Here is a 54,776-nt window from a genome sequence, read left to right as displayed (position 1 = left end):
AGCTCGACGCCTTGTGGCGTTTGTTCTATTTGCAGGGAGATTGATGAGGGGCGTTTTATCGACCTGATCGAAGTCGATGCCGCCAGCCGTACCAAGGTTGAAGACACCCGCGAGTTGCTCGACAACGTGCAGTATTCGCCTAGCCGTGGACGCTTCAAGGTCTACCTGATCGACGAAGTGCACATGCTTTCCACGAGCTCTTTCAACGCATTGCTGAAGACCCTGGAAGAGCCGCCGCCCCACGTCAAATTCCTCCTGGCGACCACGGATCCGCAGAAGCTGCCGGTCACGGTGTTGTCGCGTTGCCTGCAGTTCTCGCTGAAGAACATGCCGCCGGAGCGAGTGGTCGATCACCTGACGCATGTCCTGGCTGCGGAAAACATCCCGTTCGAGAATGACGCGCTTTGGTTGCTAGGCCGCGCGGCCGATGGCTCGATGCGCGATGCTATGAGTCTGACCGATCAGGCGATTGCCTTTGGTGAGGGTAAGGTGCTGGCCGCCGATGTGCGGGCCATGCTTGGCACCCTCGACCATGGCCAGGTCTACGGTGTGCTGCACGCCCTGCTGGAGGGCGATGCGCGCGCTTTGATTGAGGCTGTGCGTCATCTGGCTGAGCAGGGGCCTGACTGGAATGGCGTGCTGTCCGAGATACTTAATGTGCTGCACCGAGTAGCCATTGCCCAGGCGCTGCCTGAGGCGGTGGATAACGGCCAGGGTGATCGTGAGCGGGTGCTTGAGCTGGCTCGGGTGCTGCCTAGCGAGGACGTACAGTTCTATTATCAGATGGGCTTGATAGGGCGCCGCGATCTGCCGTTGTCGCCCGACCCGCGCAGCGGCTTCGAGATGGTGCTGTTGCGTATGTTGGCATTCCGCCCGGCGGATACCCACGATGCGCCGAGGGTGGCGCTAAAGCCGCTGGGGATTAGCCAGGCCACTGCTGATCCCGCGACCAACCCAGTGGCCGGTGCGGCTATCCCGTCACCGGTGAGCATTCCTGTTGCGGCTCTGCCTGCGCCGCCGGCTCCTGTAGTTGAAGTTGCACCTGTAGTGCCGGTAGCAGCGCCTGAAGCGGCTGTGGCAGTCCTGCCGCCCGCACCGGAAGTGGTCAGCGAACCCGCTGCGCAGCCTTCATCGACTGAAGCGACAACTGCCCCTGTAGCATCCGCGCCTGTGGTGGATCTGCCCTGGGAAGAGCAGGTTAATCTGCCTGTTACTCAAACGGCTGAGCCTGTTATAGAAGTCGCAGAGTCTGTCGTTGCTGTGGCAGAGTCCGTCACGCTAACTACCGAGCCGCCACAAGCTGCAGAGCCTGAGCAGCAACTGATTGAGCAACCTACTCCGTCCGCCGATACGGATGACGATGAGCCGCCGCTCGGCGACTACGACTATGTCGAGATGGATGCAGAGTCGTTTGATTATGATTTTGATGCAGTTGAGCGTGCCGTATCTGCTGAGCCTGAGGTCTTGCCGGCGGCGCAACCGGCGACAGGACTGGCGGCCGACTGGTTGGAGCTGTTCCCGAAGCTCGGCTTGTCCGGGATGACCGCTAGCATCGGCGCTAACTGCACTCTGATAAGCGTCGAGGGCGACAACTGGTTGCTGCACCTGGATCCGGCGCATTCAGCGCTGTTCAACCTAACCCAGCAGCGGCGCCTGAATGATGCGCTCAACCAGTTTCACGGGCGCGAGCTCAAGGTGTTGATCGAGTTGTGCAAGCCTGAGCAGGAAACACCTGCGCAGGCTGCGGCGCACAAGCGGGCCAATCGCCAGCGTGAGGCCGAAGCCTCGATCCATCAGGACCCGGTTATTCAACAAATGATTCAGCAGTTCGCTGCGGTTATCCGCGCGGATAGCATTGAACCCCTGGACACTCCCGTTAACCCCTAATTACCGAGGACTTACACCATGATGAAAGGTGGCATGGCCGGCCTGATGAAGCAGGCACAGCAGATGCAGGAAAAAATGCAGAAGATGCAGGAAGAGCTGGCGAACGCCGAAGTAACTGGTCAATCCGGTGCTGGGCTGGTCAGTGTGGTCATGACTGGGCGTCACGACGTCAAGCGTGTCAGCCTGGATGACAGCCTGATGCAGGAAGACAAGGAGATCCTCGAAGACCTGATCGCCGCTGCGGTAAATGATGCCGTGCGCAAGGTTGAGCAGAACAGCCAGGACAAAATGTCCGGTATGACTGCCGGCATGCAGTTGCCTCCAGGCTTCAAAATGCCGTTCTAAAAAGCATCGGGTCAGCGCACATGGCTGCGCTGAAGCAGGTGTGGGTATCCTCAGCCCGCGCCTGCCTGAGCTTTGATCTGTCAGGGCTCAATAGCCCTGTCGGGTTTTGTTGGTAAGCGTTACTAGTCATCGAGTATTTCCCATGAGCTTCAGTCCGCTGATCCGCCACCTGATCGATTCCCTGCGCATTCTTCCCGGTGTTGGGCAAAAGACTGCTCAGCGTATGGCCTTGCAGATGCTTGAGCGTGATCGCTCCGGTGCCCTACGCCTGGCACAAGCGCTGACGCAGGCGATGGAAGGTGTGGGCCACTGCAAGCAGTGCCGCAGCCTGAGCGAGGACGAGGTGTGTCAGCTGTGTCTGGATCCGCGGCGCGACGACAGTCTGCTGTGTGTCGTTGAGGGGCCGATGGATGTTTATGCGGTCGAGCACACCGGGTTTCGCGGGCGCTACTTTGTGCTCAAGGGTCACCTGTCGCCGCTCGACGGTCTTGGCCCGGAGGCGATTGGTATTCCCGAACTGTTAGCGCGGATTGCTGCAGGCAGTTTCACCGAGGTGATTCTGGCAACCAATCCGACGGTTGAAGGTGAGGCCACAGCGCATTACATTGCCCAGCTGTTGGCGGGCAAAGGCCTGATTGCCTCACGTATTGCCCATGGGATGCCGCTGGGCGGCGAGCTGGAGTTGGTGGACGGTGGCACCCTAGCGCATTCTATTGCCGGACGTCGACCTATCCAGTTGTAGGTTCCTAGCTGGTATGCGGCTTGATTGCCCTTGCGCATGGCGTAATCCTCTTCTTGTAAACCAAGCAAGCGCTTGGTAATTTCCCTGAAACCTCAGTGGGAATACCTCATGTCTGCCTTTCAGGAATATTTCGATGAATCCCACCAGTTGGTGCGTGATTCAGTCAGGCGCTTTGTCGAGCGCGAAATTCTGCCGCACATCAATGATTGGGAAGAAGCCGAGGAGTTTCCTCGCGAGCTCTACCTTAAGGCCGGGGCGGCGGGGATTCTCGGTATTGGTTATCCGGAAGCGTTTGGCGGCAGCCATGAGGGCGATGTATTTGCCAAGGTCGCGGCCAGCGAGGAGTTGATGCGCTCAGGCTCAGGCGGTCTGGTGGCAGGGCTTGGCTCCCTGGATATTGGTTTGCCGCCTGTGGTGAAGTGGGCCAAGCCGGAGCTGCGCGAGCACATCGTGCCGCAGGTCCTGGCCGGTGAAAAAATCATGGCGCTGGCGGTGACTGAGCCGTCCGGTGGCTCGGATGTGGCCAATCTGAAAACCCGTGCGGTACGGGATGGCGACTTCTACCGCGTTAGCGGCAGCAAGACTTTTATCACCAGTGGTGTACGTGCCGATTACTACACCGTTGCCGTGCGTACCGGGGGCGATGGCTTTGGCGGTGTCAGCTTGTTGCTGGTGGAGAAGGGCACGCCTGGTTTCACCGTGGGGCGTAAGCTGAAGAAGATGGGCTGGTGGGCGTCGGATACGGCGGAGTTGTTCTTCGATGACTGCAGGGTGCCGGTAGGCAACCTGATAGGTGCCGAGAACATGGGCTTTGCCTGCATCATGGCCAATTTCCAGAGCGAGCGGTTGTCGCTGGCGATCATGGCCAATATGACGGCGCAGCTGGCGCTTGAAGAAGCACTGACGTGGGCCAAAGAGCGCGAAGCGTTCGGCAAGCCGATCGGCAAGTTTCAGGTGCTCAAGCATCGCTTGGCGGAGATGGCGACGCAGCTCGAGGTGTCGCGCGACTTTACTTATCGGCAGGCAGCGAAGATGGCGGCGGGTAAAAGCGTGATCAAGGAAATATCCATGGCCAAGAACTTTGCCACTGATATTGCCGACAGACTGACTTACGACGCGGTGCAGATAATGGGCGGCATGGGCTATATGCGCGAAAGCCTGGTGGAGCGGCTGTATCGCGATAACCGCATTCTGTCGATTGGCGGTGGCTCGCGTGAAATCATGAACGAGATCATCAGCAAGCAGATGGGCTTATAGAGTCTAGGTTTTACAAACGCCAGATAAAACAAACCCCGCGAGCGCGGGGTTTGTTTTAAAGCAGGACAGGGGCTTAGGCCACCTGTACCTCTTCAGCTTGCATACCTTTCTGACCGCGGGCGGCCACGTAGGTAACAGTCTGGCCTTCTTTCAGGCTTTTGAAACCGTCGCTTTGGATAGCTTTGAAGTGAACGAAGAGATCATCGCCGCCGTTAGTCGGGGTAATGAAGCCGAAGCCTTTCTCATCGTTGAACCATTTGACGGTGCCAGTTTCGCGATTTGCCATGGTGTGTCTCTTAAATCGATACGAAGTGCGGTGCCAGAGTGCTCATAGCACCTATGCGGTTTTGCTGATAACTACAAGTCAGCTCAGCCATAATAGGCCGTTTTTACGGGAAGTGTTGGGTTTAACGTTAATTATTCATATTTTTCTCTGTTAAAAACCAGCCAAGGCCCTATTTACCTGGGCTTTAGGGCGGTTAAACATCTGAAAATTGCTGTTGTCGTGATCGAATTTGGCCAGTTTTGCCTGCAAAACCTGTAATTAGACCCATGCAAAACGCCCCGGCGCTCTTGAAAAGCGCCGGGGCGTTTGTGTTTTAGCCTGCTGTCATAGGTCGATTTTTAGCCGTGCTATGCCGAACTGCGCAAGCGGGCCAGATCGCGCAATGGTGGCGCGCCGAACAGGCGGCTGTATTCGCGGCTGAACTGCGAGGGGCTTTCATAGCCGACGCGATAACTGGCTGAAGCAGCCTCTAGTCCTTCGCAGAGCATCAGGCGCCGCGCTTCCTGCAGGCGTAGCTGTTTCTGATACTGCAGGGGGCTGAGAGCCGTGACGGCCTTGAAACGGTGATGCAGGGTTGAGGTGCTGAGGTTGACTTCGCGGGCCAGGTCCTCGATGCGCAGGGGCTGGTCGAAATGCAAATTCAGCCATTCGATTGCTCGGTTGATGCGCTGGCCCTGGCTGTCGGCAATGGCAATTTCGTGCAGGCGATGACCTTGTGGGCTGTGCAGCAGGCGGTAAAAAATCTCGCGCAGGGCCAGCGGCGCAAGCATGACGATATCGCGCGGAGTCTCCAGCAGGCGCAGCAGGCGCAATACCGCGTCGAGCAACTGGGTATCCAGGCGATCCAGATACAGCGCCCGACGTGGGCCAGGATTAGGCACGCCGATGGGGCCGATGTCGGCGATCAGGCTGGTGATCAGCGCCGGGTCAATATCCAAACGCAGGCTTAGATAAGGCTGCTCGGGGGTTGCGTCGATCACCTGGCCGGTAACTGGCAGGGTGACGGAGGCCACCAGGTAGTTCAGCGGGTCGTAGGTGTACTGCTCATCGCCGAGGCGCACATCCTTGCGGCCCTGGGCAATGATGCACAGGCATGGCCGGTACAGCGTCGGTATGGGCAGGCTGGGCTGGGTTGCGCAGGCCAGATCGAGGCCGGCAATGGCGCTGCTATGCAGGCCATCAGCCGGGCACTGGCGTTGAATCAGCGCGGCCAGTTCGGCTTGGCGCAGCGCCAGGTTGTCGTCGAGGACTGAGGGGCTGATGGAAGATGTCATGGGCGTGGCTCCTGCTGCTGGCTTGCAGGTTATCCCGGTTTTTCAGGCAAGTCAGCGTTGCCCAGAATGCGTTGCAGGATCAGGCAATAATTCACCAGCAATAGGCAATAAACCCTGTTCTAAAGGCGAGCAATGCAAATCTGAACTGATGATATGTGCCGCAGGGTAATTTTTATGAGTTTTGAGCGTTGCAGGTTTAGGCAATAATTCGCCATAAATCGTCTAACGCTGAGCACGCCATCTGACGGAATCTGTTGCTGTCGCGGCAGTCCTTGCCGCTTACCAGCAGAGGATTCGGCCATGTTGAATATCCAAGACAAAGTCATTCTGATCACCGGCGCCAGCAGCGGTATCGGCGAGGCCTGTGCGCGCTTGCTGGCCGAGAAGGGCGCGCGGCTGTTGCTCGGCGCACGGCGTACCGAGCGCCTGGAGCAGTTGGTCAGCGAAATCCGTGAGGCGGGCGGTAATGCGGATTACCGCCGCCTGGACGTAACCAGCCAGGCCGACACCCAGGCGTTTGTCGACGCCGCCCTGACGCAGTACGGTCGCATTGATGTGCTGATCAACAACGCCGGAGTCATGCCGCTGTCGCGCCTGGATGTGCTGAAGGTCGATGAGTGGAACCGCATGATCGACGTGAACATCCGTGGCGTGCTGCACGGCATCGCCGCCGCGTTACCGGTGATGCAGCGTCAGCGCAGCGGTCAGTTCGTCAATATCGCTTCCATTGGCGCCTACAGCGTGGTGCCGACCGGTGCGGTGTATTGCGCAACCAAGTACGCGGTGCGCGCGATCTCCGAAGGTTTACGTCAGGAGGTGGGCGGCGATATTCGCGTGACCCTGGTTTCGCCGGGCGTGGTCGAGTCTGAACTGGCTGAGAGCATTTCCGATGCGTTGAGCCGTGAGGCGATGAAGGCGTTCCGCAAGGTCGCCATCACCCCGGATGCGATTGCCCGAGCCATCGCCTATGCCGTCGAGCAGCCGGCGGATGTCGACGTCAGCGAGTTGATCGTGCGGCCGACAGCCAGCCCTTATTGAGGACGCGACCATGAGCGCTAAATGGGTATTACCGCCACTGGCGGTGTTGTTTCTTTCGACGGGTTGTCTCGACGCGCATGCAACTGAGGACAGTCGCAGGAGTAAAGGCGAGGCCGTGATCACGGCGCTGAGTGGTGGCGCAGGGCAACCCGTGCTGCAGGCCATGCATGCGGATTTTCCCTTTCTAGCCAGCGCCACCACCGACTTTGCGCTGGGTGAGGTCTGGGGGCGCAGCGAGCTGGATGCCCGCACGCGCCAACTGGCGACCGTGGCCGTGTTTGCCGCCCAAGGCAATTTGCCCCAGATGAAAATCCACGCCGGTTATGCATTACGCGCGGGTGTGCCGCCAGCCGAACTCAAAGAAATGATTTATCTGACTACGGTTACTGCTGGTTTCCCTCGAGCCATTGATGCGGCTCAGGCGTTACGTGAGGTGTTGGCCGCGCAGCAGGCCAGTGAACGTTAGGGCATTCCACAGATACTTGAGGGTAGCGATTATGTTCACCCATACGACAAGAGTGCGCGCCGTTTGTGGGCGCTCTGAGCAGTTGGGGCAGTGCCTGTGTGCATTGCAGGAACCTATGCAAAAGATGACCGGATGCCTGCGTTTCGAGGTGACGCGTGTGCCGGAGGACCCAGCGCTGTGGCAGCTGCTGGGGAGCTGGCAGTCGGACGCGGCTCTGCACGCATTTTTTGCCGCCCCCCGGTTGCAACAGGTGCTTGATCAAGCCATCCGGCAACGTCTGCTCGCCAGTTTGGAGTGCTAGCGCTTTCCTGGGTTTCGCTTTGCTAGGGGATGTGCGTTCGTGCAGATAGCGCAAAACGCCCCGGCACGCTAAGCGTGTCGGGGCGTTTTGTTGTAACGCGGGTTACTTGAGGTTGGCTTTCAGCGCTGCTGAGGCTTGTTGCATGGCGCTTTGCGTGCCGGGGATCTGGCTGATCACGTTGAGCAAACCGAAGTCGTGGATCATGCCGTTGTAGCGCACGGAGGTGACGTTGACCCCAGCTGCATCCAGCTTGCGTGCATAGGCTTCGCCTTCATCACGCAGCACGTCGAACTCGGCGGTTTGCACCAGGGCTGACGGTAAGCCTTTTAGTTGCTCCACCGATGCCTGCAGAGGCGAAGCGTAGATGTCGGCGCGCTGTTTCGGGTCGGTGGTGTAGTTATCCCAGAACCACTGCATCAGGCTTTTGCTGAGGAAGTGACCGTCGGCGAACTGGTTATAGGAGGCGTTGTTGAAGTTGGCGTCGGTTACCGGCCACAGCAGCAACTGGAACTTGATCGCCGGGGTGCCTTTGTCCTTGGCCATTAGGCTGACCACGGCAGCCATATTGCCGCCCACACTGTTGCCGGCCACTGCCAGACGCTTGCCATCGACACCAATCTGCGCGCCGTTCTGCGCCACCCACTGGGTTGCGGCGTAGGCCTGGTTGATCGCGGTCGGGTACTTGGCTTCTGGAGACGGGGTGTAATCGACATACACCGCCGCCGCGCCAGAGCCCACTACCAAGTCATGGATCAGGCGTTCGTGGGTCGGGTAGTCGCCCAGCACCCAGCCGCCACCGTGGAAGAACATAAACACCGGCAGCGTGCCCTTGGCATCGGCCGGGCGCACAACTTTGAGCTGGATCGACTGGCCATCGACCTCGATGGTCTTGTCGGCCACTTTGATGTCCGATACATCGACCTTGACCCCAGCCTGCGCGCCGACCAATACGGCGCGGGCATCTTTCGGGCTTAGCTGTTCGAGGGGCTTGCCACCGCCAGCGGCGAGGGCATTGAGGAAACCTTGAGTATTGCGTTCCACCCCGGGGCTACCAGCGGCAAACGCGCTGTTGACGGCAAGGGTGAGTACGGCGATCGACAAACCTTGTTTGATGTTCATGTGCGGCCTCCTGGGGCGGGCCGCTGACTGGCAGCGGCCGGATGGTGGGTAGTTTGGGCTTAGTCGATCAGCGTCAGGGTGACGTCGATATTGCCGCGGGTGGCGTTGGAGTAAGGGCAGACGAGGTGCGCACGGTCGATCAGGGTTTGCGCTTGCTCGCGGTCCATACCTGGCAGGCTGATGCGCAGTTCGACTTCGATACCGAAACCGTTGGGGATCGCGCCGATACCCACTACACCTTCAATCGAGGCATCTGCCGGCATCGCAAGCTTGTCGCGGCCAGCGACGAACTTCATCGCGCCGATAAAGCAGGCCGAGTAGCCCGCAGCAAACAGCTGCTCGGGGTTAGTGCCCGCACCGCCGGCACCGCCGAGTTCTTTCGGGGTGGTCAGGGCGACGTCGAGTACGCCGTCGGAGGAGATGGCACGGCCGTCACGGCCGCCGGTGGCTTCTGCGTAGGCACGGTAAGCAATGGTTTGAATCGACATGCTGGTAATCCTCTGGAGCTGTTTGGGTTGGTTTGTTTAAAGCGTTGCGGTGTCAGGTGACGATCAACCTTCGTGGTTGATCAGCCAATGCGGGTAAAGGCCTTTACCGTCTGCCTGGCTGTCGTCAGCCAGAACCGGGGCGGAAAGAGCAAGCAGGGCGGTGAATGCGATCAGGGTTTTCATAACGGTTCTCCACGAATGTCAGGGCTGTTGGGTTGGGTGAAGACAACTGCAGGTCTCCGCGGTCTTTTCGCGCTAATATTTTGTGCGCTAATCAGTTCCATGGAGCGAACTCTAGTTCGCATTAATTTAGTGCGCAAGATATATTTTTGAACATTTAGCGATAAGCGCTGCTTTGTTCGTGCATAAGCGAGGATTGGCGGGCTGTTGCGCGATGTTTTCGAGGACGACGGCAGGGCGAAATTGTTGTACGGAGCGGGGGAATGCTGGGGGAGCGTGACGCTATTTGTGCGGCAAGATCGCTGGGGCGGGCGACAGGTCTGTCGCCCAGGTGCTTATACGGCCTGTTGCAGGCTGCTGCGCAGGGCGACCAGCTCAGCCCTCAGGGCGCCGAGCTCCGCGGTGGATTGCTGGGTCGCGGTAAGGATACAGCTGGGAACGCTTTTGGCTTGTTCGCGCAGGTCGCGGCCTTTGTCGGTGAGGAACAGCTCGACTACGCGCTCGTCGACACTGCTGCGGGTACGCTTGAGCAGGCCTTCGGCTTCCAGGCGTTTGAGCAGCGGGGTGACGGAGCCGGGGTCAGTGAGCAGACGGCTGCTGATGTCGCCCACGGTGATGCCATCGCCTTCCCAGAGCACCATCATCGCCAGGTACTGCGGGTAGGTCAGGCCCAGCGCCTGCAGCAGCGGTTTGTAGACCTTGGTCAGTAGCAGCGAGGTCGAATACAGGGCAAAGCACAGCTGGTTATCGAGCAGCAGTTCGGCGCAAGGGTCTTGCGTGTGCATAGCGTTCTCCAGCGGTACAGGACAGTTGGCGATAATTTATCGCGCTAACTACTGTTATGCCAATTGAATGCTCGCGGCATTCATCCCGCGCAGACAAACGCCAGGCGTTAAAAATGGTCGGGAGCCATTTTTAACGTCGCATAGCGACGGCCCGCAGGGTGGCGGCCAGGGATGGCAGGCATAAAAAAGCCCCAGGCACCCGCGGTGCCTGGGGCTTGTGGACTGGCCGATTACTCCACGGCAGCCTGGGCTTTCTTGCTCGAACCTTTCGGTGCAAAACGCGCGGCCAGGCGCATGGAGGCGGTCACCAGGCGCTGGTAGAACGCTGGCAACAGGCGCTGCATGCCATCCAGGGCGTAGGCATCCGGGCCGATCAGGATGCGCCGCTTGTTTGCCAATGCGCCGTTGATGATCACCTGGGCGGCTTTCTCCGGAGTGGTGCGCAGCAACTGGTCGTTGAACTGCTGGCGGGCCTTGTCGGCATCCTGGCCGGTGACGCTGCTCAGGCTGGCGTTCATCCGCGCGGTTTTGGCGATATTGGTCTTGATCCCGCCGGGGTGCACGCAGCTGGCCGATACACCGCAATCGGCCATGTCCAGCTCCTGGCGCAGCGACTCGGTAAAGCCGCGCACGGCGAATTTGCTGGCGTTGTAGGCGCTCATGCCCGGTTGAGCGAACAGACCGAACACGCTGGAGACGTTGACGATATGGCCGCTGCCGGAAGCCTTGATATGCGGCAGGAAGGCTTTGGTGCCGTTGACCACGCCCCAGAAGTTGATGTTCATGATCCACTCGTAGTCGGCGTAGTCATTGCCTTCCACGGTGCCGCCCTGGGCTACGCCGGCGTTGTTGAAGATCGCATTGACCCGGCCGAACTCGGCCACCACCTGGTCCGCCCAGGCATGCACCGCTTCACGGTCGGCGACGTTGACCAGGGTTTCGCTGACCTGCACGCCCAGCTTGCGCGCCTGGGCGGCGGTTTCCGCCAGCCCTTCGGCATTCACATCGGAGAGCGCCAGTTGGCAACCCTGGCGGGCCAGACCGAAAGCCAGGGCGCGACCGATGCCGGAACCGGCGCCAGTGATGGCGGCTACCTTGTTTTCAAACGACTTCATGCGCTGGCCTCCTGGGCAGTCAACTGGATAGCGCTGTTCTGCGCCGGGTGTGCCGCGTGTTTACGGCTGAAATGATAGGCCGCTGGGTCAAAGTTGCGCGTCAGCAGGCGGAAACGCCAGGTAAAACCGGGCCATACCGTGCAGTTGCGGCCACTGACCGGATGCAGGTACCAGCTGGTGCAGCCGCCGGCATTCCACACGGTATTGCCCAGGCTGCCCTGCAACTTGCCGTTGAATTTGTCTTGCACGGCCTGCTTGACCTCAAGGCTTTGCAATTCTTGCTCACCAACCAGCTTGAGCGCACCAAGCACGTAATGGATCTGCGACTCGATCATGTAGACCATCGAGTTGTGGCCCAGGCCGGTGTTCGGCCCCATCAGGAAGAACAGGTTGGGGAAGCCGGCGGTGAGGGTGCCCTTGTAGGCCTGCGGGCCTTCCGGCCAGGTGTCGAGCAGGTCGACGCCGCCACGGCCAAACACCACGCCGCGCGGCAGCGGGTCGCTTGGGGTAAAACCGGTGCCGAATATGATCGCGTCGATCTCGCGTTCTTTACCGTCCACGGTGCGGATGCTGCCGCTGCGGATTTCCTCGATGCCATCGGTGATCAGGTCGACGTTGGGCTGAGTCAGCGCCGGGAAGTAATCGTTGGAGATCAGCACGCGCTTGCAGCCCATCAGGTAATCCGGGGTGACCTTGGCGCGCAGCACCGGGTCCTTGATCTGCTTGTTGATGTACCACTTGCCGACTTTCTGGGCGAGGGTCATCACCTTGGGCAGCATGGCAAAGCCGATCACCCGACTTTCCAGCAGGGCGTAGATGGCGCCGCGCCAGAGTTTCTGCAGCAGCGGGAAGCGCTTGAAGCGGTTGCGCTCGCGCTCGCTGATGGCGCGGTCGGGCTTGGGCATGATCCACGGCGCGGTGCGCTGGTAGAGGTCTAGCTGGCTGACCTGTTTCTGGATCTGCGGCACGAACTGGATCGACGAGGCGCCGGTGCCGATCACCGCGATGCGCTTACCGGTGAGGTCATAACTGTGGTCCCACTGCTGCGAGTGGAAGATCTTGCCGGTGAAATCGCCCAGGCCCTTGAGCGCCGGAATCGATGGGGTGGACAGTGCACCCATGCCGGAAACCACGAACTGCGCGGTGTAGCTGTTGCCGGCGCGGTCACTGATCTGCCACAACTCTTGCTGCTCATCCCAGGCCAGGCGGGTGATCTCGGTATTCAGCTGGGTGTGGTTCTGCAGGCGGTACTTGCTCCAGCAGCCTTCCAGATAACCCTGAATCTCTGGCTGCTTGGCGAACATGCGCGTCCAGTCGGGATTCTGCTCGAAGGAGAACGAATACAGGTGCGATTGCACGTCACAGCCGCAGCCCGGGTAATTGTTCACACGCCAGGTGCCGCCGACGCCGGCTTCTTTTTCGAACAGCAGGAAGTCATGTTCGCCGGCCTGCTTCAGGCGGATGGCCATACCCAGGCCGGAGAAGCCCGTACCGATAATGGCAACCTTGCAGTGGCGGGTGGCAGAAGGGGGTGAGACGGGTGCATTCATGGCCAAGCTCCTGTTATGTTTATTGCTGGCGTATACAGCTGTATACCAAGGTAGACAAATGTATACTCGCCAGCAAGTGCCATTCTCACAAGCCAACTTTTAGGTAGGGTTCGTCATGCAGGCAGACGCCAGCGAGCAGCAGCCAGCCGCAGAAAAAGCCACCGAGGCCCCCGGCAAGACCCTGTTACTGGAGGCCGCGTTACGTCTCACCTCAACCAGCCGCAGCCTGAGTAATCTGGGCCTGCGTGAGTTGGCGCGTGAGGCGGGGCTAAACCCCAATACCTTCTATAGGCACTTCAAGGATGTCGATGACCTGGGGCTGACGGTGATCCGCCAGATCTCCACCCAGTTGCGTCAGCCGCTGCGTGACCTGCGCCGTGAGGCCGCCGAGCGCGCCGTGCAATCGCCCAGTAAAAGCGTGGCCTTGCTGTTTGGCATCGACCTGGATCGCGGCCGGCGGGTGTGCCATGAAACCGTGCAGCTGTTCTTCGACTTCGTCGCGCAGAATCCAGCGGCCTTCATCATCGGTGTGCGTGAGCTGCATGGTGCGTCTGCGGTGCTGCGCGCGGCGTTGCAGGAGGTCATGGATGAGTTTGGCGCGGACATGGCTGAGGACATCGTGGCCTTCAAACTGCTGCCGGGCATCGTCAATCCCAGTGTGGTGCTACAGGTGTCGAACCTGATCAGCCGCAACTTATTCCAGCTGTCGCTGGACTACATCGGCCAACCCGAGCGGCAAGCGGCGATCTGCGCGCTGGCCGAAGAGCAGATTGTCATGCTGTTTACCGGCGCTAGCGTGTTGCAAAGCCTGGGGCAGTTGAAGTTGCCCGTTGAGTAAATACGGCCGCAACTGAGGCGAATCAATGCGGCGCCATCTACGGGCGTTATGCTAAGCCGGCATAGTGCTACCGTGCAGCTCCCACGCTTGCCCCATTAAGGATCCTTATGATCGAAGCCACCTGGATTGCCTTTGCCTTTTTCATGGGGCTGGTGGCGCGGGGTATTGGTCTGCCGCCGCTGGTGGGCTACCTGGGGGCTGGCTTTGCCCTGGCCGGTTTCGGCGAGCACATTGGGGTTGGCCCGCGTGACAGCGCGGCGTTGGATCACATCGCTCACCTGGGCGTGCTGTTGCTGCTGTTTACCGTGGGCCTCAAGCTGAAAATCGGCAATCTGCTGCGGCGCGAGGTGATCGGCGGCGGCCTGCTGCATTTCGCTATTTCCAGCCTGATCTTCCTCCCGGCGATTCTGTTGCTGCTGGAGCTGCCCTGGCAGCAGGGGCTGCTGTTGGCCATTGCGCTGTCGTTTTCCAGCACGGTGCTGGCGGCCAAGGTGCTGGAGAGCAAGCGCGAGCTGCGCGCCTTCCACGGGCGGGTCGCGATTGGCGTGTTGATCATCCAGGACCTGATCGCCTTGGTGGTGATGAGCCTGGCCAGCGGCAAGGTGCCTTCGGCCTGGGCGCTGCTGCTGTTCGGTTTGCCACTGCTGCGCCCGTTGCTGTTTAAGCTGCTCGATGCCAGCGGCCACGAGGAGTTGATGGTGCTGCTCGGCCTGTTGCTGGCGCTGGTGCTGGGCGGTTACGGCTTCGAGCAACTGGGTCTGAGTTCCGAGCTGGGCGCGTTGGCCTTCGGTGCCATGCTGGCCAAACACAAGCGCGCCACCGAGCTGGCCAACTCGCTGTGGGGCATCAAGGAAATCTTTCTGGTCGGCTTCTTTCTACAGATCGGCATTGGCGGGCTACCGGATGCCGATGCCTTAAAGTTCGCCCTGGTCATGGCGCTGCTGCTGCCGCTCAAGGGCGTGTTGTTCTTCTTCCTCTTCCTGCTGTTCCGCTTGCGCGCGCGCAGCGCCTTTCTTAGCAGCGTAACCCTGACCAACTACAGCGAGTTCGGCCTGATCATGGCCAGCGTGGTGCTGCCGGAGTGGATGATTCCCCTGGCGATTACCGTCGCGCTGTCCTTTGTGATTTCCGCGCCGCTCAACCGGGTTGTCCACCCATTATACGAACGCTTGGCGACGCGCCTGATTGCCCTGGAACGCAATATCCGTCATCCCGATGAGCAGCCGGTTTCGTTGGGGCTTTCCCAGGTACTGGTGATGGGCATGGGGCGCACCGGGCGTGCGGCCTATGACTACTTGCGGGAGAAGGGCTATCAGGTGGTGGGCCTGGATTCCGACCCGGTGGTGATCGAGCAGAGTAACCAGGCGGGGCGTAGCGTGCTGTTCGCCGACGGCGAAGACCCGATGTTCTGGCAGCACCTGCAGATGCCTAATATCGACGCGGTGATCCTTGCGCTGAATGACGAAGAGGCCAAGGTGATTGCCACGCAGAAGTTGCGTGAGCGCGGTTTTAACGGTTTGGTGGTGTCCCATGCGCTGTACGAGGATATCGCCATGCGTATCCAGCAGGCCGGGGCCGACCGTACTTACCTGACCATGAGCGAGGCGGGTGCCGGTCTGGCCGAGCATGTGTTGCGCACGCTGAAAAGCCGTGCCGAGGCTGACGCGGATTAGCGCTCAGCCTCGGTGAGCTGGGTTTAGTTGAAGCCCAGACGCTGGCGCCAGCGCTGTTCCAGTGCCTTGCTGTCGTGGTCCAGCGGGTGGAAGCCGGGGCGGTAGTAATCCAGGTACGGCAGGAGCAGTTTGGTCAGGAAGCCGTTGCGTGGGCCGAACAGGGTTTTCAGGCCCTTGCCCCAGCTGCGCCAGTTGAACAGTTGGCCGTCCTTGCGCAGCAGGTGCAGCTGGAACCAGCCGATCACGCCGAAGAAGATCACCGTGGAAATCGCCATCATGCCGACGCGAGTGAAATAGCCGCCGTAGACCTTCTGGTACACGTCGTAGCAGACCGCCTTGTGCTCGTTCTCTTCAATCGCATGCCACATCCACAGCTGATACAGCTTGGGGTCGTTCATCTGGGTGGTTAGGTCTTCGCGCTGCAGCAGTTGCTCGGCCATGGTCGCGGTGAAGTGCTCCAAGGCGCAGGTGGCGGCCAGGCGCTGCTTCTTGGTGGTGATCTTGGTCACCCACTCGAGCAGCACCTTGATGCGCAGCTCCAGCAGCTCCAGATCGATATTGTGCTCGGCGGCGTAGTCGTTATAGGCCGCGTGTTCCTTGGAATGCATGGCTTCCTGGCCGATAAAGGCGCTGATGTCCTTCTTCAGCTGCGGCTCGGTGACCTGTTCGCGCACGGCGCGCACGCTGTCGACGAAGAACTTTTCGCCATAGGGAAACAGCGACGACAGGTTGTTCATGAAGTGGCTCATAAAGGGGTCGCCGGCAAACCAGAACTTCTGGCTTTCATCGAAGGTGAAGTCCATGCGACGTACGGGAAAGCTGGCGGTAGGGGTACTGGTTTTGGCTGTCATAAAGGGCGACTCCTCGGCATCTTGGTCGCGTTCGCGACCGCTCTTGTTATGGGGCTTGGGACGACAGGCTGGGCTGTCTTGGGCCGTGATTTATCTTTAGCCGAGGGCGTTTTAGGCGCGAGGTCATTCCTGGCCAGGGCGGCCGGAATTGCGCCAACTTATGGATAGTTGTCGGACAGTTCGTCAGGCTCAGGTCCGTCAAGGGCGCGAGCTAGCAGCGAGTGGGCTGGTCGGGGCGGGGTGCTTCGATACAGCCCTGCTGCGCCAGGAAGGCGCGGCAGGGCTGCTGGTTATCGATGTTTTAGGGAGCTCAGCGTTGCTGGCGCAGCTCGGCGACTTCCGTGCGCAGGGCGCGCAGTTCATCGAGCAGCAATTGCTCGGTCGGCGAAGGCGGCGCCAGTTTGGCTTCCTGTTCATGGGTGGTCTGCATAGCATTGACCACCACGGCGATAAACAGGTTGAGCATCATAAAGGTGGCAATCAGGATAAACGGCAGGAAATACATCCACGCCAGCGGGAAGGTTTCCATCACCGGGCGCACGATGCCCATCGACCAGCTTTCCAGGGTCATCACCTGGAACAAGGTATAGAGGCTGGCACCGAGGCTGCCGAACCATTCGGGGAAGGCCGCGCCGAACAGTTGCGTGGCCATTACCGCTGCCACGTAAAACACCAGACCGAGCAGCATGGCGATGCTGCTCATACCTGGCAGCGAAGATAACAGTGCTTCGACCACCCGGCGCATGTTCGGGTTGATCGAAATCAGCCGCAGCACCCGCAACACGCGCAGCGCACGCAGCACGGCGAATGGACCGCTGGACGGCACCAGAGCTACGCCCACCACCAGGCAGTCAAATACCGCCCACGGATCGCGCAGCAAGCCCAGGCCGCGGGCGACAAAGCGCAGCGCCAGCTCCAGGATAAATACCGCGAGAATCAGCTGATCCAGCGTCAGCAGCAATTCGCCCCACTCGGCCATTAGCCCAGGGTAAGTCTGGATGCCGAGAATTGCGGCGTTGAGGATGATCAGGGCGGTGACCAGGCGGGTGATGGCTGTGCTTTCCATCAGCGCGCCGAGGCGCAGACGCCAATGAGTGGATGGCGGGTTCATGGGTGTTTCGTTCATGGTCTGTGTGGTTCTTGTGTAAGCGGTGAGCGAATCAGTTCGCGAGGGACAGCCTGGCCCGGACATGCAACGCTGCCGTCAGGGCCGTGGAGCAGAGTTATTGATCGGTGAGGGCGAAGCTGGTCAGGGCAAAGGTGGGGATACCGCTGTCCTGCAGTTTTTGCGAACCGCCCAGTTCGGGCAGATCGATGATCGCGGCGGCTTCGATGATGCTCGCACCCATGCGCCGTACCAGTTGTGCGGCGGCCAGCAGGGTGCCGCCAGTGGCGATCAGGTCATCGAAAATCAGCACCTTGTCGCCTTCGCAGAGGCTGTCGGCATGGACTTCCAGTTTGGCTTCGCCGTACTCGGTCTGGTAGCTCTCGCTGAGCACGTCGGCGGGCAGCTTGCCTTGCTTGCGGAACAGGATCAGTGGTTTGTTCAGCTCATAGGCGATGATCGAGCCGATCAGAAAACCGCGCGCATCCATGGCGCCGATATGGCTGAAATCCGCTTCGACGTAGCGCTGGATAAAGCTGTCGGCCACCATGCGCAGAGCACGTGGCGACTGAAACAGCGGGGTGATATCGCGAAAGATCACCCCCGGCTTGGGGAAGTCCAGCACCGGGCGGATCAGGGTTTTGATAGTGAATTCGTCGAAGATCATCGGCTAGGTCCTCAGGGCGGGTCGATCAGCCCTCGAGGTTACCGCCGGCCAGGGCGCACAACTCGATGGGATCGAGGATATGCACTTCCTTGCCTTCGGCTTCGAGCAGCTTGTTCTGTTGGAAGCGGGTAAATACCCGCGATACGGTCTCCACCGCAAGGCCCAAATAGTTACCAATTTCGTTGCGCGACATGGCCAGGCGGAATTGATTGGCCGAGAAGCCACGTGCACGGAAGCGTGCCGAGAGGTTGACCAGGAAGGTGGCGATGCGTTCATCGGCGGTTTTCTTCGAGAGCAACAGCATCATCTGCTGATCGTCGCGGATCTCCCGGCTCATGATGCGCATCAGCTGGCGGCGCAGTTGCGGCAGCTGCACCGACAGCTCGTCGAGGCGCTCGAAGGGGATTTCGCACACTGAGGTGGTTTCCAGAGCCATTGCTGACACCGGGTACGCGTCACTGTCCATGCCAGACAGACCGACCAGCTCGCTGGGCAGGTGGAAGCCGGTGATCTGTTCGTCGCCGCTGTCGCTCAGACTGAAGGTTTTCAGTGCACCGGAACGTACCGCGAACACCGAGTTGAAGGCATCGCCCTGGCGGAACAGGAATTCGCCCTTTTTCAGCGGGCGGCCGCGTTTGACGATTTCGTCGAGCGCGTCCATGTCTTCCAGGTTCAGGGACAGCGGCAGGCACAGACTCGCCAGGCTGCAATCCTTGCAATGGGCTTGGTGTGGGGTATGCAACTTGATGCTTTCGGACATCGCTGGTGATCCTGAGGGTAAACACACAATAGCCGTAAGGTTACAGCAGGGTGCAGGCTAGGGCCACTAGGGCGCAGTCTGATCGAATGTTCAAGTTTTATCCGGTGCGGCCGATAAACGAGGTTGCTTTCAATATCTGCAAGGAGCATTCGTATGCGTCTGGAATCGACTCAATTGAGCACCCGCATGAACCTTGCGCTGGAGCGTAAGAGCGCTGCGGCTGAGGGTGTTGCAGAGAGTGGCGAGGCGGATAAGCAGGCGTTTCGCGTCAGTCTGCGGGTAAGTCTGTCAGAGCAGGGAAAGGCTCGCTCTGCTGCGGCACAGAAGAACCGCGATATTGATGAGAGCAGCCTGCCGGATGTGGTCAAGGATCTGCTCAAGAGAATCCGCGAGCTCAAGGCGCAGATCGAAGCGAAGAGAAACGAGCTGAAAGAGGTCATGCAGGACCAGAGCCTCGATCCCGAGGCCAAACGCATAAAGATCGAGACGCTGCAGGGCGAGCTGGCCTCGCTGCAGGGCGCGTTGAGCAGCGCCAACGCGACGCTGATCAAGACCCTGCGTGAGCAGGACCTCAGTGATCAGCAGATGCAGGAAGTGGCCAGCCTGGTCATGAAATAACCCCCGGCTTTTTCGGTCCGCTGGCTGCTATATCACCCGGGAAAAACGCTGCTGGTTTAGCTCGCTAAGGTAGCGATCAAACAGCATGCACAGCGAGCGCACCAGCAGGCGGCCCGCTGGCCGTACCTCGATGCCCTGGGCATTCAGCTCGATCAACCCATCACTGGCCATCTGCTGCAGCTGCGGCCAGACCTCGGCGAAGTAATTGCGAAAGTCGATGGCGTAGGCCTGCTCGATATCGGCAAAGCGCAGCTGAAAATGACAGATCAGCTGTTGAATCACCGCCCGGCGCACGCGGTCGTCGGCATCGCAGTGCAGGCCGCGCAGGGTGGCCAGTTCGCTGTGGCCAAGGCTGTCCTGGTATTTGCTCAGGTCGCTGTTGTTCTGGCAGTAAAGTTCGCCAATCTGGCTGATCGATGAAACACCCAGGCCAATCAGGTCGCAATGACCGTGGGTGGTGTAGCCCTGGAAGTTGCGTTGCAGGCTGCCATCTTCCTGGGCGCTGGCCAGTTCGTCGTCGGGCAGGGCGAAGTGATCCATGCCGATATAGCGGTAACCGGCGGCGCTCAGTTGCTCAATGCTGGCCTGCAGCATGGCCAGCTTGTCGCCAGGACTCGGCAGTTCACTGGTGTTGATCCGCCGCTGCGGCATAAAGCGCTCCGGCAGGTGCGCATAGTTGAACAGCGACAGGCGATCAGGTTGCAGGGCAATCACTTCGGCCACGGTACGGGCGAAGCGCTCCGGTGTTTGCAGCGGCAGGCCGTAGATCAGGTCGATGTTCACCGAGCGGAACTGCAGGGTGCGCGCGGCTTCGACGATGGCGCGGGTTTCCTCCAGGGTCTGCAAACGATTGACCGCGCGCTGTACGGCAGGGTCGAGGTCTTGCACGCCCAGGCTGACGCGGTTGAAACCCAGTTCACGGAGCAGGCCCATGGTCGACCAATCGGCTTCGCGCGGGTCGATCTCGATGCTGTAGTCGCCGCTGTCGTCATCCAGCAGGTTGAAGTGCTGGCGCAGGTGTCCCATCAGGTGGCGCAGTTCATCGTGACTGAGAAAGGTCGGCGTGCCGCCGCCGAAGTGCAGCTGCTCGACTTTCTGCTGTGGGTCGAGGTGACGGCTGATGATCTCGATTTCGCGTTCGAGTTTTTCCAGATAGGGCTGGGCGCGGCCGCGATCCTTAGTGATTACCTTGTTGCAGGCGCAGTAGTAGCAAATGTGCGCACAGAACGGGATGTGCACATACAGCGACAGCGGGCGCAGCGCTTTGCGGCTGTCACGCAGGGCGTGCAGCAGGTCGAACTGGCTGATGCGCTCATGGAACTGCACAGCCGTCGGATAGGATGTATAGCGCGGGCCTGCTTGGTCGTAGCGGCGGATTAGCGAGCTGTCCCACTGGATGGCGTTGAGCATGCGGGTATTCCCGGTTTGGCTTTCAATACCGGGCAGTCTATGAGCGGTGCGCCTGAGGTGTTTTGACTTGTATCAAGCGCCCGCTGATCGCTTAGTGGCCCATCAGCCAGTGCTGGTGCGGTCCAGGCAGGGTCCAGAGACCAAAAAGGATTACCAGAATGCCGCCGGCCATACGCACGCCCTGCTTGCGCAGTAGGGCGGTCAGACGTTCGGCGGCCATGCCGGTGGCCAGCAGCACCGGCAGGGTGCCGAGACCAAAGGCAAACATCAGGGCAGCGCTGTCGATTGCATTACCTTGGCTGGCGGTCCACAGCAGGGTGCTGTAGACCAGGCCGCAGGGCAGCCAACCCCACAGGCTGCCGAGTATCAACGCGCGCGGCAGGCTGGTGACCGGCATAAAGCGTCGGGTTAGCGGTTGGATATAGCGCCAGAGGCCTCGACCGAGGGCTTCGATCCGGGTCAGGCCACTCCACCAGCCGGCGAGATACAGCCCCATGGCGATCAGCAGCAACGCCGCAATCACCCGCAGGCCCATGACCAAAGGGCTATTGGCTAATGCCCAGCCCGCCAGGCCAAGCAGCAGGCCGGCCAGGCTGTAACTGAAGATGCGTCCCAGGTTGTAGGCCAGCAGTAGCTGAAAGCGTTGTGCGCGCTGCTCGGGTGGGATGGCCAGGGTCAGCGCGCCCATCAGGCCGCCGCACATGCCCAGGCAGTGGCCGCCACCGAGCAGCCCGAGGATCAGCGCTGAAACCAGCAGCGGCAGTAGCTCAAGCACCGGGCTTGTCCTGCTGCGAGTCTTTGGGCTGGTCTTGTTGCTGCTGCTGGCTTACGGCTGCGGTGTGCTTGGGGTCTTCATCGTCGAACAGGATGCTGTGGGCCGGGCCGTCGAGGTCGTCGTACTGACCGCTGTCCACCGCCCAGAAGAACAGCCAGATGGCAAAGCCCACCAGGGCAATGGCGACCGGGATCAGGATATAGAGGGCGGGCATGGCTTAGTGGCTCCGGCGCAAGAGTTGCCGCAGATCGAGACTGGCAACTGGGAAGAGTCTGTCAGGGCTGCGGCCGGTCAGCGCTACGAAGGCAAACAGAGCATTAAGGAAAAGTATGATCAGGGTATCCGGCAGACTGTCAGTAAACAGGCTGCTGAGTGTGGTCTGCTGACGGATCAACGCGGTGGCAAAGTGGTAGGCCATAAACAGCTGCAGGCTTAACAGCATTACGGCTAATAAGCGCACCCACCAGGCAATCTTGCCAGTCACGTTGTTTCGCATAAGACCTCGCCGAGCGTTTTAGTGGGCTGTTTGACAGCTTACTGCCGGGACAGGCGAGTCAGACGCAGCGCGTTGACCACCACCACCAGTGAGCTGACTGACATACCCAGCGCGGCCCAGATCGGAGTGATCCAGCCAAGGGCGGCGAAGGGCAGTACCAGGCCATTGTACAGGCTGGCCCAGGCAAGGTTCTCGATGATGATGTGGCGGGTTCGTTGCGCCATGTGTAGAGCTTGCACCAGGCTGCTCAGACGGTTGGATAGGAGCACGGCATCAGCGCTGGTTTTGGCCAGGTCGGTGGCGCTGCCCATGGCTACGCTGATGTCGGCGGCGGCTAACACGGGCACATCGTTAACCCCGTCACCCAGCATCAGTACCCGACGGCCTTGGCTGTGCAGCTGCTTCAATACCTCCAGCTTGGCATCTGGCGTGAGACCACCACGGGCATCTGTGATACCCAGCTGGCGTGCCACTTCGCCGACCATGGGCGAGCTGTCGCCGGACAGCAGCATGATCTGCCAGCCCTTGGTTATGGCCATGTCGATCAGTTGCGGCGCATCTTCGCGCAGGCGGTCATTCAATACAAACCAGGCCAACGGCCCTTGCTCATCACCCAGCAGCAGCCACTGGCCATGCTCACTGGCAATCTCTGGCACGGGCTGAGCACTCAACGCACAGACGAAACTGGCTTCGCCAATACGCAGTACTCGGTTGCCAACCCGTCCTTGCAGGCCCAGGCCCGGATGGCTGTCGACTGCTTCGGCGGCTTCTGGTGCCTGGCCGAAGGCGCGGGCGATTGGATGTTCAGAGCGGTTTTCCAGCGCGGCGGCCAATGCGAGGCAGCTGTCAGCATCCAGTTCGCGTAGAGGGTGAATGGCACCAAGGGTCAGGCGACCTTCGGTGAGGGTGCCGGTCTTGTCCAGCACCAGGGTGTCAATCTGATTGAGCCCTTCGAGTACATGGCCGCGGGTCAGCAGCATGCCCAGTTTGTGCAGAGAACCCGTGGCGGCGGTTAGTGCTGTTGGCGTGGCCAGGGCGAGCGCGCAAGGGCAGGTGGCGACCAGCAAGGAAAGCACGATCCAGAACGCGCGTGACGGGTCGAGTTGCCACCAAACCAGACCGACGATGGCGGCTACCACCAGAACGATCAGCAGGAACCACTGCGCAACATTGTCGGCCAATACCGCTAGGCGTGGTTTGTCGCTCTGCGCGCGCTCCAGCAGGCGGACGATAGCCGACAGGCGCGTAGCATCACCAAGCGCCTGCACTTCAATCTGCAGCGGGCCTTCGACGTTAAGGGTGCCCGCCGTGACGCTGTCGCCCGTGTTACGCGGTTGCGGCAGGTATTCACCGGTCAGCAACGATTCATCCACGCTCGACTGGCCCTGAATAATGCGCCCATCAGCGGGCAGCAGGGCGCCGGGGGGGACCAGCACCTGATCGCCGACGTGGAGCTCGCTCAGCAGAATTCGCTGGCTCTGGCCTTCGGCGTCCAAGCGCAGGCAGGAGGCTGGCAGCAGGTTGACCAGCTGAGCGGTGGCGGCTGCTGTGCGCTCACGGGCGCGGCGTTCCAGGTAGCGGCCTGCCAGGAGGAATAGGGCGAACATGCCCACTGCGTCGAAATACAGTTCACCCTGGCCCGTCACCGTTGACCAGATACCGGCGATATATGCACCGCCAATCGCCAGGGATACCGACACATCCATGGTCAGGTGGCGGGTGCGTAAGTCACGCAGCGCCCCCCTGAAGAATTGCCCGCAGCAGTAGAAGACTATCGGCGTGGTGAGAAACAGGCTGACCCAACGCAGGATCTTGTCCAGCTCGGGGCTGAGGTCGATGTTGAATTCCGGCCAGGTGGCCATGGTTGCCATCATCACCTGCATCCACAGCATGCCGGCCACGCCCAGTTCACGCATGGCGCGGCGGTTCTCGCGCTGCAGCTGTTCAGCGGCGGCATCGGCATGCCAGGGGTGAGCGGCGTAGCCGATCTTGCGCAGCGTTTTGAGCAGGCTGCTGAGCGGCAGTTGACTGTCGGCCCAGCGCACCTGCAATCGGTGGTTGGATAAGTTGAGCCGCGCTTCGCTAACACCCGGCAGGCTGCGCAGGTGTTTCTCGATCAGCCAGCCACAAGCGGCGCAACTGATCCCTTCGATCAGCAGGCAGGTTTCGCTGAGTTCGCCATCGTGCTCGACAAAGGGTTGTTGCACGTCGCGGCGGTCATACAGCGCCAATTCATCCGGTAACGCCTGAGGCAGGCTTTGCGGATTGGCGGCGCTTTCGCTGCGGTGTTTGTAATAGTGTTCCAGGCCGCCGCCGACAATAGCTTCGGCCACTGCCTGACAGCCCGGGCAGCACATCTCGCGGGTTGCGCCCAGTACCTGGGCCTGGAAACGGCTGCCGGCGGGTACCGGCAGGCCACAGTGGTAGCAAAGAGTCGGGCTGGCCATCGGTGCGCTTATTGAGCATCCCCGAGGAGGATTTTCTGCCCGCTTTGCACGTTTTCTTCTTCAAACAGGCGCCAGTCCTTGCCGCCTTCCTGGCCGATCAGCTCGACAAAACGGCGGCCCTTGACCGCGTCGATCATCTGCCCGCTGTAGCTGCCATCGGCCTGTGGTTGCAGGATCACCCGGCGATCGCGCTCGGGTTGGGTCGGCGAGATCAGGTTAAGCACCAGCTGCTGCGGACGGCTGTTGCCGTTCAGCTGCAAGGTGGCGGTGCCGTTGTCATCGTTGAGCAGCAGGCTGGCGTGCAGCTTGAGGCGAATGGCGTGATTTTCTCGCTCCAGGGACTGGTTGATGCCTTTGCCGACGTCGTAATAGTCATCGGAGATCAGCCCCGGTGGGTTCTTCGTGGCGATGGTCAGCAGAGTTAGCCCCTGGACCACTGAATAGGCCAGCAGGCCAATCAGGAACCAGGGCCAGAATTGCTTGTACCAGGGCTTGATGATCTCGGGGCTTTGCTCTGTCATGGTCTTCTCTGTTCAGCGCACGCTGGGGCCGATAAAGCGGCTGGCTGCGTCGGTTTTGATGCTTAGGTCATCCGCCGAGTGCAGGCGGAAGGTAATTTCATTGGTGCTCGAAGGCAGTTTTTCCGGGTCGATCGACAGCTCGACAGGCAGTGACAGTACCTCGCCAGCGATTGCCTTGATCTCGCGCTTGCCTTCGTACACCAGGCCGTCGAGGCCGTCAGCTTCGATCAGGTAAGTAACCTCGTGCTGGGCCTTGTTCATGATCTTCAGGGTGTAGACGTTCTCGATCCGGCCTTCTTCATTCTCGCGGTAGAGCACGCGGTCCTTGAGCACATCCAGCTCCACCAGCGACCGGTCGGCGATGGCCCAGGCGAACACGCAGAACATCGCTAGCAGGGCGATGGCGTAACCGATCAGGCGCGGCCGCACCAGGTGGGTCTTTTGTCCGGAAAGGTTGTGTTCGGTGGTGTAGCTGATCAGCCCTTTCGGGTAGTTCATCTTCTCCATGATGCTGTCGCAGGCATCGACGCAGGCGGCGCAGCCGATGCATTCGATCTGCAGACCGTCGCGGATGTCGATGCCGGTAGGGCAGACGTGCACGCACATCTTGCAGTCGATGCAGTCACCCAGGCCTTCGGCCTTGTAGTCCGCATCGCGCTTACGCGGGCCACGGTGTTCGCCGCGGCGTGGGTCGTAGGAAACGATCAGGGTGTCCTGGTCGAACATCACACTCTGGAAGCGCGCATAGGGGCACATGTAGATGCACACCTGCTCGCGCAGGTAGCCGGCGTTGCCGTAGGTGGCGAGGGTAAAGAAGCCGACCCAGAACAGCGCCCAACCGCCGGCTTGCAGGGTGAACAGCTCGGGGATCAGTTCGCGAATCGGCGTGAAGTAGCCGACGAAAGTTATCGCGGTGACCAGCGATACACCGACCCAGATGCCGTGCTTGGCCAGCTTGCGCAGGAATTTCTGCGTGGTCATCGGGCTCTTGTCGAGCTTCATGCGCTGGTTGCGATCACCTTCGGTGACCTTTTCCGCCCACATAAATACCCAGGTGAATACGCTCTGCGGGCAGGTGTAGCCACACCACACGCGGCCGGCGAACACGGTGATAAAGAACAGGCCGAAGGCGGCGATGATCAACAGCGCCGAGAGCAGGACGAAATCCTGCGGCCAGTAGGTGGAGCCGAAGATGTAGAACTTGCGCTCCGGCAGGTTCCACCAGACGGCCTGACGGCCATTCCAGGTCAACCATACGGTGCCGAAGTACAACAGAAAGAGGGCTGCGCCACCGAGCATGCGCAAGTTGCGGAAGATGCCGGTGAAGGAGCGGGTGTAGATTTTTTCGCGGTTGGCGTACAGGTCAACAACTTCGACCTTGGCCGGGGCAGGGGTGACGTCTTTAACTGGAATCTGTGCACTCATCAGTTCGTACCACGGCGGTTGATTGGCTGCCCTGGTCGATACGTGCCGGCCGGGGTCATACGGGCTCTTGCGCTATGGTACGCCTGACGATTGCCTGACAGGTGCGACCTGCGGTCGCGCCTGTCAGGCCGGAGAATCACTTCTCGATTTTTTCTTGCGACAGGCTGTACACGTAAGCCGCCAGCAGATGCACCTTATCGTTGCCCAGGAAGTCAGCCTGGGCTGGCATCTTGCCGTTACGGCCATAGCGCAAAGTTTGTTGTACCTGAGCAAAGCTGGAGCCGTAGAGCCAGGTTTTGTCAGTCAGGTTGGGTGCGCCCATGGCCTGTTGGCCCTTACCTTCAGCGCCATGACAGACTGCACAAGTAGTCGCGAAGATGTCTTGACCTGCGGCAAGGTCAACCTCGATACCTTCCGGGTTTTTCAAACCGGACAGGCTGCGGATGTAGCCAGCCACGTTACGGATACCTTCCTCACCGATCACCGGCAGCTGCGCAGGCATTACGCCCTGGCGGCCAGCCATGATGGTGGTTTTGATGGTTTCCGGTTCGCCGCCATGCAGCCAGTCGTTGTCGGTCAGGTTCGGGAAACCATATGCGCCTTTGGCGTCGGAGCCGTGGCAGACCGAGCAGTTGGAAGCAAACAGGCGGCCGCCCATTTTCAACGCTTGCTCGTCCTGGGCCACTTGTTCGATTGGCATGGCAGCATATTTGGCGAAGATCGGGCCGTATTGGCCTTCAGCTTTAGCCATTTCCTTTTCCCACTGGTGCACGCCGGTCCAGCCCGCATTGCGCTCTACGCCACCAGCGATTTCGATATTAGTGGCGAAGGGGGTTTTGGCCTCGGTGTCGAGGTAGTCGTAGCCTGGCAGCAGACCTTTCCAGTTACCCAGGCCCGGGTAGAGCACCAGGTAGCCAAGGGCGAAGATGATGGTGCCGACAAACAACATAAACCACCACTTGGGCAGCGGGTTGTCGAACTCTTCGATACCGTCGAAGGAATGGCCGACGGTTTCTTCGGTGGTTTCTTCGCGCTGGCCCTTACGGGTGCCGAAGATCAGCCAGGTCAGGGCAAAGATGGTGCCCAGAGACAGAATGGTTACGTACCAACTCCAGAACGTGGTCATTGGTTATTGCTCCTGGAAGATTGCTCGTCACGCTCAGTGGGTTTGGGATCATCGGCGAAGGGCAGGTTGGCGGCCTCGTCGAAGCTGGATTTACGCTTGCTGCTGTAGGCCCAGAGCACCACGCCAATAAAGGCGATGAACACCACTGCTGTGCCTATGCCGCGAATCATCCCGATATCCATGTGCGTTACCGTTTGTTCTTGATGGATGTGCCGAGAACCTGCAGGTACGCAACGATCGCGTCCATTTCGGTCTTGCCTTTTACTGCGTCCTTGGCCCCGGCGATGTCTTCATCGGTGTAGGGGATGCCAAAGCCACGCATGACTTCCATCTTCTTGGCGGTGTCCTTGCCGTCGAGCTTGTGCTCAACCAGCCAGGGGTATGCCGGCATCTTCGACTCAGGCACCACGTTGCGCGGGTTGTACAGGTGCGCACGTTGCCATTCATCCGAGTAACGACCGCCGACGCGGGCCAGGTCCGGACCGGTACGCTTGGAACCCCACAGGAACGGGTGGTCCCAGACGCTTTCACCGGCTACCGAGTAGTGGCCGTAACGTTCGGTTTCGGCGCGGAACGGACGAATCATCTGCGAGTGGCAGCCGACACAGCCGTTGGCGATGTACACATCGCGGCCTTCCAGTTCCAGCGCGGTGTAAGGCTTGAGGCCTTCCACCGGCTCGTTGGTAACGTCCTGGAAAAACAGCGGCACGATTTGAGTCAGGCCGCCGATGCTGACGGCCAGAACCATCAGCAGCGCCATCAGGCCAATATTCTTCTCAATGATTTCGTGTTTCATCAGTGCGCTACTCCGACTGGAATCTGTGCAGCCGCTTCGTATTCCGAAGCCTTGGCGGCACGCACGGTGCGGTAGGTGTTGTAAGCCATCAGCAGCATGCCGGCGACGAAGAAGGCGCCACCAATCATGCGCACCACGTAACCCGGGTGGCTGGCTTCCAGCGCTTCAACGAAGGAGTAGGTGAGGGTGCCGTCTTCGTTGACTGCACGCCACATCAGGCCCTGGGTGATGCCGTTGACCCACATCGAGGCGATGTACAGCACGGTACCGATAGTGGCCAGCCAGAAGTGCGCGTTGATCAGGCCAACGCTGTGCATCTGTGGGCGACCAAAGACTTTTGGCAGCAGGTGGTACAGCGCGCCGATGGAGATCATCGCTACCCAGCCGAGCGCGCCGGCGTGTACGTGGCCGATGGTCCAGTCGGTGTAGTGGGACAGGGCGTTGACGGTCTTGATCGCCATCATCGGACCTTCGAAGGTCGACATGCCGTAGAACGCCAGGGAGACGACCAGGAAACGCAGGATTGGGTCGGTGCGCAGCTTATGCCAGGCGCCCGATAGGCTCATCATGCCGTTGATCATGCCGCCCCAGCTTGGTGCCAGGAGGATGATCGACATCGCCATACCGAGGGACTGCGCCCAATCCGGCAGGGCGGTGTAGTGCAGGTGGTGCGGACCGGCCCAGATGTACAGGGTGATCAGCGCCCAGAAGTGCACGATGGACAGCCGGTAGGAGTAGATCGGACGCTCGGCCTGCTTGGGTACGAAGTAGTACATCATCCCCAGGAAGCCGGTGGTCAGGAAGAAGCCCACGGCGTTGTGGCCGTACCACCACTGGATCATCGCGTCAGTCGCACCGGCGTAGGCCGAGTAGGACTTGAACAGGCTGACCGGAACGGCCGCGCTGTTGACGATGTGCAGCATCGCGGTAACCAGAATGAAGGCACCGTAGAACCAGTTGCCGACATAGATGTGCTTGGTCTGGCGCTTGACGATAGTGCCGAAGAACACCACTGCATAGGCGACCCAGACGATACCCAGGAGGATATCGATTGGCCACTCCAGCTCAGCGTATTCCTTGGAACCGGTGAAACCCATTGGCAGGGTGATCACCGCAGCGACGATCACGGCTTGCCAACCCCAGAATACGAAGGCGGCAAGGCCATCGGAGATCAGGCGTACCTGGCTGGTGCGTTGCACCACATAGAACGAGGTTGCCATCAGCGCGCAGCCGCCGAAGGCGAAGATCACCGCGTTGGTGTGTAGCGGCCGCAGACGGCCGAAGCTCGTCCATTCCATGCCCAGGTTGAGTTCAGGCCACACCAGTTGCGCGGCGATGAAAACACCCAGGCTCATGCCAATGACTCCCCAAATCACCGTCATTACGGCGAACTGGCGAACCACCTTGTAGTTATAAGCAGTCGGACTGATTGCTGTGCTCATTATGGGTTCCACGGTTAATGGATTTTTTAGGGGCAAAAATCGGCGGCAAGTATGTAGAAAGCATGTGCTCATTGCAACGACACAAGCCGGCGCAATAAGGCTTTCAGGGCTGTTGGCAAGCATGCATGGCCGCTTATGCAGGGCATTACCGCGAGCATAAAACGCCTTTAATAGGCGTAGCGCAAAGATGGGAATCGCCTTGGAGTTATGACAGGTGGCGACTGTCGACAAGATTAGCTCAAGTCAAAGGTCGCGCATGCACTTGGTCGGAAGGGTGCGACCTTGGGTCGCATGGCTCGGACGGCTGTCCGGGCGCGGAAGAGGCTTGCTTGAGTGGCTGGCGACCTGGGGTCGCCAGCCGGTTGCTGCGTTTCTAGCGATTACTGTGCGGCGGCGTTCTGTTGTTTCTGGCTCAGGCTCAGGACATAAGCGGCCAGCAGATGCACCTTGTCGTTGCCCAGATACTGCTCTTGCGCCGGCATTTGGCCGTTGCGGCCGTGGCGGATGGTCTGCTGCAACTGCACCAGGCTGCTGCCGTAGATCCAGCCAGCGGGGCTGGTCAGGTCGGGCGCGCCGAGCATGGCCATACCTTTGCCTTCTGCGCCGTGGCAGGCTAGGCAGTTGGTGGCATAAATGGCGGCGCCTTTTTCCAGATCGACGCTCTTGTCGGCGGGCAGTGGCAGCCCGGCCAGATCCTTGCGCACGAAGGCTGCGACCTGTTGCACTCCGTCTTCACCAATGATCGCCGCCCAGGCCGGCATGGCGCCCATGCGACCATTGAGGATGCTGGTCTTGATCACATTAGGCTCGCCGCCCCAGCGCCAGTGGTTGTCGGTGAGGTTAGGGAAGCCCACTGCGCCCTTGGCGTCGGAGCCGTGGCAGACCGAGCAGTAGGTGGCAAACATGCGTCCGCCCATTTTCAGCGCCTGCTCGTCTTTGGCGACTTCTTCCAGGGGCATGGCCGCGTATTTGGCGAAGATCGGCCCATACAGCTCGTCCGCCTTGTCTACTTCACGCTGCCATTGCTTGACCTGGGTCCAGCCGTCTTCATAGCCCGGCAGTACGCCTTTCCAGTTGCCCAGGCCGGGGTACAGCGCCAGGTAGCCAATCGAGAAGACGATGGTGCCGATAAACAGCATGAACCACCACTTGGGCAGCGGGTTGTCATATTCCTCGATGCCGTCGAAGGAATGACCCATGGTCTGCTCGGTTGGGTTCTTGTGCACTTCGCTTTTACGGGTGGCGAAAATCAGCCAGAACAGGGCGAGCAGGGTGCCGACGGTCAGCACTGTGATGTACCAGCTCCAGAACGTGCTCATGGGGTGTTGCTCCTCGGTGCAGCCAGCTTGGGTTCATCGGCAAATGGCAGAAGGGCGGCCTCATCGAACGCCGTGCGGCGCTTGCCGCTGTAAGCCCACAGGGTGACGCAGACAAAGGACAGCAGAACCAGTGCCGTACCAATGCCGCGCAGGGTGCCGGTATCAATAAATTCGAATGACATGGCTCTACCTCTTGTTCTTCACGGCAATGCCGAGCACTTGCAGGTAGGCGACCATGGCATCCATCTCGCTCTTGCCTTTGACGGCAGCGGAGGCGCCGGCGATGTCTTCCTCGCTGTACGGCACGCCGAGAAAGCGCAGGGCCTGCATCTTCTTGGCGGTGTCCTGGCCATCCAGGGTGCTTTCCACCAGCCACGGATAGGCCGGCATCTTCGACTCCGGCACCACGTTGCGCGGGTTGTACAGGTGCGCGCGGTGCCATTCATCCGAGTAGCGGCCGCCGACGCGGGCCAGGTCCGGCCCGGTGCGCTTGGAGCCCCAGAGGAAGGGGTGGTCGTATACGCTTTCTCCGGCCACCGAATAGTGGCCGTAGCGCTCGGTTTCGGCGCGGAACGGGCGGATCATCTGCGAATGGCAGCCGACGCAGCCTTCACGGATATAGATGTCACGGCCTTCCAGTTGCAGCGCGGTGTAGGGCTTGAGGCCGGCCACCGGCTCATTGGTAACGTCCTGAAAGAACAGCGGGACGATCTGCGTCAGGCCGCCGATGCTCACGGCCAGCACCATCATTAGCGCCATCAGGCCGATGTTCTTCTCGAGTATTTCGTGTCTCATCAGTGGGCTCCCTCAAGCGAAAACTGCGCGGCGGCGTCCATCTCAGCAGCCTTGGTGTGACGCACGGTCTGCCAGACGTTCCAGGCCATCACCAGCATGCCGGCGAAGAAGATCGCGCCGCCGATTACCCGCACCACAAAGCCGGGGTGGCTGGCTTCCAGCGCTTCGACGAAGGAGTAGGTGAGCGTGCCGTCTTCGTTGACTGCGCGCCACATCAGGCCCTGGGCGATGCCGTTGACCCACATCGAGGCGATGTAGAGCACGGTGCCGATGGTGGCGAGCCAGAAGTGCACGTTGATCAGGGCGATGCTGTGCATTTCGTCGCGGCCGAAGACTTTCGGCAGCATGTGATAGAGCGAGCCGATGGACACCATGGCAACCCAGCCGAGCGCGCCGGCATGCACGTGGCCGATGGTCCAGTCGGTGTAGTGGGACAGGGCGTTGACGGTCTTGATCGCCATCATCGGACCTTCGAAGGTCGACATGCCGTAGAACGCCAGGGACACCACTAGGAAACGTAGGATCGGATCGGTGCGCAGCTTATGCCAGGCCCCGGAGAGGGTCATCATGCCGTTGATCATGCCGCCCCAGCTTGGCGCCAGCAGAATCAGCGACATCACCATGCCCAGGCTCTGCGCCCAATCCGGCAGCGCGGTGTAGTGCAAGTGGTGCGGGCCCGCCCAGATGTACACGGCGATCAGCGCCCAGAAGTGCACGATGGACAACCGGTAGGAGTAGACCGGGCGACCTGCCTGCTTGGGCACGAAGTAATACATCATCCCCAGAAAGCCCGCAGTGAGGAAAAAGCCCACGGCGTTGTGGCCGTACCACCACTGGATCATCGCGTCCGTTGCCCCGGCATAGGCCGAGTAGGACTTGGTCAGGGTGACCGGCACTTCCAGGTTGTTGACCAGGTGCAGCAGCGCCACGGTGAGGATAAATCCACCGAAGAACCAGTTGCCCACGTAGATATGGCTGACGTTACGCTTGATCACCGTGCCGAAAAACACGATGGCGTAGCTGACCCAGACAATGGTGATCAGAATGTCGATCGGCCATTCCAGCTCGGCGTATTCCTTGGAGCTGGTCCAGCCCATGGGCAAACTGATAGCCGCCAGGACGATCACCAGTTGCCAGCCCCAGAAGGTGAAGGCCGCGAGCTTGGGCGCGAACAGGGTGGCTTGCGAGGTGCGTTGCACCGCGTAATAGCTGGTGGCGAACAGCGCGCAGCCACCGAAGGCGAAGATCACCGCGTTGGTGTGTAGCGGGCGCAGACGGCCGAAGCTGGTCCACGGCAGGTTGAAGTTGAGCTCGGGCCAGGCCAGTTGCGCGGCGATAAACACGCCGAGCCCCATCCCGACAATGCCCCACACCACCGTCATGATGGCGAATTGGCGAACCACCTTGTAGTTGTAGGCGGAACTGGTTGCTGTGTTCCTGGTTATGTTCATTTCAGGGGCTTCCATCCACGGTTATAGACCGATCATCGAAAATCCATGGCTGCGCACCTGTACGATCAGCGTCGCAGTCCGAATGGTTTTTAAGCGAGGCAAGCATGAGCAAAGGGCGTGAGGCGGGTATTGACGGGGATCAATGCGCGCAGTGGCAGGGTGATGGCAGTTGGTTGTGGGATCGCCCGCTTGGCGAGGCGCGCGCTACCTTGATTCTGGCCCACGGCGCCGGTGCGCCGATGGACAGCGAGTTCATGCAAACCATGGCGCAAAGCCTTGCCGCGCGTGGGATTGCCGTACTGCGCTTCGAGTTCGCCTATATGGCCGCGCGTCGTCTGGACGGCAAAAAACGCCCACCCAACCCCCAGGCCAAACTGCTTGAACAGTGGCGCGAGGTCTATGCGCAGGTGCGCCAACAGGTCGCAGGGCCGTTGGCCATCGGCGGCAAGTCCATGGGCGGGCGCATGGCCAGTCTATTGGCCGATGAATTGGGCGCCGATGCGCTGGTGTGCCTGGGTTATCCCTTCTACGCCGTCGGCAAGCCGGAAAAGCCACGGGTCGTGCACCTGGCCGAGCTGCGCACGCCAACGCTGATTATCCAGGGGGAGCGCGACGCCTTGGGGGATAGGCAGGCGGTGGCGGGTTACGCACTGTCTGAGTCGATCAAGCTGCACTGGCTGACGGCGGGTGACCATGACCTAAAGCCGCTGAAAAGCTCAGGCTTCAGCCATCAGCAGCATATGCAAACGGCGGCCGATGCGATTGCGCAGTTCCTCTGCGCATAGTCGGCGAGGGCTGGCGTTTAGCGAATAAGTGTTATTCCTACTAAAACACTAGGACTTTGCCGGCGCTGGCGAGTGGCGTACACTGCGCGCATGTTTGCGAGGAGTTGCCATGAGCACCATTACCATTACCGACGCTGCCCACGATTATCTGGCTGACCTGCTGAGCAAGCAGAGCACCCCGGGCATCGGCATCCGCGTATTTATCACCCAGCCGGGCACCCAGTACGCCGAAACCTGCATTGCCTACTGCAAGCCAGGCGAGCAGAAGGCCGAAGACACCGCACTGGGCCTGGCCAGCTTCACCGCCTGGATCGATGCTGTCAGCGAGCCGTTTCTGGAAGACGCCGTGGTCGACTACGCCACCGACCGCATGGGCGGCCAGCTGACCATCAAGGCGCCGAACGCCAAAGTGCCGATGGTCAATGAAGACAGCCCGATCAACGAGCGCATCAGCTACTACCTGCAGACTGAGATCAACCCTGGCCTGGCCAGCCACGGCGGCGAAGTCAGCCTGATCGACGTGGTCGACGACGGCATCGCCGTATTGAAGTTCGGCGGCGGCTGCCAGGGCTGCGGCCAGGTTGACCTGACGCTCAAGGAAGGCATCGAGAAAACCCTGCTTGAGCGCATTCCCGAGCTTAAAGGCGTGCGTGATGTGACTGACCACACCAACAAGGAAAACGCCTACTACTAAGTAGATGGCTAAACAAAAATGCCCGCGATCTGCGGGCATTTTTTATGGCGCTTACTTTGTGTGGGTGGGGCTTTAGCCGCGACGCCAACAGTGCAGTCATCACTATGCGCGGCTTTTGCGCCGATCCAGCACCTCGGTCGCCCGTGCGCGCAGTTGCCCGCAGCCGCCATCAATGTCCTGGCCCGCCGAGTTGCGCACCTTGGTCAGCACGCCGCGGCTGTGCAGGTAACGCACGATCTGTACGATGCGGTCGCCATCAGGGCGCTGGAATTCATCGGCTTCCAGGCTGTTGTAGGGGATCAGGTTCATGATCGCGTACTTGCCCTTGAGCAGGCGCAGGATGCCGTCCATTTCTTCCTGGCTGTCGTTGATGCCCTTGAGCAGCGTCCACTGATACTGGATCGGGTAATCGATCTGCCGCGCGTAGGTTTCGCCCAGCTCGACCAGCTCTTCAGGATCGATGCGTGGCGCGCGCGGCAGCAGCGTCTGGCGCAGTTCGGCATCGGTTGTATGCAGCGACAGGGCCAGGGCCGGCTTGATCTGCTGCTGTGGCAAACGCTCGAACACCCGCGGATCGCCGACGGTGGAGAACACCAGGTTGCGCTGGCCTATACCGCCCTCGGTGCCGAGCAGGTTGATCGCTTCGAGCACGTTATCGAGGTTATGCGCCGGCTCGCCCATGCCCATGAAGACTACTTTCTTCACCGCTCGGAAGCGCCGCGCCAGGGCTACCTGGGCAACGATCTCAGCGGTGCTCAGCTGACGCAGCAGGCCGCTCTTGCCGGTCATGCAGAACACACAGCCCACCGCGCAACCAACCTGACTGGACACACAGAGACCATCGCGCGGCAGCAGCACGCTTTCCACCATCTGCTTGTCGGCCAGCTCCACCAGCAAGCGCGCCGAGCCATCGCTGGCCGGGTGCTCGGAACTCAGGCGGGCCAGCGCATCGAGCTCGCTGCTTATCTCGGGCAGGGCATTACGTACTGCCAGCGGCAGAAAATTCTCGGTCTTCTGATTACGCGTGCCGGTATCCAGCGGCATGCCACGCAGCCAGGCACGGGTAATCCGACCGATGTGCATGGGCTTGGCACCGAGATCGGTGAGGCGTTGGTGAAAGTCGTGAATATGCATGGGGCGCGCATGCTACCACTGTGCGCTTGGGCGGCGAAGCGTGACCGGCTCGGCGGACCTGAGTCCGCGAGCGGTGTGGCTTACTGGGCTTGTACGCGCAGAGCGAGCGCCGAACTCAGGCGAATGACCACCTGGCGATTGAGGTGTTCGGTTTTGAGCTGCACGTCTGGTCGGACTTGTACCGTCTTGCGGGTGCCGTCAGTGAACTCAAGGGTGGCGGTTTGCAGGGTGGTATCGATGGCCTTGACCACTGCGGTGATCTCGACGCTATCGGCAACCAGCATGCCTGGCTTAGTACCAGCAGGCGCTGTGGCGACCACGGCAGCGGCGCTGTCTGCACTGGACTCGCCTGGCTCACGCAAATACACCACTTGTTCTAAAACAACGGTGGCATTGACCTTGTCGCCGACTTTCAACTGCGGGAAGTTGATCATTTCCGGGCTGGCGGTGAAGCTGCGCTGATGGCCCTGCGCATCCTCCAGGGTGACGCTGCTGGTGGCGTAGTTGATAGCGCTGACCACGGCGTTGATCTCTTCGACTTGAGTGGCCACGCCACCCGGTACGCCTTTCTGAGTGACCTGGCCGGTGCGGGCTTCGCTCGTCAGCGCTTCGTTCTGCCCCTGGCTGCTGCAGGCGCTGAGTAGTGACGCGCTGAGCAGTAGAAGTCCCAAATCTTTGATGGTGAGCATGCAGGTTCTCCTCAGGCTATTGCGGCTTGGTGTGGCGAATTTCGTAGACGGCGTCTTCGCTGCGCATCGGCGTCAGGCGGATGTTATAGCGGGGCCCGGGTTGGCCCAGGACCATTTCATCCAGCTGGTACTGCACATTCAGCTTCAGGTAGGTAATTTGTGCCGGTTTAAGAGTGAGTGATTGCTCTATATCGCGGGGTTCCCACTTGGCTGCTGGGCTCAGCCCGGTTATGCGTACGCTGTGCTTGCCTGGTGCTAGCTCTACATGCCGATGGCTGTTGAATTTCAGCGTGCCAATGCTCTGGCCGTCGATAAATACTTCCGGGTAGTCGTAGCGCAGCGGTTGCATCAGTCCTGGGTTGCTGGCTTCCGGGCGATACAGGTAGAGCACCGCCTGCTGCGGGCTTGACGGCTGCACAGCCTCGAAGTGACTGGGTGTACTGCAACCGCTAATAAATAGAGGGATAAGCAGAGGGAGAAGCAGCAAGAGCCGACGGGGCATGGGAGCATCCTTGTCCGGGCGTGATTGATAATGAGGAGATTACCGGCTTAGCTACCGCCGGTCGGCTAAGGTTAGCATGGCGATCCATCAGCGTGCCGACGTGCGCCTGTGCTATGGTCGCGCCCCGGAAAAATGTGTGGGGACACAGCATGAAATTCATACACCAGCGTGAACACCTCAACGAAGACGACGTGGTCGTCATCGAGTGCTCGCAGACCTGCAATATCCGCCTGATGAGCGATGCGAACTTCCGCAGCTTCAAGAATGGCGGCCGACACACCTACCACGGCGGCGCGTTCGATACCTTTCCGGCGAAGATCACCGTACCTAGCAGCGGTTTCTGGAATATCACCATCGACACGGTGAGCCGCAAGGCCATCAGCGTTACGCGCAAGCCGACGCTCAAGCATTCGATCAAGATCATCCGCAAGTCGACTTCGCGCCTGAGCTGAAGCCTTGGTGGGACGCTTAAGCGTCGCTGTCCCCGTCCTTCTACCGCTGCGCAGCCCGCTCTGCATGAGCAGGACTCTTGGCCGGACGCGAACGTCCGAACGGGTAGCTGAGCAGGCCGCGAATATCGTGCTCATCAGGCTGCTGGGCGCTGGCCTTTACACCCAGCGCGACAGGCTCGCCGCCGCGCCAGCGAAAGGTGCCGAACAGTTGGTCCCAGAGCGGTAGCGCGGTGCCGAAATTTTGCGCCTCGGCGATATTCACGCTGTGATGCCAGCGGTGCAGTTCGGCACTGCCAATCAGATAGTTCAACCAGCCCAGGGTGCCGCGGCTGTTGGCGTGAGTAGCGAACGACTGGGTCTGCGAGAATAGCGCCGCCAGGGCGATGGCCATGGGCTCGAAGCCCAGCAACCAGAGCGGCAGCATATGCACCGACTTGCGCAGCAGCAGGTCCAGAGGGTGTGTGGTGAAGTTGTTGCTGACGTTCAGGGCGCTGGGGCGGTGATGCACGAAATGCACGCGCCACAACCAGCCACCACGATGCTTGTAGCGATGCAGCCAGTAGTCGCCAAACTCCCCCAGCAGCGCCGCCGCGGGTACCGCTAGCCACAGTGGCAGCCCCGTGGCGAGACCCTGGGCGTCGGCGTTAAATAGCATCACGAGGCTGCGTATCAACGTATCGGCCAGGGCATCGGTGGCTAACAGCGCCAGCATAAATAGCCCATCACGCTTGCGGTCGGCGGGCCGGGCTTGCCAGTCCGTGCGGTGCGGCCAGCGCCATTCCCACAGGGCGAACCAGAGCAGCACCAGAAGCAGGCCGCCGCCCAGCAGCACGAAGCTGCTCCAGTCCGCGTAAAGCCCCAGCGTTGCCCAGGTCGCGATCAGTAGCAGGGCGCCGAGGTGGGCCCAGTTCAGGCCGCTGTGTCGCGGTTTCATGTCGGTATTTAAGGGGGCGGATTGTTTGGGCGGGTGCATGTGAGGTGTCATCCAGAACGAGGTGGTGCTAGCTTCATGCCTGCGCCACCGGCTGCGCATTAACCTCGGTTTATCAATGTCCTCAGATTCCCTCTATGACTGCCTGGCCTGTGCGCCGCAGTTGCTCGGCATGCTCGAGCAGTACCCGCAACTCAGCGAACTCTGGCAGAGCCTGCCGCGCCAGAGTTATGGGGCCAATCAGACGGTGCTACGGCCGGGGCAACTCAGTGACCGCTGCTGGTTCGTGGTCAGCGGCCTGCTGCGTGTGGTGCACCTGTCCGAACAGGGGCTGGAGCGCAATGCGGCTTTCCATGAAGAGGGCAGTTGGGTCGGTTGGGGCACACCGCCCTACGCCGTCACCAGTGCGGTGGGCATCGTGACTCTGGAGCCGACCGTGCTGCTGGAGTTGCGCTATGAGGTGCTGCGCCGTTGGCAGGCTGAACTGCCGGTGGTACAGGAAATTCTCAGCGACGGCATTCGTGCGGTGTTGGAGCGCAGTACCCAGCGGGAAGCCGAGCTGCTGTTGTTGGATGCGGGGGAACGCTACCGCTTGTTCCTGCAGCAGCGCGCCGCCCTGGCGCCGCGTATTGCGCTGCAGCATGTGGCCAGTTACCTGGGCATCACCAATGTGGCGCTGTCACGCATCCGTTCGCGTATGGGCCTGGTGCAGGGGCGCAGCAAGCCACAGTAGCACTGCCGAGCACTCGTAAAAACACGAGGCTCGGCAGTCATTGGGCTTTATTCGCGGTTTGGGCTGCTTAGTTGTCGTAGCCCAGGTTCGGCGCCAGCCAGCGTTCGCTGACGTTCAGGTCCTGCTTTTTGCGCGCGGTGTAGCTTTCCACCTGGTCTTTGTCGATCTTGCCGACGGCGAAGTACTGCGCCTGTGGGTGGGCGAAGTACCAGCCGGACACCGCTGCCGCCGGGAACATGGCGTAGTGTTCGGTGAGGAACACGCCGCTGGCGCCGGCCTTGTTAAATTCGGCCGCTGGGTCGAGCAGGGTGAACAGGGTCTTCTTCTCGGTGTGGTCAGGGCAGGCAGGGTAGCCGGGAGCGGGGCGGATGCCTTTGTAGGCTTCCTTGATCAGCTCGTCATTGCTCAGTGCTTCTTCTGGATCGTAACCCCAGTAGTTGGTGCGCACTTCGCGGTGCAGCCATTCGGCGCAGGCTTCGGCCAGGCGGTCGGCCAGGGCTTTGACCATGATCGAGTTGTAGTCGTCGCCGGCGTCCTGATAGGCCTTGGCCACTTCTTCGGCGCCGATACCGGCGGTGGTGATAAAACCGCCGACGTAATCGGTAATACCGCTGTCTTTCGGCGCAACAAAGTCGGCCAGGGAGTAGTTCGGCTTGCCGTCCGGTTTGATGGTCTGCTGGCGCAGGTGGTGCAGGGTGGCCAGGGGCTTGCCGTCGTCGCCGTAGACGTCCAGATCGTCGTCCTGCACCTGGTTGGCCGGCCAGAAACCGAACACGGCGCGGGCGCTGATCAGCTTCTCGTCGATCAGCTTGTTCAGCATTTCCTGGGCGTCGGCATACAGCGCCGTGGCGGCTTCACCGACCACTTCATCGGTGAGGATGCGCGGGAACTTGCCGGCCAGGTCCCAGGAGATAAAGAACGGCGTCCAGTCGATATATTCGGCCAGCACCTTGAGGTCGATATTTTCCAGCACCTTCACGCCAGTAAAGCTCGGCACGGTGGGCTGATACGTCGCCCAGTCGAACTTGGGTTTGTTTTCCACCGATTTGGCGTAGCTCAGGCGTTCGGTGCGGGCGCTGCGGTTGGCAGTACGTTCGCGCACTTCGATGTAGTCGAGGCGGGTGCGCTCGACAAAGTCGGCTTTCAACTCTTTGGACAGCAGCTGAGTGGCCACGCCGACCGCGCGCGAGGCGTCGGTGACGTAGACCACCGCATCGTTCTGGTACTTGGGCTCGATCTTCACCGCGGTGTGGGCTTTGGAGGTGGTCGCGCCACCGATCATCAGCGGCAGGCTAAAGCCCTGGCGCTGCATTTCGCGGGCGACATGCACCATCTCGTCCAGCGACGGGGTGATCAGGCCGGACAGGCCGATGATGTCGCACTTCTCGGCAATCGCCGTTTGCAGGATTTTCTCCGCTGGCACCATCACGCCCAGATCGACGATGTCGTAGCCGTTACAGCCGAGCACCACGCCGACGATATTCTTGCCGATATCGTGCACGTCACCCTTGACCGTAGCCATGAGGATCTTGCCCTTGGCTTCAGGCTTGTCGCCTTTTTCCAGCTCGATAAAAGGGATCAGGTGACCGACCGCCTGCTTCATTACGCGGGCGGATTTCACCACCTGCGGCAGGAACATCTTGCCGGCGCCGAACAGGTCGCCGACCACGTTCATCCCAGCCATCAGCGGGCCTTCGATGACTTCGATGGGGCGCGCGCACTGCTGGCGGCATTCCTCGGTGTCTTCGATGATATGGCTGGTGATGCCCTTGACCAGCGCATGCTTGAGGCGGTCGACCACGCTCCAGGTACGCCATTCTTCGGTTTCGACTTCCTTGACGCTGCCGTCGCCCTTGTAGTTGTCGGCAATCGCCAGCAGCGCTTCGGTGGCGCCTTCGTGGCGGTTAAGCACCACGTCTTCCACCGCATCACGCAGCTCTTTGGGAATCTCGTCGTAGATTTCCAGCTGGCCGGCGTTGACGATGCCCATGGTCAGGCCGTTCTGGATCGCGTAGTACAAGAACACCGAGTGGATGGCTTCACGCACCGGGTTGTTACCACGGAAGGAGAACGACACGTTCGACACGCCGCCGCTCGACAGGGCGTGGGGCAGGTGGTCGCGGATATAGGCGCAGGCCTCGATAAAGTCGACCGCGTAGTTGTTGTGTTCCTCGATGCCGGTGGCCACGGCGAAGATGTTCGGGTCGAAGATGATATCTTCCGGCGGGAAGCCCACTTCGTTGACCAGAATGTCGTAGCTACGCTGGCAGATCTCGCGCTTGCGCGCGGCGGTGTCGGCCTGGCCGGCTTCGTCGAAAGCCATCACCACCACGGCGGCGCCGTAGCGCTTGCACAGCTTGGCGTGGTGCTTGAACTGCTCAACGCCTTCCTTCATCGAAATCGAGTTGACGATGCCCTTGCCCTGGATGCACTTGAGGCCGGCTTCGATCACTTCCCATTTGGAGGAGTCGATCATGATCGGCACGCGCGAGATATCCGGCTCGCCGGCAATCAGATTCAAGAAGGTGACCATGGCCTTCTGTGAATCGAGCATGCCCTCGTCCATGTTGATATCAATCACCTGGGCGCCGGCTTCCACCTGCTGCAGGGCGACTTCGAGGGCTTCGGTGTAGTTGTCCTCACGGATCAGCCGGGCGAACTTGGCCGAGCCGGTGATATTGGTGCGCTCGCCGACGTTGATAAACAGCGAGTTGCGGTCGATGGTGAAGGGCTCAAGACCCGACAGGCGGCAGGCTTTGGGGATATCCGGAATCACGCGCGGCGGGTATTTGCTCACCGCTTCGGCAATCGCCTGGATATGCGCGGGCGTGGTGCCGCAGCAGCCGCCGACGATGTTCAAAAAGCCCGAGGCGGCGAACTCTTCAACCACCACGGCCATTTCCGACGGAGTCTCATCGTATTCACCGAAGGCGTTCGGCAGGCCGGCGTTGGGGTGCGCGGAGACGTTGGTTTCCGCCTTGGCGGCCAGCTCTTCCAGGTACGGGCGCAGGTCCTTGGCACCGAGGGCGCAGTTCAGACCCACGGAGATCGGGTTGGCGTGGCGCACGGAGTTCCAGAAGGCTTCGGTGGTCTGCCCGGACAGGGTGCGGCCGGAGGCGTCGGTGATGGTGCCGGAGATCATAATTGGCAGCTCGAAACCTTGCTGCTCAAAGACTTCCTGCACTGCGAAGATCGCCGCCTTGGCGTTGAGGGTGTCGAAGATGGTTTCGATCAGGATCATGTCCGCGCCGCCTTCGATCAGGCCGCGGGTGGCTTCCACGTAGTTTTCCACCAGCTCGTCGAAGGTGACGTTGCGGTAGCCGGGGTTGTTCACGTCCGGGGAGATCGAGCAGGTACGACTCGTAGGACCGAGCACGCCAGCCACGAAACGCGGGCGATCCGGAGTTTCAAGTGTCTTGGCATCGGCCACGCTACGGGCCAGGCGCGCGCCTTCGACGTTCAGCTCATACACCAGGCTTTCCATGCCGTAGTCGGCCTGGGACACCTGGGTGGCGTTGAAGGTGTTGGTTTCGAGGATGTCCGCGCCGGCATCCAGGTAGGCCTTCTCGATGGCGCCGATCACATCAGGACGGCTCAAGATCAGCAGGTCGTTGTTGCCCTTGACGTCGCTTGGCCAGTCGGCGAAGCGCGCGCCTCGGTAGTCCTCTTCCTCCAGCTTGTAGCTCTGGATCATGGTGCCCATGCCGCCGTCGAGGATCAGGATACGTTCCTTCAGGGCTTGCTGAAGTGCGTTAAGGCGGGCGCTGCGATCGGACAGAGACATGGAGATAACTACCTGGGACGCGTGAAAAAAAGATGCGCGATGATAACAAAGCTGCACGCTTTTGCAGTGGGCTGCGCTTTTACATGAATCTGGCTCATGTTTGCGGATTGGCTTTGGCCAGCCGGCGCCAGCTAGAATCGGCGCTTAAGCCATTTTAGAGACGTTTCCATGTTCTGCCGCTTACTGCTTGGCGTGTGTTTAATGTTCATCGGCTCACTACAGGCGGCTGAACCCATCTCCTACAGCCGCGATATCCAACCGATTTTTACCAAGAACTGCGTGGCCTGCCATGCCTGTTACGACGCCGCTTGCCAGCTCAACCTGGGCAGCGGTGAAGGCGTGCAGCGCGGTGCCAGCAAGGCCACGGTGTACAACGGCACGCGCACCCAGGCGCAGGCCACCACGCGCTTGTTTGTTGATGCCCATGGCGCAGCAGCCTGGCAGCGCAAGGGCTTTACCTCCGTGCTGGACTCGCAGGGCAGCCAGGCCGCGCTGATGGCGCGCATGCTCGAGTTGGGCCACCAGCAGCCGTTGGCCGCCAACAGCAAATTGCCGGCGACGCTTGATATCAGCATCGACCGGGTCAACCAATGCCCATTGCCGCAGGAGTTCGACGAGTTTGCCCGGAAGAATCCACAAGCCGGCATGCCGTTCGCGGTGACTGGCTTGAGCGAGGCCGACTACCAGACGCTGCAGGCTTGGCTGGAGCAGGGCGCGCCGGTCGATCAGCAAGCGCTGCAGGCCAGCACAGCCGAGGCGCAGCAGATCGCCACCTGGGAAGCCTTTATGAACGCCCCCGGCGCTCGCGAGTCGCTGGTTTCACGCTGGCTCTACGAGCATCTGTTTCTCGCCCATCTGCATTTTGCTGACGGCGAGCCAGGGCATTTCTTCCAGATGGTGCGTTCGCGTACGCCCAGCGGTGAGCCGGTGGATATCATCGCCACGCGCCTGCCCAATGAAGACCCGGGTAGCGAGTTCTATTACCGCCTGATACCGGTGCAGGGCGTGATCGTGCACAAGACCCATATCACTTATGGGCTGAGCGCGGCCAAGCTGGCGCGGGTTAAACAGCTGTTTTTTGCCAGCGATTGGCAGGCGGACGCCGTGCCGGGATATAGCCTGCTGCGCCGCGCCAACCCGTTCGAGACCTTTGCCGCGATTCCGGCGCAGGCGCGTTACCAATTTATGCTGGATAACGCTGAATACTTCGTGCGCACCTTTATTCGCGGCCCGGTGTGCCGTGGGCAGATTGCCACGGATGTGATTCGCGATAACTTCTGGGCGGTGTTCCAGGACCCGCAGCACGATCTCTATATCACCGATCCCGAGTACCGCGAGCAGGCCAAGGATTTACTGGCCATGCCTGGTCAGCTGGACAGCATCGGCGATCTGCTCGGTCTGTGGCGCACCTACCGCGACAAGCGCAATGAGTACGAAGCGCTGCGCATGCAACGCTATGCCGATGCGCCCGCGCCGAGCTGGTCGCATATCTGGGCCGGTAACGACAATGCGCTGCTGTCGATCTTCCGCCAGCACGACAGTGCCTCGGTGCGCAAAGGCTTGATTGGCGAGGTGCCGCAAACCCTCTGGTGGCTGGACTTCCCGCTGCTGGAGCGTACCTATTACCAACTGGTGGTGAATTTCGATGTGTTCGGCAACGTGTCGCACCAGGCGCAAACGCGGCTGTACTTCGATTTGATCCGTAACGGCGCTGAGGTCAATTTTCTTCGGCTGATGCCAGCCGAGTCGCGCCAGGGCTATCTGAGCGACTGGTACCAGAGCAGTGGCAAGCTGAAGATCTGGCTCGATTACCAGGCAATCGATAGCAAAAGCCCGAGCGCCCTGCGCCTGCCCGGCAACGACCCCAAACGCAGCTTTGTCGAGACTCTGCTGGAACGCTACGGCAGCCTGAATGCACGACCCGATCCGATCAACCGCTGTACGGGCGCGCATTGCCATCGCCCGGGGCTGGACGCCGAGTTGCAGCGCGCCGAACAGTCGCTGAGTCGCCTGACGGCAAAACCTGCGGGCACGCTCAAGGTGATCGAGCAACTGCCGGAGGCAACCTTGCTACGGCTGGAAATGGCCGATGGTCAGCGCGAGGTGTACAGCCTGCTGCGCAACCGCGCGCACAGTAACGTGGCCTTTATGCTCGGCGAAGAACTGCGCTACCAGCCGGCGCTGGATACCCTGACGGTGTATCCGGGGGTGCTCAGCAGCTACCCGAACTTTATCTTCAATGTGCAGGTGGAGCAGGCGGCGGAGTTTGTCTCTGCGCTGGAGCAGGCGCGTGACGCAGCGGCCTTTGAGAAAGTTGTCGAGCGCTGGGGCATTCGCCGTACGCATCCAGAGTTCTGGCGCTATTTCCACGATATGTCGGCGTATATCCAGCAAACCGAACCGCTGGAAGCCGGTGTGCTGGATATGAATCGCTACGAGAATCTGTAACAGCGGGGAGGGCCGCGCACTGCAGGGCAGTGCGCCTTTGCGGCCTAGAACCTGTTCACGATCTTGCGAGCTAGAGTCCTGCAAGGCAAAAACAGGCGAGGAAGCGGAGTGTACTTTTGTACATGAGCATTCCAAGCCGGTTTTTAACGCCGCAGGGCCGACGCGCAGCAGATCGCGAGCAGGTTCTTAGCGGTTGAAGCGTTCCACCAGGGCATACTGACCATTGGCGGTCGCCGTCAGGGCCTCGCTGAGGCGGGCGGTGTCATGCGCTTCGCCAGCGGTCTTGTCGGCCAGTTGGGCGATGGTGGTGATGCTGCGGTTGACCTCATCGGCCACTGCGCTCTGCTCCTCGGCTGCTGCGGCGATCTGGTTGGCCATATCGGCGATATTGGCCACTGCGTCGCTGATGCCGGCCAATGCTTCGTCGGCCTGCTGCACGCGCTCAACCCCTTCATCAGCCTGTTTACGGCCGATTTCCATAGTTAGCACTGCTTCTTCGGCGGTGCGCTGCAGCTTGGCGATCAGCTGGTGAATCTGCCCGGTGGATTCGGCGGTACGCTGCGCAAGTGAGCGCACTTCATCGGCCACCACGGCAAAACCACGGCCCATTTCACCGGCGCGTGCGGCTTCGATGGCGGCGTTGAGGGCGAGCAGGTTGGTCTGGTCGGCGATGCCTTTGATCACATCGACTACGCCGCCGATTTCATTGCTGTCCTGTGCCAGGCGGGTCACCGTTTCACCGGTATCACCCACCGATTGCGATAGGCGCTGAATGGCCTGGCGGGTTTCTGCAGCAATGCCACGGCCGGCGCTGGTCAGGCGGTTGGCATCCTGAGTGGCGATGGCAGTACGGGCGACGTTGCTCGCCACTTCCAACGTTGTGGCGGCCATTTCGTTGATTGCGGTGGCAACCTGATCGGTTTCGCTGCGCTGGCGTTCAAGCCCGGCGGAGCTGCTGTGTGCCAGGGAATCGGCCTGTTTGGCTTGCTGAGTGAGCTGCTCGGCGGTGTCCTGCAGGCGTGTCAGGCAGGTTTTCAGGCGCGCTTCCTGGCTGAGGATGGACATTTCCAGACGGGCTTGAGCGCCGCGGCTGTCGGTGTACATCTGCGCGATCAGCGGGTCGGAAGTGGTCTGGTCGGCCAGGCGCAGCAGGCGCTTGAGGCCGCGTTGTTGCCAGTTCAGCCCGGCCAGGCCCAGCGGCACCGACAACCCGGCAGCGATGGCAAAGCCCCAGCTGGAGTCGAGCCACACGCCGATCAGGAAGCCGACCTGGCTGACCAGGATAAACGGCAGCCAGTCCTGCAAGATCGGCATCCAGCGATCACTGCTGGGGATCGCCGATTTGCCGCTGTTGATGCGCTGGTACAGCGCCTCGGCGCGGCGTATCTGCTCGGCAGTCGGCTTGACCCGTACCGATTCATAGCCGACTACCTGGTTATTTTCCGTCACTGGCGTGACGTAGGCGTTGACCCAGTAGTGGTCGCCAGTCTTGCAGCGGTTCTTGACGATGCCCATCCACGGCCGGCCCTTCTTCAGGGTGTCCCACATATGTTGGAACACCGCTGCCGGTACGTCCGGGTGGCGCACCAGGTTATGTGGCGCACGAAGCAACTCATCGCGGCTAAAGCCGCTGATCTCGACAAAGGCGTCATTGCAGTAGGTGATCTGGCCTTTGACGTCGGTGGTGGAGATCAGTCGTTGCTGCGCGGGGAAGGTGCGCTCGCGCTGAGTAATAGGTTGGTTATTGCGCATGGCGTTCTTTATTCCTTTAAACGTTACCGGTACTTCGGCCGTTGCTGGCGGAAGTTTAGCCCGTGAATTCAGGTGTGACCGATAAGGAGGCAGGTTGTGGCCGAGTACCGCGCTGTTCTGCTGGTGCGGCCGATGATCGGTTGGCAGGCTCTAGAGCCCTGCGCAGAGGCGTCAGTCTAACCTGCAGATCAGGAAAAGGCCGATGCAAAGCAAGCACAGGCGGGTGACTCGGCTATGATGCGCGCCTTGAGGAGAGTCGCTGATGAATACGTTGTTGTTGCACTGCCGTCCCGGTTTTGAAAACGAGGTGTGTGCGGAAATCGCCGAGCACGCCGCGCGTCTGGATGTTGCCGGTTATGCCAAGGCCAAGCCGAGTACCGCCTGCGCGGAATTTATCTGCACCGAGGACGATGGTGCCGAGCGCCTGATGCGTGGGGTGCGCTTCAATCAGCTGATCTTCCCGCGGCAGTGGGCGCGCGGGGTATTTATCAACCTGCCGGAGCTGGACCGCATCAGCGTTCTGCTCGGCCATCTAGCGGATTTTCCGGTATTCGGCAGCCTGTGGCTGGAAGTGTTGGATACCAACGATGGCAAGGAGCTGTCTAATTTCTGCAAGAAGTTTGAGGCGCCGCTGCGCAACGCCCTGACCAAGGCCGGCAAGCTGGTCGAGGATGCGCATAAGCCGCGTCTGCTGCTGACCTTCAAAAGTGGTCGCGAGGTGTTTGTCGGCATGGCCGAGGCGAATAACTCGGCGATCTGGCCTATGGGCATTCCCCGTTTGAAGTTCCCCCGTGAAGCGCCAAGTCGCTCGACCCTCAAGCTGGAGGAGGCCTGGCACACCTTTATCCCCCGCGAGCAATGGGATGAGCGTTTGTCTGATGAAATGACCGGGGTCGACCTCGGCGCCGCGCCGGGCGGCTGGACCTATCAACTGGTCAAACGCGGCATGCTGGTGACCGCCATCGACAATGGGCCGATGGCTGAAAGCCTTATGGACACTGGCCTGGTCACCCACCTGATGGTCGACGGCTTCACCTGGAAGCCCAAGCAGCCGGTGGACTGGATGGTCTGCGATATCGTCGAAAAACCCGCCCGCAGCGCCGCCTTGCTGGAAACCTGGATCGGCGAAGGCCATTGCCGTGAGGCGGTGGTCAACCTCAAATTGCCGATGAAGCAGCGCTATGCCGAGGTGCGCCGGCTGTTGCAGCGCCTGGAAGACGGCTTTGCCGAGCGCAAGATCAAGGTCTCGATCGCCTGCAAACAGCTCTATCACGACCGCGAGGAAGTGACCTGCCACCTGCGCCGGTTAAGCAAATAGTTTCAATGCCGGGCGAGTTGCGGCTGTAACGGCAGCAACTGCGGCACCTCAATCGTCCCCTGCAGGGTGCTGCTGGAGAGCTGCCAGGAACTATTGAGCAGGTATTGGCTGCTAAAGCCGCTGATACGCAGGCCCAGCACATCACCAGGCTGCAGTTGCGCGCTGACGGCCGCCAGTTCGGTACTGGCCTGGCCCTTGAGCGGGGTGACCTGCTCACTCAGCACTTCACTGCTGCCATCGGCGCGCCGAACCACTAGGGCGGCAAACAGCGTCGGCAACTGTGCGGTGTTATCCAGATGCACACGGGGCACGCCGATCAGGGCGCTGCTCGCCTGTACCTGTTGCAGTGGGATAAAGCGCGACGGCTGCAGCAGCCCGCTGCTAAGCGGTCGAATCGCCGTAGCAGGCAGCTCAATCCGCTGATTGGTCGGCAGTTGCTGCAAGGCTACGCCCTGATCCAGATCGAGACTGACGCAGAAATCGGGAATGCTCGCCGCCACGCCCTTGCGGCCGCGCAGCTTGTCTTCATACCAACTGATGATGCTCTGGTAGAGGTTGATCGCTCTGCCGTCGCAATGCAGCACCGCCTCATTATTGAACGGCGGCAGGCCGCTCCAGCGTTGCATGGGCGGTGGCAGGATATGCCCGCCCTGCATGCCGAGCAGGCGCACGTCGCGCTCACCCTGTTGCAGGCAATCACGAATCGCCAGGCCCTGGTTGAGCGGGAACAGGGTGTCGCGCATGCCCTGAATCAGCAGGGCATCGGCCTGCGGGCGCTGGCCGCGTGCGCAGTAGCTGGTCAGGCTGTGGGCCTTGAGTTCGGCGCGCACCGACTCGCGCATACGACCGTCAGCGCTTTTCAGGTAGGGCGCCTGAACGAACTTGCCCAAGTCATAACCGGTAGACAGGCCGAGGCTGAGCAGCACGCCGGTCCAGCCGACTTTCATATGGCTGTCCGGGGCCAGGGCTTCGCTCAGGTCATACCAGGTGGCAATCGGCACAATGGCATCGATACGCGGGTCTGTTGCCGAAGCCAGCAGCTGCACCGCGCCGCCGTAGCTTTCGCCGAGCATGCCGACCTTGGGATCGTTCGGTGCGTCCATGCTCAGGCGTGGCAGGTTGGCGGCGGCCCAGTCGATAATTGCCAGGGCATCCTGCACTTCATATTCGGGGTCCATCATTTCGATGTCGCCTTCGCTGCCGCCCCAGCCGCGCTGGTCATAGCTGATCACCCAATAACCGGCTTGCCAGGCTTTTACCGCCGCGCGGCCGGACATCATCTGGGTGCCGTAAAAACCGTTCGGTCGGGTTACGCGCCAGCCGCCCCAGCCGTGGGTATGCACGATCACCGGTGCCTGTTCGCCGACCTTGAGCGCGGGCTGGAACACCGTGGCCGATAGGCGTGTGCCGTCGCGACCATAGATAACGGCATCGAAGTATCTGGCAGGCAGGTCCTGCTGCACGCTGGCGCTGAAATCCGGTAATTGATCGCGGGCGGCGCAGCCGCTGAGCAGCAGGGAGGCGAGTAGCAGGGCAAGGCGCATAGATGGCTCTTATTGGAATGGTTGGCGCTGCGCAGCCTGCCTGATTGAGCCGCCGTCGGCTGCCCATCCAAGGTTGTGTTGATCTGCATGCCGGGCTAGTGAACTTCCGTTTAGCCGAGCGGCGGATTTACTGCGACATGCTAGATGACCTCAGGGTCAGCTTTGCGCCAGAATAGCGGCCTGCAATTGGAGCCCGCTGATGTCTTTGCAAACCACCGCCATTCCCGATGCCACCCTCGACGCCACCGGGCTCAACTGCCCGGAACCGGTGATGATGCTGCACAACAAGGTGCGCGACCTGCAGGCCGGTGGCCTGCTCAAGGTGATTGCCACCGACCCCTCGACCCGTCGCGACATCCCCAAGTTCTGCGTGTTTCTTGGCCATGAGCTGGTGGAGCAGGCGGAAGAGGGCGCGACTTATCTGTACTTAATCCGCAAGAAGCTTGATTAATGAATTGGTACTTCGCCTACGGCTCGAATATGAATCCGGCGCGCATGCAAGCTCGCGGCTTGACGGTGCTGGAGGCGCTGCCTGGGCATTTGCCGGGTTACAGCCTGTGCTTTAACAAGCGGGCAGCGGATCGGGCGCCCGGGCGGGCCTACGCCAATATTCGGCACCAGCGCGAGGGGCGGGTGGAAGGCGTGCTCTATCGTCTGCAGGACGCTGGCGAGATATCCAAGCTGGATCACTTTGAAGGCACGCCGATCTTTTACAGCCGCGAGTGCCTGCCGATTGTCGCGGCTCATGGTGTGCAGCCGGCCTGGGTGTATATCGCCAACCCGGCTTTTCGCGAAGAGGGTCTGCTGCCTAGCTCCGACTACTTGGCCCATCTGTTGGCGGGTCAGGCGTTGTTGTCCGAAGCCTACTGGTCGGCGCTGGCGGCGTTGCCGTTCCATCCCGACTGACCGGGCGCCAGGCCGCAGCTATTAAGCAGCTCCTGCCAGCTGCGCACATGCCGCGCGGTGGCCTGCTGAAAGTCCGCCCATAACGACGCCTCTTGGCCGCTCAGGCGCTGCAAATACTGCTGAGTGGCCGGCGGTATCTGCGCCACGCGGCTGAGGCTGCGCAGGCTATTACTCCAGGTTTGCCCGCGTTGATCTACCTGCGCCAGATAGGGCTGCAGGCTACCGGCGTAATACTTGACGAAGATGTTCTGCACAATGCGCCCACGTTCTGTGGCCTTGCCCGTGGGGCAGAGCGGCCGCTGCTGTTGCCGACTGTTCAGCATCTCGCTGCCTTGATTGAGGCTGTGGGTCAGGCTGGCGAGGCTGCTGATCAACTGGCCGCCTTGGGCGCTGGCATGCAGGGTGAAAAACAGCGGATCAAGCTGCTCGGCACTCGGCGGCAGCCTGGCGGGCAGGGCGCTGCCGATAGCGGCCAGCTGCGCCAGAGCATCTAGCGCCGCGTTATCCTCGCCTGCATTTGGCGCCAGGGGCTGCTCGGCAAAGCGCAGGTAGCGTTCGACCTCCGGGCTGGCATTCAGAGCATTCCAGAATACGCCGGGCAGTTGCGCACGTTTTTCCTGCGCCAGTTGTTCAAGGGTGTTGCGCAGGGGTTGCTGGTCCTGATTGCGCAGGTGTTCGCTGCAGGCATCCAGGGCGCGCAGCAGATCACCTTCGTAAGCCAGGCGGCTGCTGGGTGTCAGCTGTTTGCCGAGGCTGTTGTTGCGCTGGCTGATCTGCTGTTGCAGGGCGGGGCAACGGCGCACATCGACCAGCAGGTCCAGCAGGCTGATGCGCAGTTCGGCAATCTCGATCAAGCGTTTGCGGCGGGCTGGTAGGCGGTAGCGGGTCAGTTCGCTGGGGGCGAAGGCGGTTGCCGGTTCGACATCCAGGGCGTTACTCAAGCGTTGCAGGTAATCGGCCTGCAACGCCAGGCCATCATCGGCGGGCGTGCAGGCGCACAGGCAAAGTGCAGCGAGTAGAAGCAGCAGACGGGCGTTCATCAGGCCATCTTAGCGGCTCGAATCCGTTTGCGCGCGCTGCCGGCCAGGCGCACGGCGAGCATGCCACCGGCGCAGGTCAGGCCGACCACCAGGCCTTGCCAGAGCCCGCTGGGACCGCTGGGTTCGCCGAACCAGTCGGTCAGACCGAGCACATAACCCACCGGCAGGCCGATGCCCCAATAGGCAAACAGGGTCAGGATCATGGTTACGCGGGTGTCCTGATAGCCGCGCAGCGCGCCGGCAGCCGTTACCTGAATGGCATCGGAGAACTGGAACAGCGCCGAATACACCAGCAGCGTGGTGGCCACCGCAATTACTGCGCGGTCCGGGGTATAGATCTGCGCAATCTCTTCGCGCAACAGCAGCATCAGGCTGGCCGATAGGCAGGCGTAACCCAATGCCGCCGCCATGCTCACCCCGGCAGCAAAGCGCGCTTCACGCGGCTCGCCACGGCCCAGCGCCTGACCGACGCGCACGGTGGCAGCCATGCCTAGGGAGTAGGGGATCATAAACACCATGGAGCTGAAGTTCAGGGCGATCTGGTGCCCGGCCACCACAGTGGCGCCCAGGCCGCCAATTAGTAGAGCGATCACCGCGAAGATGCTCGATTCGGCAAACACCGCGATACCAATCGGCAGACCGACCGAGAGCAGGCGCTTGAGCACCGGCCACTGCGGCCATTCGAAGTGGTTGAAGATTTTGCTCGGCTGATAGAACGGCGCCCATTTCACCCACCAGAGCATGCTCAGGAACATAAAACCCATCACCAGGCCGGTGGCCCAACCACAGCCAACGCCGCCCATGGCCGGTAGGCCGAGCTTGCCGTAGATAAAGATGTAATTGAGCGGGATATTCAGCGCCAGGCCGCACAGGCCGATGACCATGCTCGGCCGGGTATGCCCCAGGCCGTCGCTGAAGCAACGCAGCACGTGGTACAGGGCTACGGCTGGAAAACCGCAGGCCACGGCACGCAAGTAACCCATGGCGGGCTCGATCAGCGCCGGGTCGACGTTCATCAGGCTGAGGACGATTTCTGCGTTCCACAAAATCACCGCCGCCGCGATGCCCACCGCCAGGGCCAACCACAGTGCCTGACGCACCAGTGGGCCGATCTCGGTATGCGCACCTGCGCCGAAGCGCTGGGCGACCTTGGGCGTGGTGGCCAGTAGAATGCCGGTCATCAGCAAAAACACCGGCACCCAGATCGAGTTGCCCAGCGCCACCGCGGCCAGATCCTGCGGGCTGACCCGGCCGGCCATCACGGTATCGACGAAGCCCATGGCGGTGTTGGCCAACTGGGCAATGATGATCGGCGTTGCGAGCTTCAGCAGGCTGTAGAACTCGGTGCTGGCGCGTTGCAAGCGGGTTTGGGCAAGCATTGTGGGTGTGTCCGGCAGTGTGTCAGGAAACCGCGCAGTCTACGCCCTGACGGCTTGGTCAGGAAACCTTGTTGCACAGTGTTTCAGCGCGACGGGCGCATTGCGCTACTCAGCGTAGCCAAGCGGTGCAGGCAGGTTAGAATGCCGGCCTGATTTGCGGAGCATCGCCATGCGCATCGTTGCTGATGAAAATATCCCCCTGCTTGACGAATTCTTTGCCGGTTTTGGCGAAGTTCGCCGCCTGCCCGGCCGCAGCATCGATGCGGTTGCGGTCGCCGATGCTGACCTGTTGCTGGTGCGCTCGGTTAGCCAGGTTAGCCGCGCGCTGCTAGACGGCTCGACAGTCAAGTTTGTCGGCACCTGCACCATCGGCACTGATCACCTGGACCTCGACTATTTCCAACAGGCCGGCATCGCCTGGGCCAGCGCGCCGGGCTGTAACGCCCGTGGCGTGGTCGACTATGTGCTGGGTAGCCTGCTGGTATTGGCCGAGCAGCAGGGCGTCGATCTGACTACGCGCACCTACGGGGTGATCGGAGCAGGCCAGGTAGGCAGCCGTCTGCTTAAGGTGCTGCGCGGCCTGGGCTGGCGTGTGCTGGTCTGCGATCCGCCGCGTCAGGCCGCCGAGGGCGGTGATTTCGTTAGTCTGCAGCAGGTGCTGGAGCAGTGCGATGTGATCAGCCTGCATACGCCGCTTGAACGCATCGGCGAGCATGCCACTCATCATCTATTCGATGCGGCGCGCCTGACTGCACTCAAGCCGGGCAGCTGGTTGATCAACGCCAGCCGCGGCGCGGTGGTGGATAACCAGGTATTGCGCGAATTGCTGACGCAGCGCAGCGATCTGCAGGTGGTGCTGGATGTCTGGGAAGGTGAGCCGCAGGCGGATGTTGAACTGGCCGCATTGTGCCGCATCGCCACGCCGCATATTGCCGGCTACAGCCTCGACGGCAAGCTGCGCGGCACGGCGCAGATCTATCAGGCGCTGTGTCAGCACCTGGGTGTTGCGCCCAGCGTTGAACTGGAGCAGCTGATGCCGTCCGCCTGGCTGAGTGAGCTGACTATCGATGCTAGCGCTGATCCGGCCTGGGCCCTGGCCAGTATCTGCCGCGCGGTGTATGACCCGCGCCGCGATGATGCGGATTTTCGCCGTAGCCTGCAGGGCGATGCCGCAACCCGGCGTGCGGCTTTTGATGGCCTACGCAAACACTACCCAATGCGCCGGGAAGTCGACGGGTTGGAAGTCTGCGTAAAGGGTGATGCGCCGGCGTTGGCCAGCCTGGTGCAGGCGTTGGGTGCGAGGTTGAATCAGCTGTAGCGAAGGGCAGCGAATGCTG

The 54,776-nt window shown here is 60.9% G+C and carries 54 protein-coding genes (1 of these 54 cut by a window edge); 19 read left to right on the top strand and 35 right to left on the bottom strand.

The genetic code is table 11. The features are described 5' to 3' along the window. The 4 genes from dnaX to ACQ4LH_RS17340 form a co-directional block, all read left to right on the top strand. On the top strand, window positions 1-1,887 hold the 3' portion of the coding sequence (gene dnaX, locus ACQ4LH_RS17355) for a DNA polymerase III subunit gamma/tau (RefSeq protein ID WP_430698359.1). Its footprint begins 204 nt before the window's first position; 1,887 of the gene's 2,091 nt are visible here — the last part of the coding sequence; the start codon falls outside the window, past its left edge; the stop codon is at window positions 1,885-1,887. 18 nt (window positions 1,888-1,905) lie between these two features. Further along, on the top strand, window positions 1,906-2,232 hold the full coding sequence (locus ACQ4LH_RS17350; RefSeq protein ID WP_090385942.1) for a YbaB/EbfC family nucleoid-associated protein: 327 nt from the start codon (window positions 1,906-1,908) through the stop codon (window positions 2,230-2,232). A 142-nt stretch (window positions 2,233-2,374) separates the two neighbouring features. Further along, on the top strand, window positions 2,375-2,974 hold the full coding sequence (recR, locus tag ACQ4LH_RS17345) for a recombination mediator RecR (RefSeq protein WP_289238368.1): 600 nt from the start codon (window positions 2,375-2,377) through the stop codon (window positions 2,972-2,974). A gap of 108 nt (window positions 2,975-3,082) precedes the next feature. Next, complete coding sequence (locus tag ACQ4LH_RS17340; RefSeq protein WP_430698358.1) at window positions 3,083-4,231, top strand: acyl-CoA dehydrogenase family protein; 1,149 nt, start codon at window positions 3,083-3,085, stop codon at window positions 4,229-4,231. 73 nt (window positions 4,232-4,304) lie between these two features. On the opposite strand, the gene ACQ4LH_RS17335 is transcribed toward ACQ4LH_RS17340, so the two are convergent. Both ACQ4LH_RS17335 and ACQ4LH_RS17330 read right to left on the bottom strand, forming a co-directional pair. Continuing rightward, complete coding sequence (locus tag ACQ4LH_RS17335; RefSeq protein ID WP_069516724.1) at window positions 4,305-4,517, bottom strand: cold-shock protein; 213 nt, start codon at window positions 4,515-4,517, stop codon at window positions 4,305-4,307. Window positions 4,518-4,864: 347 nt separating this feature from the next. Beyond that, a complete protein-coding gene (locus tag ACQ4LH_RS17330; RefSeq protein WP_430698357.1) occupies window positions 4,865-5,791 on the bottom strand; it encodes an AraC family transcriptional regulator in 927 nt (308 codons plus the stop codon). Window positions 5,792-6,091: 300 nt separating this feature from the next. Between ACQ4LH_RS17330 and ACQ4LH_RS17325 the strand changes: the two genes are divergently transcribed. The 3 genes from ACQ4LH_RS17325 to ACQ4LH_RS17315 are packed head-to-tail and all read left to right on the top strand — an operon-like array spanning window position 6,092 to window position 7,596. Further along, on the top strand, window positions 6,092-6,829 hold the full coding sequence (locus tag ACQ4LH_RS17325) for an SDR family oxidoreductase (RefSeq protein ID WP_430698356.1): 738 nt from the start codon (window positions 6,092-6,094) through the stop codon (window positions 6,827-6,829). A gap of 10 nt (window positions 6,830-6,839) precedes the next feature. Further along, window positions 6,840-7,295, top strand: coding sequence for a carboxymuconolactone decarboxylase family protein (locus ACQ4LH_RS17320; RefSeq protein ID WP_430698355.1), 456 nt, complete (start codon window positions 6,840-6,842; stop codon window positions 7,293-7,295). Further along, entirely contained in the window at window positions 7,240-7,596 is a 357-nt protein-coding gene (locus ACQ4LH_RS17315; protein WP_430698354.1) for a putative quinol monooxygenase, read from the top strand. The genes ACQ4LH_RS17320 and ACQ4LH_RS17315 overlap by 56 nt, the downstream gene beginning before the upstream one ends. Window positions 7,597-7,698: 102 nt before the next feature. Here the strand turns inward: ACQ4LH_RS17315 and ACQ4LH_RS17310 are convergent, their stop codons facing one another. The 5 genes from ACQ4LH_RS17310 to ACQ4LH_RS17290 all read right to left on the bottom strand — a co-directional run bounded on the left by ACQ4LH_RS17310 (window position 7,699) and on the right by ACQ4LH_RS17290 (window position 12,833). Continuing rightward, window positions 7,699-8,715: an alpha/beta hydrolase gene (locus ACQ4LH_RS17310; RefSeq protein WP_430698353.1), complete on the bottom strand. Its 1,017-nt coding sequence runs from the start codon at window positions 8,713-8,715 to the stop codon at window positions 7,699-7,701. A 59-nt stretch (window positions 8,716-8,774) separates the two neighbouring features. Then, window positions 8,775-9,203 (bottom strand): organic hydroperoxide resistance protein, encoded by a 429-nt coding sequence (locus ACQ4LH_RS17305; RefSeq protein ID WP_305589958.1) that lies wholly within the window; start codon window positions 9,201-9,203, stop codon window positions 8,775-8,777. 515 nt (window positions 9,204-9,718) lie between these two features. Continuing rightward, a complete protein-coding gene (locus ACQ4LH_RS17300; RefSeq protein ID WP_430698352.1) occupies window positions 9,719-10,168 on the bottom strand; it encodes a MarR family winged helix-turn-helix transcriptional regulator in 450 nt (149 codons plus the stop codon). Between the two features lie 230 nt (window positions 10,169-10,398). Next, complete coding sequence (locus tag ACQ4LH_RS17295) at window positions 10,399-11,283, bottom strand: SDR family NAD(P)-dependent oxidoreductase (protein WP_430698351.1); 885 nt, start codon at window positions 11,281-11,283, stop codon at window positions 10,399-10,401. Beyond that, complete coding sequence (locus ACQ4LH_RS17290; RefSeq protein WP_430698350.1) at window positions 11,280-12,833, bottom strand: flavin-containing monooxygenase; 1,554 nt, start codon at window positions 12,831-12,833, stop codon at window positions 11,280-11,282. Before ACQ4LH_RS17290 ends, ACQ4LH_RS17295 begins: the two co-directional genes overlap by 4 nt. Window positions 12,834-12,948: 115 nt before the next feature. Here ACQ4LH_RS17290 and ACQ4LH_RS17285 point away from each other — a divergent pair, with 115 nt between their 5' ends. Beyond that, window positions 12,949-13,671: a TetR family transcriptional regulator gene (locus ACQ4LH_RS17285; protein ID WP_430698349.1), complete on the top strand. Its 723-nt coding sequence runs from the start codon at window positions 12,949-12,951 to the stop codon at window positions 13,669-13,671. A 107-nt stretch (window positions 13,672-13,778) separates the two neighbouring features. Then, window positions 13,779-15,344 carry a cation:proton antiporter gene (locus ACQ4LH_RS17280; protein ID WP_430698348.1) on the top strand — a complete coding sequence of 522 codons (1,566 nt, stop codon included), beginning with the start codon at window positions 13,779-13,781 and terminating at the stop codon, window positions 15,342-15,344. Window positions 15,345-15,367: 23 nt separating this feature from the next. Here the strand turns inward: ACQ4LH_RS17280 and ACQ4LH_RS17275 are convergent, their stop codons facing one another. The 4 genes from ACQ4LH_RS17275 to fnr form a co-directional block, all read right to left on the bottom strand. Then, the gene (locus tag ACQ4LH_RS17275; RefSeq protein WP_430698347.1) at window positions 15,368-16,195 is read right to left on the bottom strand and encodes a metal-dependent hydrolase; all 828 of its coding nucleotides are present in this window, start codon (window positions 16,193-16,195) and stop codon (window positions 15,368-15,370) included. 310 nt (window positions 16,196-16,505) lie between these two features. Then, the gene (locus ACQ4LH_RS17270) at window positions 16,506-17,321 is read right to left on the bottom strand and encodes an ion transporter (protein ID WP_430698346.1); all 816 of its coding nucleotides are present in this window, start codon (window positions 17,319-17,321) and stop codon (window positions 16,506-16,508) included. A gap of 97 nt (window positions 17,322-17,418) precedes the next feature. Beyond that, window positions 17,419-17,967 carry an adenine phosphoribosyltransferase gene (locus ACQ4LH_RS17265; RefSeq protein WP_090256132.1) on the bottom strand — a complete coding sequence of 183 codons (549 nt, stop codon included), beginning with the start codon at window positions 17,965-17,967 and terminating at the stop codon, window positions 17,419-17,421. A gap of 25 nt (window positions 17,968-17,992) precedes the next feature. Continuing rightward, window positions 17,993-18,727 (bottom strand): fumarate/nitrate reduction transcriptional regulator Fnr, encoded by a 735-nt coding sequence (fnr, locus tag ACQ4LH_RS17260; RefSeq protein ID WP_090256133.1) that lies wholly within the window; start codon window positions 18,725-18,727, stop codon window positions 17,993-17,995. Between the two features lie 153 nt (window positions 18,728-18,880). On the opposite strand from fnr, the gene ACQ4LH_RS17255 reads away from it, so the two are divergent. Further along, on the top strand, window positions 18,881-19,345 hold the full coding sequence (locus tag ACQ4LH_RS17255) for a hypothetical protein (protein ID WP_430698345.1): 465 nt from the start codon (window positions 18,881-18,883) through the stop codon (window positions 19,343-19,345). Window positions 19,346-19,372: 27 nt separating this feature from the next. Here the strand turns inward: ACQ4LH_RS17255 and hemN are convergent, their stop codons facing one another. The 15 genes from hemN to ccoN (ACQ4LH_RS17180) all read right to left on the bottom strand — a co-directional run bounded on the left by hemN (window position 19,373) and on the right by ccoN (ACQ4LH_RS17180) (window position 33,348). Then, the gene (gene hemN, locus ACQ4LH_RS17250) at window positions 19,373-20,755 is read right to left on the bottom strand and encodes an oxygen-independent coproporphyrinogen III oxidase (protein ID WP_430698344.1); all 1,383 of its coding nucleotides are present in this window, start codon (window positions 20,753-20,755) and stop codon (window positions 19,373-19,375) included. A 91-nt stretch (window positions 20,756-20,846) separates the two neighbouring features. Next, the gene (locus ACQ4LH_RS17245) at window positions 20,847-21,530 is read right to left on the bottom strand and encodes a sulfite exporter TauE/SafE family protein (RefSeq protein ID WP_430698343.1); all 684 of its coding nucleotides are present in this window, start codon (window positions 21,528-21,530) and stop codon (window positions 20,847-20,849) included. After that, on the bottom strand, window positions 21,523-21,744 hold the full coding sequence (ccoS, locus tag ACQ4LH_RS17240) for a cbb3-type cytochrome oxidase assembly protein CcoS (protein ID WP_430698342.1): 222 nt from the start codon (window positions 21,742-21,744) through the stop codon (window positions 21,523-21,525). Before ccoS ends, ACQ4LH_RS17245 begins: the two co-directional genes overlap by 8 nt. A gap of 3 nt (window positions 21,745-21,747) precedes the next feature. Beyond that, complete coding sequence (locus ACQ4LH_RS17235; RefSeq protein ID WP_430698341.1) at window positions 21,748-22,026, bottom strand: hypothetical protein; 279 nt, start codon at window positions 22,024-22,026, stop codon at window positions 21,748-21,750. 38 nt (window positions 22,027-22,064) lie between these two features. Continuing rightward, complete coding sequence (locus ACQ4LH_RS17230; protein ID WP_430698340.1) at window positions 22,065-24,473, bottom strand: heavy metal translocating P-type ATPase; 2,409 nt, start codon at window positions 24,471-24,473, stop codon at window positions 22,065-22,067. An 8-nt stretch (window positions 24,474-24,481) separates the two neighbouring features. After that, on the bottom strand, window positions 24,482-24,994 hold the full coding sequence (locus ACQ4LH_RS17225) for a FixH family protein (RefSeq protein ID WP_430698339.1): 513 nt from the start codon (window positions 24,992-24,994) through the stop codon (window positions 24,482-24,484). A 12-nt stretch (window positions 24,995-25,006) separates the two neighbouring features. Beyond that, window positions 25,007-26,419: a cytochrome c oxidase accessory protein CcoG gene (ccoG, locus tag ACQ4LH_RS17220; protein WP_430698338.1), complete on the bottom strand. Its 1,413-nt coding sequence runs from the start codon at window positions 26,417-26,419 to the stop codon at window positions 25,007-25,009. A 136-nt stretch (window positions 26,420-26,555) separates the two neighbouring features. Beyond that, on the bottom strand, window positions 26,556-27,545 hold the full coding sequence (ccoP, locus tag ACQ4LH_RS17215; RefSeq protein WP_430698337.1) for a cytochrome-c oxidase, cbb3-type subunit III: 990 nt from the start codon (window positions 27,543-27,545) through the stop codon (window positions 26,556-26,558). Then, window positions 27,542-27,727, bottom strand: coding sequence for a cbb3-type cytochrome oxidase subunit 3 (locus tag ACQ4LH_RS17210; RefSeq protein ID WP_305589992.1), 186 nt, complete (start codon window positions 27,725-27,727; stop codon window positions 27,542-27,544). The genes ccoP (ACQ4LH_RS17215) and ACQ4LH_RS17210 overlap by 4 nt, the downstream gene beginning before the upstream one ends. Window positions 27,728-27,732: 5 nt before the next feature. Then, window positions 27,733-28,341, bottom strand: coding sequence for a cytochrome-c oxidase, cbb3-type subunit II (gene ccoO / locus ACQ4LH_RS17205; RefSeq protein WP_305589994.1), 609 nt, complete (start codon window positions 28,339-28,341; stop codon window positions 27,733-27,735). Further along, a complete protein-coding gene (ccoN, locus tag ACQ4LH_RS17200; RefSeq protein WP_430698336.1) occupies window positions 28,341-29,783 on the bottom strand; it encodes a cytochrome-c oxidase, cbb3-type subunit I in 1,443 nt (480 codons plus the stop codon). Before ccoN (ACQ4LH_RS17200) ends, ccoO (ACQ4LH_RS17205) begins: the two co-directional genes overlap by 1 nt. 380 nt (window positions 29,784-30,163) lie before the next feature. Next, on the bottom strand, window positions 30,164-31,102 hold the full coding sequence (gene ccoP / locus ACQ4LH_RS17195) for a cytochrome-c oxidase, cbb3-type subunit III (RefSeq protein WP_430698335.1): 939 nt from the start codon (window positions 31,100-31,102) through the stop codon (window positions 30,164-30,166). After that, window positions 31,099-31,284 (bottom strand): cbb3-type cytochrome oxidase subunit 3, encoded by a 186-nt coding sequence (locus ACQ4LH_RS17190; protein WP_430698334.1) that lies wholly within the window; start codon window positions 31,282-31,284, stop codon window positions 31,099-31,101. Before ACQ4LH_RS17190 ends, ccoP (ACQ4LH_RS17195) begins: the two co-directional genes overlap by 4 nt. Before the next feature lie 4 nt (window positions 31,285-31,288). Beyond that, window positions 31,289-31,897 (bottom strand): cytochrome-c oxidase, cbb3-type subunit II, encoded by a 609-nt coding sequence (gene ccoO, locus ACQ4LH_RS17185; protein ID WP_339414385.1) that lies wholly within the window; start codon window positions 31,895-31,897, stop codon window positions 31,289-31,291. Next, the gene (gene ccoN, locus ACQ4LH_RS17180; RefSeq protein ID WP_430698333.1) at window positions 31,897-33,348 is read right to left on the bottom strand and encodes a cytochrome-c oxidase, cbb3-type subunit I; all 1,452 of its coding nucleotides are present in this window, start codon (window positions 33,346-33,348) and stop codon (window positions 31,897-31,899) included. Before ccoN (ACQ4LH_RS17180) ends, ccoO (ACQ4LH_RS17185) begins: the two co-directional genes overlap by 1 nt. Window positions 33,349-33,452: 104 nt before the next feature. On the opposite strand from ccoN (ACQ4LH_RS17180), the gene ACQ4LH_RS17175 reads away from it, so the two are divergent. Together ACQ4LH_RS17175 and nfuA are read left to right on the top strand one after the other, a co-directional pair. After that, window positions 33,453-34,133 carry an alpha/beta family hydrolase gene (locus tag ACQ4LH_RS17175; protein ID WP_430698332.1) on the top strand — a complete coding sequence of 227 codons (681 nt, stop codon included), beginning with the start codon at window positions 33,453-33,455 and terminating at the stop codon, window positions 34,131-34,133. A 109-nt stretch (window positions 34,134-34,242) separates the two neighbouring features. Then, a complete protein-coding gene (gene nfuA, locus ACQ4LH_RS17170; protein ID WP_304866329.1) occupies window positions 34,243-34,827 on the top strand; it encodes a Fe-S biogenesis protein NfuA in 585 nt (194 codons plus the stop codon). Between the two features lie 102 nt (window positions 34,828-34,929). Here nfuA and ACQ4LH_RS17165 read toward each other — a convergent pair whose 3' ends face one another. From ACQ4LH_RS17165 to ACQ4LH_RS17155, 3 genes are all read right to left on the bottom strand, one after another. Continuing rightward, window positions 34,930-35,961, bottom strand: coding sequence for an RNA methyltransferase (locus tag ACQ4LH_RS17165; RefSeq protein WP_430698331.1), 1,032 nt, complete (start codon window positions 35,959-35,961; stop codon window positions 34,930-34,932). Between the two features lie 80 nt (window positions 35,962-36,041). Continuing rightward, window positions 36,042-36,650, bottom strand: coding sequence for a hypothetical protein (locus tag ACQ4LH_RS17160; protein ID WP_430698330.1), 609 nt, complete (start codon window positions 36,648-36,650; stop codon window positions 36,042-36,044). A gap of 16 nt (window positions 36,651-36,666) precedes the next feature. Continuing rightward, complete coding sequence (locus ACQ4LH_RS17155) at window positions 36,667-37,152, bottom strand: hypothetical protein (protein WP_430698329.1); 486 nt, start codon at window positions 37,150-37,152, stop codon at window positions 36,667-36,669. Window positions 37,153-37,301: 149 nt separating this feature from the next. On the opposite strand from ACQ4LH_RS17155, the gene ACQ4LH_RS17150 reads away from it, so the two are divergent. Beyond that, entirely contained in the window at window positions 37,302-37,604 is a 303-nt protein-coding gene (locus tag ACQ4LH_RS17150; RefSeq protein ID WP_411185349.1) for a DUF1883 domain-containing protein, read from the top strand. 40 nt (window positions 37,605-37,644) lie between these two features. On the opposite strand, the gene ACQ4LH_RS17145 is transcribed toward ACQ4LH_RS17150, so the two are convergent. Then, window positions 37,645-38,538, bottom strand: a complete 894-nt coding sequence (locus tag ACQ4LH_RS17145) for a sterol desaturase family protein (protein ID WP_430698328.1) — start codon at window positions 38,536-38,538, stop codon at window positions 37,645-37,647. A 115-nt stretch (window positions 38,539-38,653) separates the two neighbouring features. On the opposite strand from ACQ4LH_RS17145, the gene ACQ4LH_RS17140 reads away from it, so the two are divergent. Further along, window positions 38,654-39,268: a Crp/Fnr family transcriptional regulator gene (locus ACQ4LH_RS17140; protein ID WP_430698327.1), complete on the top strand. Its 615-nt coding sequence runs from the start codon at window positions 38,654-38,656 to the stop codon at window positions 39,266-39,268. 67 nt (window positions 39,269-39,335) lie between these two features. Here the strand turns inward: ACQ4LH_RS17140 and metH are convergent, their stop codons facing one another. Next, on the bottom strand, window positions 39,336-43,058 hold the full coding sequence (gene metH, locus ACQ4LH_RS17135; protein ID WP_430698362.1) for a methionine synthase: 3,723 nt from the start codon (window positions 43,056-43,058) through the stop codon (window positions 39,336-39,338). A 162-nt stretch (window positions 43,059-43,220) separates the two neighbouring features. Here metH and ACQ4LH_RS17130 point away from each other — a divergent pair, with 162 nt between their 5' ends. After that, window positions 43,221-45,500, top strand: a complete 2,280-nt coding sequence (locus ACQ4LH_RS17130) for a fatty acid cis/trans isomerase (protein WP_430698326.1) — start codon at window positions 43,221-43,223, stop codon at window positions 45,498-45,500. Window positions 45,501-45,686: 186 nt separating this feature from the next. Here the strand turns inward: ACQ4LH_RS17130 and ACQ4LH_RS17125 are convergent, their stop codons facing one another. Further along, entirely contained in the window at window positions 45,687-47,252 is a 1,566-nt protein-coding gene (locus ACQ4LH_RS17125; protein WP_430698325.1) for a methyl-accepting chemotaxis protein, read from the bottom strand. Window positions 47,253-47,514: 262 nt separating this feature from the next. On the opposite strand from ACQ4LH_RS17125, the gene rlmM reads away from it, so the two are divergent. Next, window positions 47,515-48,570, top strand: coding sequence for a 23S rRNA (cytidine(2498)-2'-O)-methyltransferase RlmM (gene rlmM, locus ACQ4LH_RS17120; RefSeq protein ID WP_304867830.1), 1,056 nt, complete (start codon window positions 47,515-47,517; stop codon window positions 48,568-48,570). A gap of 2 nt (window positions 48,571-48,572) precedes the next feature. Here rlmM and ACQ4LH_RS17115 read toward each other — a convergent pair whose 3' ends face one another. Next, window positions 48,573-50,114, bottom strand: a complete 1,542-nt coding sequence (locus tag ACQ4LH_RS17115) for a CocE/NonD family hydrolase (protein WP_430698324.1) — start codon at window positions 50,112-50,114, stop codon at window positions 48,573-48,575. A 199-nt stretch (window positions 50,115-50,313) separates the two neighbouring features. On the opposite strand from ACQ4LH_RS17115, the gene tusA reads away from it, so the two are divergent. Next, window positions 50,314-50,565, top strand: coding sequence for a sulfurtransferase TusA (tusA, locus tag ACQ4LH_RS17110; protein WP_090253220.1), 252 nt, complete (start codon window positions 50,314-50,316; stop codon window positions 50,563-50,565). Continuing rightward, complete coding sequence (locus ACQ4LH_RS17105; RefSeq protein WP_430698323.1) at window positions 50,565-51,020, top strand: gamma-glutamylcyclotransferase family protein; 456 nt, start codon at window positions 50,565-50,567, stop codon at window positions 51,018-51,020. The genes tusA and ACQ4LH_RS17105 overlap by 1 nt, the downstream gene beginning before the upstream one ends. On the opposite strand, the gene ACQ4LH_RS17100 is transcribed toward ACQ4LH_RS17105, so the two are convergent. Beyond that, window positions 50,978-52,060 carry a DUF3080 family protein gene (locus ACQ4LH_RS17100; protein ID WP_430698322.1) on the bottom strand — a complete coding sequence of 361 codons (1,083 nt, stop codon included), beginning with the start codon at window positions 52,058-52,060 and terminating at the stop codon, window positions 50,978-50,980. The genes ACQ4LH_RS17105 and ACQ4LH_RS17100 overlap by 43 nt on opposite strands. Then, complete coding sequence (locus ACQ4LH_RS17095; RefSeq protein ID WP_430698321.1) at window positions 52,060-53,439, bottom strand: MATE family efflux transporter; 1,380 nt, start codon at window positions 53,437-53,439, stop codon at window positions 52,060-52,062. The genes ACQ4LH_RS17100 and ACQ4LH_RS17095 overlap by 1 nt, the downstream gene beginning before the upstream one ends. 169 nt (window positions 53,440-53,608) lie before the next feature. Between ACQ4LH_RS17095 and pdxB the strand changes: the two genes are divergently transcribed. Further along, window positions 53,609-54,757 (top strand): 4-phosphoerythronate dehydrogenase PdxB, encoded by a 1,149-nt coding sequence (gene pdxB / locus ACQ4LH_RS17090; RefSeq protein ID WP_430698320.1) that lies wholly within the window; start codon window positions 53,609-53,611, stop codon window positions 54,755-54,757. Window positions 54,758-54,776: the final 19 nt, after the last annotated feature.

It is taken from the genome of Pseudomonas peli, assembly GCF_050563605.1.
Lineage (GTDB): Bacteria > Pseudomonadota > Gammaproteobacteria > Pseudomonadales > Pseudomonadaceae > Aquipseudomonas > Aquipseudomonas peli_A.
The sequence above is the reverse complement of the archived record's forward strand: the minus strand, read 5'-3'. Positions and strand labels throughout refer to the sequence as shown.

Coding starts and splice junctions, on each gene's coding strand:
- ACQ4LH_RS17350 (WP_090385942.1), top strand. CDS start 1,906: ATGATGAAAGGTGGCATGGCCGGCCTGATGAAGCAGGCACAGCAGATG.
- ACQ4LH_RS17280 (WP_430698348.1), top strand. CDS start 13,779: ATGATCGAAGCCACCTGGATTGCCTTTGCCTTTTTCATGGGGCTGGTG.
- ccoN (WP_430698336.1), bottom strand. CDS start 29,783: ATGAGCACAGCAATCAGTCCGACTGCTTATAACTACAAGGTGGTTCGC.
- ACQ4LH_RS17275 (WP_430698347.1), bottom strand. CDS start 16,195: ATGACAGCCAAAACCAGTACCCCTACCGCCAGCTTTCCCGTACGTCGC.
- ACQ4LH_RS17315 (WP_430698354.1), top strand. CDS start 7,240: ATGCGGCTCAGGCGTTACGTGAGGTGTTGGCCGCGCAGCAGGCCAGTG.
- tusA (WP_090253220.1), top strand. CDS start 50,314: ATGTCTTTGCAAACCACCGCCATTCCCGATGCCACCCTCGACGCCACC.
- ACQ4LH_RS17140 (WP_430698327.1), top strand. CDS start 38,654: ATGTCCTCAGATTCCCTCTATGACTGCCTGGCCTGTGCGCCGCAGTTG.
- ACQ4LH_RS17320 (WP_430698355.1), top strand. CDS start 6,840: ATGAGCGCTAAATGGGTATTACCGCCACTGGCGGTGTTGTTTCTTTCG.
- fnr (WP_090256133.1), bottom strand. CDS start 18,727: ATGTCCGAAAGCATCAAGTTGCATACCCCACACCAAGCCCATTGCAAG.
- ACQ4LH_RS17115 (WP_430698324.1), bottom strand. CDS start 50,114: ATGCGCCTTGCCCTGCTACTCGCCTCCCTGCTGCTCAGCGGCTGCGCC.
- recR (WP_289238368.1), top strand. CDS start 2,375: ATGAGCTTCAGTCCGCTGATCCGCCACCTGATCGATTCCCTGCGCATT.
- ACQ4LH_RS17310 (WP_430698353.1), bottom strand. CDS start 8,715: ATGAACATCAAACAAGGTTTGTCGATCGCCGTACTCACCCTTGCCGTC.
- rlmM (WP_304867830.1), top strand. CDS start 47,515: ATGAATACGTTGTTGTTGCACTGCCGTCCCGGTTTTGAAAACGAGGTG.
- hemN (WP_430698344.1), bottom strand. CDS start 20,755: ATGCTCAACGCCATCCAGTGGGACAGCTCGCTAATCCGCCGCTACGAC.
- ACQ4LH_RS17295 (WP_430698351.1), bottom strand. CDS start 11,283: ATGAAGTCGTTTGAAAACAAGGTAGCCGCCATCACTGGCGCCGGTTCC.
- ccoP (WP_430698337.1), bottom strand. CDS start 27,545: ATGACCACGTTCTGGAGTTGGTACGTAACCATTCTGTCTCTGGGCACC.
- ACQ4LH_RS17235 (WP_430698341.1), bottom strand. CDS start 22,026: ATGCGAAACAACGTGACTGGCAAGATTGCCTGGTGGGTGCGCTTATTA.
- ACQ4LH_RS17300 (WP_430698352.1), bottom strand. CDS start 10,168: ATGCACACGCAAGACCCTTGCGCCGAACTGCTGCTCGATAACCAGCTG.
- ACQ4LH_RS17285 (WP_430698349.1), top strand. CDS start 12,949: ATGCAGGCAGACGCCAGCGAGCAGCAGCCAGCCGCAGAAAAAGCCACC.
- ACQ4LH_RS17190 (WP_430698334.1), bottom strand. CDS start 31,284: ATGTCATTCGAATTTATTGATACCGGCACCCTGCGCGGCATTGGTACG.
- pdxB (WP_430698320.1), top strand. CDS start 53,609: ATGCGCATCGTTGCTGATGAAAATATCCCCCTGCTTGACGAATTCTTT.
- ACQ4LH_RS17255 (WP_430698345.1), top strand. CDS start 18,881: ATGCGTCTGGAATCGACTCAATTGAGCACCCGCATGAACCTTGCGCTG.
- ACQ4LH_RS17340 (WP_430698358.1), top strand. CDS start 3,083: ATGTCTGCCTTTCAGGAATATTTCGATGAATCCCACCAGTTGGTGCGT.
- ACQ4LH_RS17160 (WP_430698330.1), bottom strand. CDS start 36,650: ATGCTCACCATCAAAGATTTGGGACTTCTACTGCTCAGCGCGTCACTA.
- ACQ4LH_RS17325 (WP_430698356.1), top strand. CDS start 6,092: ATGTTGAATATCCAAGACAAAGTCATTCTGATCACCGGCGCCAGCAGC.
- ACQ4LH_RS17305 (WP_305589958.1), bottom strand. CDS start 9,203: ATGTCGATTCAAACCATTGCTTACCGTGCCTACGCAGAAGCCACCGGC.
- ACQ4LH_RS17105 (WP_430698323.1), top strand. CDS start 50,565: ATGAATTGGTACTTCGCCTACGGCTCGAATATGAATCCGGCGCGCATG.
- ACQ4LH_RS17330 (WP_430698357.1), bottom strand. CDS start 5,791: ATGACATCTTCCATCAGCCCCTCAGTCCTCGACGACAACCTGGCGCTG.
- ccoO (WP_305589994.1), bottom strand. CDS start 28,341: ATGAAACACGAAATCATTGAGAAGAATATTGGCCTGATGGCGCTGCTG.
- ACQ4LH_RS17225 (WP_430698339.1), bottom strand. CDS start 24,994: ATGACAGAGCAAAGCCCCGAGATCATCAAGCCCTGGTACAAGCAATTC.
- ACQ4LH_RS17265 (WP_090256132.1), bottom strand. CDS start 17,967: ATGATCTTCGACGAATTCACTATCAAAACCCTGATCCGCCCGGTGCTG.
- ACQ4LH_RS17290 (WP_430698350.1), bottom strand. CDS start 12,833: ATGAATGCACCCGTCTCACCCCCTTCTGCCACCCGCCACTGCAAGGTT.
- ACQ4LH_RS17165 (WP_430698331.1), bottom strand. CDS start 35,961: ATGCATATTCACGACTTTCACCAACGCCTCACCGATCTCGGTGCCAAG.
- ACQ4LH_RS17150 (WP_411185349.1), top strand. CDS start 37,302: ATGAAATTCATACACCAGCGTGAACACCTCAACGAAGACGACGTGGTC.
- ACQ4LH_RS17125 (WP_430698325.1), bottom strand. CDS start 47,252: ATGCGCAATAACCAACCTATTACTCAGCGCGAGCGCACCTTCCCCGCG.
- ACQ4LH_RS17100 (WP_430698322.1), bottom strand. CDS start 52,060: ATGAACGCCCGTCTGCTGCTTCTACTCGCTGCACTTTGCCTGTGCGCC.
- nfuA (WP_304866329.1), top strand. CDS start 34,243: ATGAGCACCATTACCATTACCGACGCTGCCCACGATTATCTGGCTGAC.
- ACQ4LH_RS17270 (WP_430698346.1), bottom strand. CDS start 17,321: ATGAACGAAACACCCATGAACCCGCCATCCACTCATTGGCGTCTGCGC.
- ACQ4LH_RS17130 (WP_430698326.1), top strand. CDS start 43,221: ATGTTCTGCCGCTTACTGCTTGGCGTGTGTTTAATGTTCATCGGCTCA.
- ACQ4LH_RS17335 (WP_069516724.1), bottom strand. CDS start 4,517: ATGGCAAATCGCGAAACTGGCACCGTCAAATGGTTCAACGATGAGAAA.
- ccoG (WP_430698338.1), bottom strand. CDS start 26,419: ATGAGTGCACAGATTCCAGTTAAAGACGTCACCCCTGCCCCGGCCAAG.
- ccoN (WP_430698333.1), bottom strand. CDS start 33,348: ATGAACATAACCAGGAACACAGCAACCAGTTCCGCCTACAACTACAAG.
- ACQ4LH_RS17095 (WP_430698321.1), bottom strand. CDS start 53,439: ATGCTTGCCCAAACCCGCTTGCAACGCGCCAGCACCGAGTTCTACAGC.
- ccoO (WP_339414385.1), bottom strand. CDS start 31,897: ATGAGACACGAAATACTCGAGAAGAACATCGGCCTGATGGCGCTAATG.
- ccoS (WP_430698342.1), bottom strand. CDS start 21,744: ATGCCCGCCCTCTATATCCTGATCCCGGTCGCCATTGCCCTGGTGGGC.
- ACQ4LH_RS17210 (WP_305589992.1), bottom strand. CDS start 27,727: ATGGATATCGGGATGATTCGCGGCATAGGCACAGCAGTGGTGTTCATC.
- ACQ4LH_RS17155 (WP_430698329.1), bottom strand. CDS start 37,152: ATGCCCCGTCGGCTCTTGCTGCTTCTCCCTCTGCTTATCCCTCTATTT.
- ACQ4LH_RS17175 (WP_430698332.1), top strand. CDS start 33,453: ATGAGCAAAGGGCGTGAGGCGGGTATTGACGGGGATCAATGCGCGCAG.
- ccoP (WP_430698335.1), bottom strand. CDS start 31,102: ATGAGCACGTTCTGGAGCTGGTACATCACAGTGCTGACCGTCGGCACC.
- ACQ4LH_RS17230 (WP_430698340.1), bottom strand. CDS start 24,473: ATGGCCAGCCCGACTCTTTGCTACCACTGTGGCCTGCCGGTACCCGCC.
- ACQ4LH_RS17145 (WP_430698328.1), bottom strand. CDS start 38,538: ATGAAACCGCGACACAGCGGCCTGAACTGGGCCCACCTCGGCGCCCTG.